Origin of the sequence: Rahnella sp. 2050, from assembly GCF_040544515.1 — a bacterium.
GTDB lineage: Bacteria > Pseudomonadota > Gammaproteobacteria > Enterobacterales > Enterobacteriaceae > Rahnella > Rahnella aceris.
In genome coordinates this window covers 173,015-228,548 of sequence record NZ_JBEPKE010000006.1, presented here as the reverse complement: position 1 = coordinate 228,548, position 55,534 = coordinate 173,015, and the positions used below count along the sequence as shown (strand labels likewise).

At 50.7% G+C, this 55,534-nt stretch carries 53 protein-coding genes, 2 tRNA genes and 1 pseudogene (1 of these 56 only partly in view); 29 read left to right on the top strand and 27 right to left on the bottom strand.

The window, feature by feature from the left end:
* The first annotated feature begins 203 nt into the window (after nt 1-203).
* Nucleotides 204-422, top strand: a complete 219-nt coding sequence (locus ABIC79_RS20815; protein WP_013575645.1) for a DUF7661 family protein — start codon at nt 204-206, stop codon at nt 420-422.
* A 502-nt stretch (nt 423-924) separates the two neighbouring features.
* Complete coding sequence (locus ABIC79_RS20810) at nt 925-1,167, top strand: hypothetical protein (protein WP_225444888.1); 243 nt, start codon at nt 925-927, stop codon at nt 1,165-1,167.
* A 93-nt stretch (nt 1,168-1,260) separates the two neighbouring features.
* Here ABIC79_RS20810 and ABIC79_RS20805 read toward each other — a convergent pair whose 3' ends face one another.
* Both ABIC79_RS20805 and ABIC79_RS20800 read right to left on the bottom strand, forming a co-directional pair.
* A complete protein-coding gene (locus ABIC79_RS20805) occupies nt 1,261-1,617 on the bottom strand; it encodes a nuclear transport factor 2 family protein (RefSeq protein ID WP_037034580.1) in 357 nt (118 codons plus the stop codon).
* Nucleotides 1,618-1,915: 298 nt separating this feature from the next.
* Nucleotides 1,916-2,704, bottom strand: a complete 789-nt coding sequence (locus ABIC79_RS20800) for an arylamine N-acetyltransferase family protein (protein WP_354568351.1) — start codon at nt 2,702-2,704, stop codon at nt 1,916-1,918.
* 98 nt (nt 2,705-2,802) lie between these two features.
* Here ABIC79_RS20800 and ABIC79_RS20795 point away from each other — a divergent pair, with 98 nt between their 5' ends.
* A complete protein-coding gene (locus ABIC79_RS20795; protein WP_112152202.1) occupies nt 2,803-4,239 on the top strand; it encodes an aminotransferase-like domain-containing protein in 1,437 nt (478 codons plus the stop codon).
* 119 nt (nt 4,240-4,358) lie between these two features.
* Here the strand turns inward: ABIC79_RS20795 and ABIC79_RS20790 are convergent, their stop codons facing one another.
* Entirely contained in the window at nt 4,359-5,279 is a 921-nt protein-coding gene (locus ABIC79_RS20790) for a DMT family transporter (protein WP_121019195.1), read from the bottom strand.
* Between the two features lie 239 nt (nt 5,280-5,518).
* On the opposite strand from ABIC79_RS20790, the gene ABIC79_RS20785 reads away from it, so the two are divergent.
* From ABIC79_RS20785 to ABIC79_RS20765, 5 genes and pseudogenes are all read left to right on the top strand, one after another.
* Nucleotides 5,519-6,358: a transporter substrate-binding domain-containing protein gene (locus ABIC79_RS20785; RefSeq protein ID WP_354568360.1), complete on the top strand. Its 840-nt coding sequence runs from the start codon at nt 5,519-5,521 to the stop codon at nt 6,356-6,358.
* Nucleotides 6,359-6,361: 3 nt separating this feature from the next.
* Complete coding sequence (gene pxpB, locus ABIC79_RS20780; protein WP_013576012.1) at nt 6,362-7,072, top strand: 5-oxoprolinase subunit PxpB; 711 nt, start codon at nt 6,362-6,364, stop codon at nt 7,070-7,072.
* An 11-nt stretch (nt 7,073-7,083) separates the two neighbouring features.
* A complete protein-coding gene (locus ABIC79_RS20775) occupies nt 7,084-8,070 on the top strand; it encodes a 5-oxoprolinase subunit C family protein (protein WP_183065314.1) in 987 nt (328 codons plus the stop codon).
* Nucleotides 8,071-8,186: 116 nt separating this feature from the next.
* A pseudogene (locus ABIC79_RS20770) lies at nt 8,187-9,191 on the top strand (IS110 family RNA-guided transposase).
* A 597-nt stretch (nt 9,192-9,788) separates the two neighbouring features.
* On the top strand, nt 9,789-10,103 hold the full coding sequence (locus ABIC79_RS20765; protein WP_240432999.1) for an LbetaH domain-containing protein: 315 nt from the start codon (nt 9,789-9,791) through the stop codon (nt 10,101-10,103).
* 93 nt (nt 10,104-10,196) lie between these two features.
* Here the strand turns inward: ABIC79_RS20765 and ABIC79_RS20760 are convergent, their stop codons facing one another.
* Both ABIC79_RS20760 and ABIC79_RS20755 read right to left on the bottom strand, forming a co-directional pair.
* Nucleotides 10,197-12,092 (bottom strand): diguanylate cyclase domain-containing protein, encoded by a 1,896-nt coding sequence (locus ABIC79_RS20760; protein WP_112152183.1) that lies wholly within the window; start codon nt 12,090-12,092, stop codon nt 10,197-10,199.
* 164 nt (nt 12,093-12,256) lie between these two features.
* A complete protein-coding gene (locus tag ABIC79_RS20755) occupies nt 12,257-13,288 on the bottom strand; it encodes a helix-turn-helix domain-containing protein (RefSeq protein WP_013576063.1) in 1,032 nt (343 codons plus the stop codon).
* A gap of 307 nt (nt 13,289-13,595) precedes the next feature.
* On the opposite strand from ABIC79_RS20755, the gene ABIC79_RS20750 reads away from it, so the two are divergent.
* From ABIC79_RS20750 to gstA, 4 genes are all read left to right on the top strand, one after another.
* On the top strand, nt 13,596-13,865 hold the full coding sequence (locus ABIC79_RS20750; protein WP_013576064.1) for a hypothetical protein: 270 nt from the start codon (nt 13,596-13,598) through the stop codon (nt 13,863-13,865).
* Nucleotides 13,866-14,423: 558 nt separating this feature from the next.
* Complete coding sequence (locus ABIC79_RS20745; RefSeq protein WP_015690118.1) at nt 14,424-16,097, top strand: putative bifunctional diguanylate cyclase/phosphodiesterase; 1,674 nt, start codon at nt 14,424-14,426, stop codon at nt 16,095-16,097.
* A 124-nt stretch (nt 16,098-16,221) separates the two neighbouring features.
* Entirely contained in the window at nt 16,222-17,088 is an 867-nt protein-coding gene (gene dapA, locus ABIC79_RS20740; protein ID WP_354568346.1) for a 4-hydroxy-tetrahydrodipicolinate synthase, read from the top strand.
* Between the two features lie 173 nt (nt 17,089-17,261).
* Nucleotides 17,262-17,867, top strand: coding sequence for a glutathione transferase GstA (gene gstA, locus ABIC79_RS20735; protein WP_013576067.1), 606 nt, complete (start codon nt 17,262-17,264; stop codon nt 17,865-17,867).
* 92 nt (nt 17,868-17,959) lie between these two features.
* Here the strand turns inward: gstA and pdxY are convergent, their stop codons facing one another.
* The 5 genes from pdxY to anmK all read right to left on the bottom strand — a co-directional run bounded on the left by pdxY (nt 17,960) and on the right by anmK (nt 22,668).
* The gene (pdxY, locus tag ABIC79_RS20730) at nt 17,960-18,820 is read right to left on the bottom strand and encodes a pyridoxal kinase PdxY (protein WP_354568344.1); all 861 of its coding nucleotides are present in this window, start codon (nt 18,818-18,820) and stop codon (nt 17,960-17,962) included.
* Between the two features lie 103 nt (nt 18,821-18,923).
* Complete coding sequence (tyrS, locus tag ABIC79_RS20725) at nt 18,924-20,198, bottom strand: tyrosine--tRNA ligase (protein WP_013576069.1); 1,275 nt, start codon at nt 20,196-20,198, stop codon at nt 18,924-18,926.
* 162 nt (nt 20,199-20,360) lie between these two features.
* Entirely contained in the window at nt 20,361-21,026 is a 666-nt protein-coding gene (gene pdxH, locus ABIC79_RS20720; protein WP_013576070.1) for a pyridoxamine 5'-phosphate oxidase, read from the bottom strand.
* Between the two features lie 127 nt (nt 21,027-21,153).
* Nucleotides 21,154-21,465 carry an MliC family protein gene (locus ABIC79_RS20715; protein WP_354568341.1) on the bottom strand — a complete coding sequence of 104 codons (312 nt, stop codon included), beginning with the start codon at nt 21,463-21,465 and terminating at the stop codon, nt 21,154-21,156.
* 84 nt (nt 21,466-21,549) lie between these two features.
* Nucleotides 21,550-22,668, bottom strand: coding sequence for an anhydro-N-acetylmuramic acid kinase (gene anmK, locus ABIC79_RS20710; RefSeq protein WP_015690121.1), 1,119 nt, complete (start codon nt 22,666-22,668; stop codon nt 21,550-21,552).
* A gap of 397 nt (nt 22,669-23,065) precedes the next feature.
* Between anmK and ABIC79_RS20705 the strand changes: the two genes are divergently transcribed.
* Entirely contained in the window at nt 23,066-23,536 is a 471-nt protein-coding gene (locus ABIC79_RS20705) for an outer membrane lipoprotein (protein ID WP_013576073.1), read from the top strand.
* A gap of 111 nt (nt 23,537-23,647) precedes the next feature.
* Here the strand turns inward: ABIC79_RS20705 and slyA are convergent, their stop codons facing one another.
* Complete coding sequence (gene slyA, locus ABIC79_RS20700; RefSeq protein ID WP_013576074.1) at nt 23,648-24,082, bottom strand: transcriptional regulator SlyA; 435 nt, start codon at nt 24,080-24,082, stop codon at nt 23,648-23,650.
* Between the two features lie 194 nt (nt 24,083-24,276).
* Between slyA and ABIC79_RS20695 the strand changes: the two genes are divergently transcribed.
* The 3 genes from ABIC79_RS20695 to ABIC79_RS20685 are packed head-to-tail and all read left to right on the top strand — an operon-like array spanning nt 24,277 to nt 27,421.
* A complete protein-coding gene (locus ABIC79_RS20695) occupies nt 24,277-24,501 on the top strand; it encodes a DUF1656 domain-containing protein (protein ID WP_015690122.1) in 225 nt (74 codons plus the stop codon).
* Between the two features lies 1 nt (nt 24,502).
* Nucleotides 24,503-25,360 carry an efflux RND transporter periplasmic adaptor subunit gene (locus ABIC79_RS20690; protein WP_354568338.1) on the top strand — a complete coding sequence of 286 codons (858 nt, stop codon included), beginning with the start codon at nt 24,503-24,505 and terminating at the stop codon, nt 25,358-25,360.
* Between the two features lie 9 nt (nt 25,361-25,369).
* Nucleotides 25,370-27,421, top strand: a complete 2,052-nt coding sequence (locus ABIC79_RS20685) for an FUSC family protein (RefSeq protein ID WP_119261782.1) — start codon at nt 25,370-25,372, stop codon at nt 27,419-27,421.
* 5 nt (nt 27,422-27,426) lie between these two features.
* Here ABIC79_RS20685 and ABIC79_RS20680 read toward each other — a convergent pair whose 3' ends face one another.
* Both ABIC79_RS20680 and ABIC79_RS20675 read right to left on the bottom strand, forming a co-directional pair.
* A complete protein-coding gene (locus ABIC79_RS20680) occupies nt 27,427-28,323 on the bottom strand; it encodes an aldo/keto reductase (RefSeq protein ID WP_112152180.1) in 897 nt (298 codons plus the stop codon).
* Between the two features lie 129 nt (nt 28,324-28,452).
* Nucleotides 28,453-28,692, bottom strand: a complete 240-nt coding sequence (locus tag ABIC79_RS20675) for a DUF1289 domain-containing protein (protein WP_013576079.1) — start codon at nt 28,690-28,692, stop codon at nt 28,453-28,455.
* Between the two features lie 406 nt (nt 28,693-29,098).
* On the opposite strand from ABIC79_RS20675, the gene ABIC79_RS20670 reads away from it, so the two are divergent.
* The 3 genes from ABIC79_RS20670 to rnt all read left to right on the top strand — a co-directional run bounded on the left by ABIC79_RS20670 (nt 29,099) and on the right by rnt (nt 31,574).
* Nucleotides 29,099-30,196 carry an alkene reductase gene (locus ABIC79_RS20670; protein WP_037035300.1) on the top strand — a complete coding sequence of 366 codons (1,098 nt, stop codon included), beginning with the start codon at nt 29,099-29,101 and terminating at the stop codon, nt 30,194-30,196.
* A gap of 161 nt (nt 30,197-30,357) precedes the next feature.
* A complete protein-coding gene (gene gloA, locus ABIC79_RS20665) occupies nt 30,358-30,765 on the top strand; it encodes a lactoylglutathione lyase (RefSeq protein ID WP_013576081.1) in 408 nt (135 codons plus the stop codon).
* Nucleotides 30,766-30,857: 92 nt separating this feature from the next.
* Nucleotides 30,858-31,574 (top strand): ribonuclease T, encoded by a 717-nt coding sequence (gene rnt, locus ABIC79_RS20660; RefSeq protein WP_013576082.1) that lies wholly within the window; start codon nt 30,858-30,860, stop codon nt 31,572-31,574.
* A gap of 75 nt (nt 31,575-31,649) precedes the next feature.
* Here rnt and ABIC79_RS20655 read toward each other — a convergent pair whose 3' ends face one another.
* Nucleotides 31,650-32,009 (bottom strand): Grx4 family monothiol glutaredoxin, encoded by a 360-nt coding sequence (locus ABIC79_RS20655; protein ID WP_013576083.1) that lies wholly within the window; start codon nt 32,007-32,009, stop codon nt 31,650-31,652.
* A complete protein-coding gene (locus ABIC79_RS20650; protein WP_255347866.1) occupies nt 31,990-32,118 on the bottom strand; it encodes a hypothetical protein in 129 nt (42 codons plus the stop codon). Before ABIC79_RS20650 ends, ABIC79_RS20655 begins: the two co-directional genes overlap by 20 nt.
* A 353-nt stretch (nt 32,119-32,471) precedes the next feature.
* Here ABIC79_RS20650 and ABIC79_RS20645 point away from each other — a divergent pair, with 353 nt between their 5' ends.
* The gene (locus ABIC79_RS20645; protein ID WP_013576084.1) at nt 32,472-33,371 is read left to right on the top strand and encodes a C40 family peptidase; all 900 of its coding nucleotides are present in this window, start codon (nt 32,472-32,474) and stop codon (nt 33,369-33,371) included.
* A 165-nt stretch (nt 33,372-33,536) separates the two neighbouring features.
* Here the strand turns inward: ABIC79_RS20645 and cydH are convergent, their stop codons facing one another.
* Nucleotides 33,537-33,626: a cytochrome bd-I oxidase subunit CydH gene (cydH, locus tag ABIC79_RS20640; RefSeq protein WP_122095584.1), complete on the bottom strand. Its 90-nt coding sequence runs from the start codon at nt 33,624-33,626 to the stop codon at nt 33,537-33,539.
* Between the two features lie 333 nt (nt 33,627-33,959).
* On the opposite strand from cydH, the gene purR reads away from it, so the two are divergent.
* Nucleotides 33,960-34,985: an HTH-type transcriptional repressor PurR gene (gene purR / locus ABIC79_RS20635; RefSeq protein ID WP_013576086.1), complete on the top strand. Its 1,026-nt coding sequence runs from the start codon at nt 33,960-33,962 to the stop codon at nt 34,983-34,985.
* Between the two features lie 36 nt (nt 34,986-35,021).
* Here the strand turns inward: purR and punR are convergent, their stop codons facing one another.
* Entirely contained in the window at nt 35,022-35,927 is a 906-nt protein-coding gene (gene punR / locus ABIC79_RS20630; RefSeq protein ID WP_013576087.1) for a DNA-binding transcriptional activator PunR, read from the bottom strand.
* Nucleotides 35,928-36,063: 136 nt separating this feature from the next.
* Between punR and punC the strand changes: the two genes are divergently transcribed.
* Nucleotides 36,064-37,275 carry a purine nucleoside transporter PunC gene (gene punC / locus ABIC79_RS20625; RefSeq protein WP_013576088.1) on the top strand — a complete coding sequence of 404 codons (1,212 nt, stop codon included), beginning with the start codon at nt 36,064-36,066 and terminating at the stop codon, nt 37,273-37,275.
* Between the two features lie 360 nt (nt 37,276-37,635).
* A complete protein-coding gene (cfa, locus tag ABIC79_RS20620) occupies nt 37,636-38,787 on the top strand; it encodes a cyclopropane fatty acyl phospholipid synthase (protein ID WP_013576089.1) in 1,152 nt (383 codons plus the stop codon).
* A gap of 78 nt (nt 38,788-38,865) precedes the next feature.
* On the opposite strand, the gene ABIC79_RS20615 is transcribed toward cfa, so the two are convergent.
* Nucleotides 38,866-39,519: a riboflavin synthase gene (locus tag ABIC79_RS20615; protein WP_013576090.1), complete on the bottom strand. Its 654-nt coding sequence runs from the start codon at nt 39,517-39,519 to the stop codon at nt 38,866-38,868.
* A 254-nt stretch (nt 39,520-39,773) separates the two neighbouring features.
* Here ABIC79_RS20615 and ABIC79_RS20610 point away from each other — a divergent pair, with 254 nt between their 5' ends.
* The 5 genes from ABIC79_RS20610 to ABIC79_RS20590 all read left to right on the top strand — a co-directional run bounded on the left by ABIC79_RS20610 (nt 39,774) and on the right by ABIC79_RS20590 (nt 44,041).
* Complete coding sequence (locus ABIC79_RS20610; protein ID WP_013576091.1) at nt 39,774-41,147, top strand: MATE family efflux transporter; 1,374 nt, start codon at nt 39,774-39,776, stop codon at nt 41,145-41,147.
* 221 nt (nt 41,148-41,368) lie between these two features.
* Nucleotides 41,369-41,445, top strand: a tRNA-Val gene (locus ABIC79_RS20605).
* 29 nt (nt 41,446-41,474) lie between these two features.
* A tRNA-Val gene (locus tag ABIC79_RS20600) sits at nt 41,475-41,551 on the top strand.
* Between the two features lie 547 nt (nt 41,552-42,098).
* Nucleotides 42,099-43,511, top strand: a complete 1,413-nt coding sequence (gene pykF, locus ABIC79_RS20595) for a pyruvate kinase PykF (RefSeq protein WP_354568330.1) — start codon at nt 42,099-42,101, stop codon at nt 43,509-43,511.
* Between the two features lie 293 nt (nt 43,512-43,804).
* Nucleotides 43,805-44,041 (top strand): major outer membrane lipoprotein, encoded by a 237-nt coding sequence (locus tag ABIC79_RS20590; protein ID WP_013576093.1) that lies wholly within the window; start codon nt 43,805-43,807, stop codon nt 44,039-44,041.
* Nucleotides 44,042-44,255: 214 nt separating this feature from the next.
* Here ABIC79_RS20590 and ABIC79_RS20585 read toward each other — a convergent pair whose 3' ends face one another.
* The 7 genes from ABIC79_RS20585 to sufA all read right to left on the bottom strand — a co-directional run bounded on the left by ABIC79_RS20585 (nt 44,256) and on the right by sufA (nt 51,280).
* Entirely contained in the window at nt 44,256-45,269 is a 1,014-nt protein-coding gene (locus tag ABIC79_RS20585; RefSeq protein ID WP_013576095.1) for a L,D-transpeptidase family protein, read from the bottom strand.
* Between the two features lie 261 nt (nt 45,270-45,530).
* Nucleotides 45,531-45,944: a cysteine desulfuration protein SufE gene (sufE, locus tag ABIC79_RS20580; protein ID WP_112152177.1), complete on the bottom strand. Its 414-nt coding sequence runs from the start codon at nt 45,942-45,944 to the stop codon at nt 45,531-45,533.
* 28 nt (nt 45,945-45,972) lie between these two features.
* On the bottom strand, nt 45,973-47,193 hold the full coding sequence (gene sufS, locus ABIC79_RS20575; protein ID WP_112197126.1) for a cysteine desulfurase SufS: 1,221 nt from the start codon (nt 47,191-47,193) through the stop codon (nt 45,973-45,975).
* Complete coding sequence (sufD, locus tag ABIC79_RS20570) at nt 47,193-48,494, bottom strand: Fe-S cluster assembly protein SufD (protein WP_013576098.1); 1,302 nt, start codon at nt 48,492-48,494, stop codon at nt 47,193-47,195. The genes sufS and sufD overlap by 1 nt, the downstream gene beginning before the upstream one ends.
* The gene (gene sufC / locus ABIC79_RS20565) at nt 48,469-49,215 is read right to left on the bottom strand and encodes a Fe-S cluster assembly ATPase SufC (protein WP_013576099.1); all 747 of its coding nucleotides are present in this window, start codon (nt 49,213-49,215) and stop codon (nt 48,469-48,471) included. The genes sufD and sufC overlap by 26 nt, the downstream gene beginning before the upstream one ends.
* A 123-nt stretch (nt 49,216-49,338) precedes the next feature.
* Entirely contained in the window at nt 49,339-50,862 is a 1,524-nt protein-coding gene (sufB, locus tag ABIC79_RS20560; protein ID WP_112152176.1) for a Fe-S cluster assembly protein SufB, read from the bottom strand.
* Nucleotides 50,863-50,908: 46 nt separating this feature from the next.
* Entirely contained in the window at nt 50,909-51,280 is a 372-nt protein-coding gene (gene sufA, locus ABIC79_RS20555; protein ID WP_013576101.1) for a Fe-S cluster assembly scaffold SufA, read from the bottom strand.
* 456 nt (nt 51,281-51,736) lie between these two features.
* Between sufA and ABIC79_RS20550 the strand changes: the two genes are divergently transcribed.
* On the top strand, nt 51,737-52,141 hold the full coding sequence (locus ABIC79_RS20550) for a hypothetical protein (RefSeq protein WP_013576102.1): 405 nt from the start codon (nt 51,737-51,739) through the stop codon (nt 52,139-52,141).
* A gap of 116 nt (nt 52,142-52,257) precedes the next feature.
* On the opposite strand, the gene ABIC79_RS20545 is transcribed toward ABIC79_RS20550, so the two are convergent.
* Nucleotides 52,258-52,677 carry a hotdog fold thioesterase gene (locus ABIC79_RS20545; protein ID WP_013576103.1) on the bottom strand — a complete coding sequence of 140 codons (420 nt, stop codon included), beginning with the start codon at nt 52,675-52,677 and terminating at the stop codon, nt 52,258-52,260.
* Between the two features lie 15 nt (nt 52,678-52,692).
* Nucleotides 52,693-55,534, bottom strand: partial view of a D-2-hydroxyglutarate dehydrogenase YdiJ gene (gene ydiJ / locus ABIC79_RS20540; protein WP_013576104.1) — the 3' portion only. The gene runs 215 nt beyond the window's last position; 2,842 of the gene's 3,057 nt are visible here — the last part of the coding sequence; its start codon lies off the right edge, out of view; it ends in the stop codon at nt 52,693-52,695.

Genomic DNA, 55,534 nt, shown 5'->3' with positions numbered 1-55,534 from the left:
TAATGCTAATGCTAATGCTAATGCTAATGCTAATGCTAATGCTAATGCTAATGCTAATGCTAATGCTAATGCTAATGCTAATGCTAATGCTAATGCTAATGGCAGATTAAGGAAATGGGCGAAAAATAATAGTATCAGCTTAAAATAAAAAAACTCTGTGAATTTGTCACCTTTACTTTGATGAAAATGCCAGGAGATTAATAATGCTAATCTACAACGTTTTTGGACGACACCTTGGGATCAAACGTGAGGGGGAGCGCTGGCTGGTATTCCGCGCAGACCTGACAGAACGAAAATTTTCCCGGCTTTACGACATCGCAATTCCGAACGATCTGACAGAGGCAGAAATTCCAGGTTGGCTTGATGACATTTTACATGAGGCGGCAACAGAGCGTCATCCGGAGGTGAAGCGTGTCGAATAAGAAATCTGGCTTGCATACGTAAGTATCCCGCTTAACCGGAGCATTCACTAATAGAGATATTTTGTCACGCCATCCGGACACCGCCTCCTCACCATTGACAACTAATACGCTGTGCTGCTTGTCATGTCCGCCTCCGGCACAGTGAGAAGCGGACATCGTTTTTCGGTCAGGATACCTGCTATGATAAATTTTTGATGAAAAGGCATTCAATTGATAGAAATCGGCGAAGGTAATAAAAGGGAGGTGTGATGTTTACCCCAGAGTTTATTAATGATGAACATGGAGAGTTTCTACTTGTAGCCAGCCACAGCCTCGCATCCCCGGAATCTATAAAACTCAGTATTGCGTACAATATTGCCAGAATATCTTACGGACTATCACAGCTTCCATCGCACATTCGAACTTGCCGGGTCGTCTATGATATTAGAGGACAATCAATCCCTGACCAGGTCCTGGCCCAGGTCAGACAAGCGTTTGAGCAGGCAGCCATTGTGGAGTTTAAATGCTGATGGGACTTCAGTTAATTGTAAAAGCAGAGCGTAAGAAGATAGAAAAATCGTTGGGGTCACTTACATCAGAATGTGAAATATTCCCGGTCGCTGAAGACCTTTTCGGCATTTCAATTCCAGAGCGAATTCTCTCATCCGTGGGTGAAGATGTTGTTCTACAGAAACTTGAACAACTCAAGCGTTTTGACCTTTGGCAGGGGGCCTGGCAAGAACCCAAGCGACGTTGGCTTTGGTGAGTTTCAGCTTTGAGCGGGGAGCTGACATTGGCTTTTCATGCCTGTAAGAGATACCCACCGGGCTGATGGTTTTTTAGCGTGTCATTGCCAAAATTATACCGCACCCGCCTCTGGTGTTCCCTGATGGAAAGCCAACTCCCATTGCCCCTTGTCAGAATACACCCAGCAAGAAGAACGTAGGGATGCTCGGCTGCCGTCCGAATTAAACGTCTTGTAGTGCAGAATGGCGCAGTACTCTCCCATGCTGATCAGCCGGAAATCACTGCTAAGAATGATCGTTGGACTTAATTCGCCAGTCAAAGATGCTATCGTCTCCGCGCGGTCAACTATTACACCTGACCGTGTGATTTCCCGAAATTCGGGATGCAATATCTGTTCAAGCCATTTCCGATCATTCCGCCGGACACCGTGAAGACTGCATTCAAGTGCTTTCAGCTTTTCCAAGAGCATTTTTCTCCCCCTAATTGAACCCTGACAGTTGAATGAATTTATCATAATAACCAAGGCTAATCTTTAATGCCCCCGAGAGGTAACTTCCGCTTTTGGCACAGGAGTACCAAAGGGCAGCTACAAGCAAAGAGCAGACATTAATTACCTGCTCAATGAAGGGTCTATTAGCATCAGTGTTGCAATTGAATTAAAAACACCTCCAGACCATCCTGTGTTGAATGAGTCGTCTGCGACAGGTATACCAGCCAGCCCTCTGTATATTTCATGAGGATAAATAGAGGGAAGGCTGTGCTCAGGATTACACTGTCTTCCCGATGTATTGCGGTGCAGGCAGAGCAAAGCGGTTTTTCAGGACATGGGCAATATCGTCTTCCGTCAGTTGCTGCTTTTCTACGCCCTCTGCGGTGATCGTCTTCAGCACATTCCCTAGCAAAATCAGCCGACCCTCGGGGACGTGCTGCACGATCAGTAACTTCTGCACAAAGATGGCATCAGGATGGGTGGAGTTGAGGTAGTTGGCCGGGACGAAATCAATCCACTCCTGGGGTGACAGATCAAAACTGTATTGATTGGCCCATTCGCCCTCCACCTTCGCTTGTAGCAGGTACTCGTTATTACCGTCACGGATAAGTCGGAAAGTGTCGAAATCCTGTTCGATGTCGGTATCTGGCATGTCTATGGCGATCGGTGCGCGAATACCGTAGCTGCCGAACCCTAGATCGCAAAGCCACAGGCGGTCATCGACTTCAGCAATTAATGCCATATGCGTTTTCGGTCGGCGTGCCGGGTAGAACATCGGACGAGCTGCAACGAAACGGTAGGTAATACCTAAAGCGCCCAACGCCATTGCAAATAGCCCATTGACCTCATAGCAGTATCCACCACGACCTCGTTGTAGCAGCTTGTCTGCAATGTCTTCGGGTACCAGGGAGACGACTTTGCCAGCCTGTACATCCAGATTCTCGAAGGGCACCGAAAAGAGTTGATGACGCATGAGCGCGTGCAGCGTGGCGGTATCGGCGGCTGCATGCCCGGTGTAGTTTATACGACGGAAATAAGTCGAAAGGTCGAAGTTGTCGTTATGCATAATGCCTCCTTGATTGCTCGGGTTCGGCACTACTATAGAAGGGCCGCATTATTGTCTGTATAGTCAGATTTATCGAAAATCAGACTGTACAGTTCGCAATGTCCGTCCCACGTCTGTTGTCCCCACATTACCGCCGGATTGCTGAAATGCTGCGCCTTACCCTTGCATCAGGTGTATTGCGAGCCGGCGACAGGATGATCTCCGCGCGTAAACTGGCCGAACGCGAGCAAGTTAGCCTTCCAACGGCACTGGAAGCACTCCGTTGTCTGGAGGCCGAAGGCCTGATTGTTGCGCGTCCGCGTTCGGGCTACTTCGTTTGCCAGATAAACACACCTCAGAACATGCAGTCTTCCCATCATTTACCTGGCCCGGTCCCCGTGACAATGTCAGCAGTAGCCCGTTCGCTATTCAGCAGCGCAGAAGCCCGTCTGGTGCCGCTTGGCGCAGCGCTGCCCGATCCCCTATGGCTGCCAACAGATACGCTACAGCGGGCGTTGCAGACTGCAAGCCGTCGCCTGGACGCACACGGTCAGAGCTACAGCCTGCCGCCGGGAAGGGCAGACCTGCGCAGAAATATAGCCGTACGCGCTGCACAGTGGGGTGCCCGTTTTGGTCCGGATGATCTCGTCATTACGGCTGGCGCGACACAGGCACTGCGTCTGGCTCTGCGGGCTGTATGTCAGCCAGGTGATGTAGTGGCCATTGAGCAACCCGCCTACTTCGGTACGCTCCTGCTGCTGGAGGACCTAGGCCTCAAGGCATTGCAAATCCCCACGGATCCCGCTGAAGGCTTGTTGCTGGCACCTCTGGGTGAAGCTATTCAGCGCCACCGTCCCGCAGCCGTGCTGGCTTCGCCCACGGTGCAAAACCCACTCGGTGCCAGTATGCCCGTCACCCGCAAGCAGGAACTTGTTGCGCTGATTGAACGTGCAGGCATCCCTTTAATTGAGGACGATGTATATGGTGACCTCGCGGGTGAGGGGCAGCGTCCTCCGGCCTGCAAAGCCTTCGACCAGAGCGGGAGTGTGATTTACTGCAGTTCATTATCCAAAACCCTTGCCCCGGGCTGGAGAATCGGTTGGATTGCGGCAGGACGCTACCACACGCAGGTATTGCAGGCCCGCATGGCCGGGGATTGGGCAGGCGCACCGCTGCTTGAAGCAGCCGCGAGCGATATACTGGCAAGTGGAGACTACGAGCGTCATCTGCGGCGCCTGAAGCTCCGGGTCACGGAGGGAGTACACGCCGTTATCGCCCGGGTCAACGCAAGCTTCCCTCCGGGCACTCGTGTTGCCGTGCCGACAGCCGGTTTCTTGTTGTGGATAGAACTTCCGCATCCGCTGAATGCATTGGTGGTACATCGTCGCGCGCTGGCGCTGGGCATTGGTGTCAGTCCTGGCCTCCTGTTTTCCCCGGGGGCGGAATTTCAGAACTTCCTGCGGTTAAATTGTGCGAATGAACCCTCGCCCACCTTGCTCAATGCAGTGGAACAGATCGGTGCGCTTTGTCATGAACTGGCTGGTCAGCGCGAATGACTCATACATGCCTAAGTCCACACTAATCCCTCTGCTAAGGGTAAGCACACCCGTTTTAGTTCCACGCACGTTTGAGATATCCGGGAGGAAATCAGGATGCTTACCGCCCCCTTACTCCCCTACTTTGCTGATTTGATAATAGCCGTTCTGTTTATACGCCTCTCACTCAATAAGGCGAAAATTCCGGCTGCGGCCACGATTGACGCACCGGCCAGCGTGGAAGATGACGGAAAACTGTCGAGGAACAGAAAACCAAGCATCATCGACCAGACCATCGTGGTGTAATCAAAAGGCGCCAGCAGCGACGCATCGGCGTAACGCAGGCTCAGCGTAATCAGTATCTGTGCCATTCCGCCAAAAAATCCGCAACCGGTGAGCAGTAAAAGCTGCAAGGTGGTCGGGATTTTCCAGCCGAAGAAAATCGTCGCCAGACCAATCAGCATGGTCATCAGCGAGAAGTAGAAAACGATCGCGCCCGGTCTTTCGATGCCATTTAAAAAACGGATTTGCACCGAAGAGACGGCCGTACACATCGCCGCCAGCAGCGCCAGAATCACGCCCAGCCCCGCCGAAACCTGCTTAAAACTGCCCGACAGCAGCGAACCGCTGTCTGTCAGATGCGCCCACAGCATGACGATAATGCCGGTGAAACCGATGCCCACCGCCAGCCAGCGGGCTGCGTGAACATTTTCACGCAGTAAAACCGCGGCCATGACCACCGTAAATAGCGGCGCGGCGTAGCTTATCGCCGTGGCATCCGCCAGCGAGATATACACTAACGCCAGATAGTTAAAATACATTCCACCCGTGCCGGAAAAGCCGCGAATTAAATGGCCGAATATATTCTTCGTTTTAATTTGGGGGAAAACAGGGCCCTGCAATTTGAGCCAGATCAGCAGCGGGAATAAGGCGACGAAAGAGCGAAAAAATATCACTTCTCCGGTAGGTATATTTCCGCCCAGCCCTTTCACGCAGGCCAGCATTAATGTGGCACACAGGGCTGATAATATTTTTAGCGAAATACCCATTCTGGCGTTCATTATTAACCTTCGTTCCTGGTGAGCAGCGGGATGAATCTGTCCGCTATTCTGGCAGAGCCGCCTTTTTCCCGGTCATACAAAAAGCGTATCGCCATACAGGGTTTACTTCTTATACAACGCCAGGGTGAGCTTATATAGTCGGGCTGACTCATAAAGAAACCACAGCCAGTTTTGCTCACAGTGAGCCAGGGGAAGTTGTCGTCACACACTGCTAATTAAAAAATCCCGGAGAATGAATGATGAAACTGAAGTTACTGTCTTGTTCCTTGCTGGCGTTGCCACTGATGGCGGCCTTTTCCTCTGCGAAAGCGGATGTTCTTTCTGATATTCAGGCACGCGCTTCACTCAATTGTGCCGTGTATTCCGATGTGCCGCCGTTCTCGTCGCCGGATCCGAAAACGCGCCAGCTTGCGGGAATGGACGTCGATTTATGTACGGCGTTAGCCAAACAGATGGGCGTAAAACTCAATCTGATGCCGACGTCTATTGAAGCGCGTATTGCGGTGATCGCCACTGGCCGCGCCGACGTGCTGATTGCCAATCTGGCGTATACCAAAACGCGCGGCCAACAGATTCAGTTCAGCGATCCGTATTACGTGGCGAAAGAAGTACTGGTGGTGAAAAAGCCCAACGTCGATAAAACTCGTGCGGATTTTAAAGGCAAACGCATCAGCGCCACCAAAGGCACAACGTCTGAACAATCGATATATCTGGCAGGCGCAAAAGCCGTGACCTTCCAGGATGCTGCGTCGGCCTTTCTGGCGCTGGAACAGAACAAAGCGGTGGGCTTTGTGACCAACACCATGACCGCCATCAAAATGATTTCTCAGGCCGGAAAAGACGGCATTGAACTGGGGATGATCAAAGAGCCGATGGCGCTGGAGCCGATCGGCGTCGGCATGAAAAAGGACGAACCGGCATTGCTGGCGAAGGTTAACAGCAGCCTGAAAGCGATGGATGACGACGGCACCATCGATAAAATCTGGGATACCTGGATCGGGCCAAATACCGAATACAAAATGGTGCGCGAAGACAAAGTACAGCCGCTCTCCAGCCTTAAATTCGAACCTCTGGAATAACCGATGATCACTGCGTCGCACGAGGCGCCTTCCCGCGCCTCTTTTATTCTTGCCAGTCAGGGCGACAACATCAAAATCTCCACCATCGGCAGCCGTGCCTGGCTGATTGAAGCACCGGGAGATTTCGACCTGCCCGCCCAGCGCCGCATCTGGTCACTGGCGGTCGCATTGCGTGCGCGTGATGATATCGAATCACTGATCCCCGGCGTGACCAATTTGCTGGTGCTGTTTCGCCAGACACCGGCAGATTACGACGCCACCTTTGCCCTGCTGGTGGCCGCCTGGGAACAGGCACAGGCCGTTCATCCGCAAGGCAAGCTGATTGAAATTCCGGTGATTTACGGCGGCGAACATGCCACCGATCTGGACGCGGTTTGCCAGCATACCGGGCTTTCGCCGCGCGAGGTCATCCGCCGCCATTCTGAGGGTTGCTACACGGTGTTTTCACTGGGCAGCGCGCCGGGTTTTGGCTATCTCCACGGGCTGGATCCGTCTCTTGCCACGCCGCGTAAAAAAGTCCCCTCGCTGAATATGCTCAAAGGCACCGTGACCATCGGCGGCGCACAGACCGGGATTTCCGCGCTGACCGGGCCAAACGGCTGGAACGCCATCGGATTCGCCGAACTGACGCTGTTTGACCCGCAGGCAGAGAATCCTGCGCTGATGGCACCGGGGGACAGCGTGCGCTTTCTGCCAGAAAGGATTGAATTGTGACTGAACCAGCCGTGATTGAAATAGTGAAAACCGGCCCGCTGAATACTGTTCAGGACGCGGGCCGCAGCGGATTCCGGGATATCGGCGTGTCTGTCAGCGGCGTGATGGATCCGCTGGCGTTTCACGCGGGCAACATCATGCTGGGCAATGACGAAAACGCCGCCTGCATTGAAGTGCAGATGTTTCCGTTTAAGGTCCGGTTTCTCGCCGATACCAGCATTGCCATCACCGGCGCAGATTGCCGCACGAAGCTCGACGGTACAGATCTTCCGCCCTGGTGGGCGTGTTCCGTCCGCGCAGGGCAGGAGCTGGAAATGCAGTTCCCGCGTTACGGTGCCCGCAGCTATTTGTGCGTCGCCGGAGGCATTGACGTGCCGGTCGTTATGGGCTCGCGCAGCACCGCGCTGCGTGGTGGTTTTGGGGGTTTAGACGGACGACCGCTGGAGAAAAACGATCGCCTCGCGGCGGGTAAAAACACCGCATCTCCCCTGCCTGCGCAAGGTATGGGCATCGAGCCGCCGGAGATCGCGCTGGCAAACGTATTCCCGACCAGCACTGAGGGATGCGTGCAACTGCGGGCTATTCCCGCCGGAGAATATTCGCTGTTTGAAGCCGATCTTCCCCGCTTCTGGTCGCAGCCGTGGAAAGTGTCCCTGCACAGCAACCGCACCGGTTACCGCTTATCCGGCGCGCCGGTCACGCCCTCGAAAGTCATCGAAATGCGTTCATACGGTTTAGTCCCCGGCATCGTTCAGGTTCCGCCTGCCGGCGAGCCGATCATTCAGCTGGCTGACGCCAATACCGCCGGAGGCTATCCGAAAATTGCCGGAATTATTGAAGAAGATTTATGGCGTCTGGCGCAGGTTCAGCCCGGTCAGAGCATTCAGTTGATCAAAAGCGATGCACGCGAAGCCATTGCTGTTGCGGCGCAGATCAGCCAGTGGCTCACCCGCCTGCGCGATAGCATTATGCCGGTGAAGAAAATCATGGGGGTTTAAAATGCCCTATGGATGAAACAGAAAACGGGCCAGAAAAGGCCCGTTTAATAAGATGGTCACCCCCACCCTGTGAGCGGTACGCTGACAGGGTGTTTTTCTTTCTGAAGGGGATCATCATGCAAAACGTTACGCTCATCGGTATTGACCTCGGCAAGCATTCGTTCCATGTCCACGCTCAGGATAAAAACGGTAATGCATTGCTACGTAAGAAGTTTTCCCGCAACCCGTTAACCGCCTTTCTCTCTACTTGTCCCGCTTCTACCGTTGTTATGGAGTCCTGTGCGGGCGCCCATTTTATGGCCCGGCACATCAGCCAGTTCGGGCATCAGGTGAAGCTCATCTCTCCTCAGTTTGTCCGACCCTTCGTTAAAAGCAATAAGAACGATTTCATTGATGCCGGGGCTATCTGCGAAGCCGCATCACGACCTTCTATGCGCTTCGTGACTCCGCGAACCGAAGACCAGCAGGCTATGTCGGCGCTTCATCGCGTCCGTGACGCAATCGTCAGAGACCGCGTTAAAACCACCAACCAGATGCACGCTTTCCTGCTGGAGTTTGGCATTAGCATGCCGCGCGGCATCGCGGTTATCAGGCGTCTTGCCGCGGTGCTTGAAGAGCACGAACTGCCGCCTTATTTAGCGCGATTACTTATGCGTCTCCATCAGCATTACGCCTACCTCACTGAACAGATTGAAGAACTCGAACAAGAGTTAAAAACCCACATGGCGGATGACGATACCGCGCAGCGCTTGCTGACTATCCCCGGCGTTGGACTTATCACGGCAAGCCTTTTAGCCACGAAGCCTGGTGATGGAAAAAGTTATGCCAGCAGCAGGGACTTTGCTGCATCGACGGGGTTAGTCCCACGTCAGTACAGCACTGGCGGAAAAAGTACGCTAATGGGCATCAGTAAGCGCGGGGATAAAAATCTGCGACGTCTTCTGGTGCAATGCGCTCGCGCTTTTATGCAACGACCTGAACACAATCAGGGGCGGCTGGCTGACTAGGTGAAGGCCCAGCTCTCGCGGCATCACCCGAACGTAGTGGCCTGCGGGTTAGCCAACAAACTGGCCCGAATAGCCTGGTCGGTGACAACCCATCGCACAGCTTTTATCCAATAAAAAGAGCCAACAGGGACGAACTGTTAGCTCTTAGGCATTACGCAGTGACTTTCTGGTTTTGCGACGACCGATTATTGATGACATGAACGGCACAGCGACCTGCGGATGAACCTGACATAAAAAATGGCTCTTTGAAGCCGTCCGCTTTTTAAGGTTCTGCAGGCGCGGACTTCATCGTGGCGCGGGCAACGTAAGGTTGCCCATCAGACGCCGTATAGATTTAAGCAAGCCCATCATAAATCAAAATCAACGTTGCAAAAACGGGGGTGACCATAGATTTTTATGGCTGGAATTTGGGATAAGTATTCATTGTGTTAGGATTACGTAAGCGAGACTTACGAAAACGGAACCATCCTGATGCACGAAAATCACAGTCAATATAAGCAATTAACCCGCTATTTATCCGCCGATATTCTTAAGAACAAAAAGGATTTCTCATGGCGGCGGATAATCATCAGGTGCATAAAACAACCCCAGCACCGGTACATTTTCTGGTGGCGTATCGCAAGCTACTTATACGCGACGGACAGCCATTTCTGCAAAGCCCGCGCCCGTAAGATTAACTACTCGTTAATAAGAAAGTATGGCATCGAGATCATGCTGGGAACGCAGATCGGAGAAGGCATCAGGCTTCCTCATCTCACCGGTATCGTCATCAATCCTCATTGCATGATTGGGAAGAATGTCCGGATCCGGCAAAACACCACCATCGGCATTAAAGTGGATGAGGGGAAAAGACGTATAATCATTGGCGATAATGTGGATATTGGTGCCAATTGCTGCATTATCGGCAATGACATTACTATCGGCCACAATGTCACCATTGGTGCGATGTCGTTCATCAATAAGAACATCCCGGACAATGCCGTGTGTTATAACGAAAAAAGCAGCAAGATAATCATCAAAACGTAAGGAACGCCTGCCGTCAGCGAACAGCGTTTATCGCCTCAGGAATGTTTCATTTACTCGGTGTCCGGCCTGTATCGGTTTTTTATCCTAAATTTTTCATCCTAAATAATACCGGCCTTTTCCACTTTGTTTCGCGCGGTACATCGCGGCATCAGCCCGCGCCAGCAGCGCATCCGGCAGCAATGACTGGCGCGCGCGACCAATCGCTACGCCGATGCTGGCAGACAGCGCCACCGGGACACCTGCGATACACTCGATGGAATGCAGAGCACTCATCAGGCTGATGCAAATACGGCTGACGTCACTCTCAGTATTCATCAGCCCGCTCAACAAAACGGTAAACTCATCTCCCGCCAGACGCGCCACAATATCTTGTGAACGCAGATTTTCACGTAAGGTATAACCAAAAAACTTCAGGATTAAATCGCCGAATTCGTGCCCGTAGGTGTCGTTGTACGCTTTAAAATTATCAATATCCAAAAAGAGCAATGCGATATCTCTATCTGCTTTTTCTTGTTTTCCGGCGGCATGAATCAGTGACTGCTGGAACGCGCGCCGGTTTGGTAATCCGGTCAGTGCGTCATGATTTGCTTCAAATTCCAGCTGAGCCTGTAACGCTTTAATTTCACTGATATCGGTTGAAAGGCCGTAATAACCATTGCGAATATCGTCGCAGGGGATAAGCGTGGTATGCAAAACACCGCCTTTGGCATGATGGGAGTGATCCGACAATTCGATTTCGTAACTTACTGTCATTCCCTGCAAAGCCTGGCGAATATAGGGCTTAATTTTCTGATAGCTGTCATCTCCAACCACATCCCTGACCTGCTTCCCGCTGACCTGTGTCTCTTCGACGCCATACCAGTTGGCGTGAAAATGATTCACAAAAGTGTATTGTTCATTCGCATCAACATGGCAAATCAGCGCGGGAATGTTATCGGTGATGGCTCTGAGGCGGTTTTTGCTTTCCGTCAGTTCCCGTTCCCGGGTCAGACGCTGGGCGATTTCCTGATGAAGCTGATCCATCGCCACCTGCAACTCATAAGTCCGGTCGGCCACACGGCGTTCCAGATCCCCCTGCAGTGAATACAATGCCTGTTCGATATGTTTACGCTCAGTAATATCGCTGATGACAACAATGTAGTGATGGGCTTCACCGGTCACATTACGCACGAGTGAGGCCGTCAGAGTCACCCACAGCGTGCTGCCGTTCGCCCGCTGTAAAAGTTTCTCTATGCAGAAACTGTTTATTTCACCGGAGAGCAAACGGGGAATCAGCACATTTTCGGCATAAAGATCATCGGAATGGGTCACGTCATGCAGCAAACAGGCGCGCAGCTGATATTCGGCATAACCCAGCATATTGCACACCTGCGGATTGATGCGCAGCCAGCGCCAGTCGAGTCCGACTAAGGAGAAGCCGACGGCAGCGTGAGCAAATGTCTGTTCAAATAAAGCCTCAGTTTTCGCCAGATTATCTTCTACCCGCGCCGTGTACTGCCGGTTTTCAAGGTGAAAAATATAACTTTGTACCAGCGCCGTCATATCCAGCAAAGTCTGCTGTTCCTCCTCACACCAGTCCCTCGGGCGATCATCAATCAGGCATAACGCGCCCAGCGCCACACCCTCTTTTGAATGCAAGGCACAGCCGGCATAAAACACGATGTGAGGCGCGCCGGTCACCAGCGGATTATCGTGGAAGCGCAAATCGAGCCGGGCATCCCTGACAATCAGCGGACCGGGCTCGAGAATAGTATGACCGCAAAAGGAGGTATCACGGCAAGACTGATGAATATCAATGCCGGTGTGAGAAAGGAACCACTGGCGGTCCGCGTCAATCAATGAAACAACGACAGCCTTAGCCTGAAACTGCCGGGCGACCATCCGGGTAATACGGTCGATCTCCTCAATTCCGGGGGAATCCAGGATCCCCAGAGAAGCCAGTATGGCAAGACGAGCCTGTTCATCAACTGCCGGTTGAGGGACTAACATAATGCGCTCTCAATGATTACTGATGACTATTTCACCAAGTCTACTGTGTTTGGCCGGGAAAACGGCTCTGATTCCGCCTCGCAGAGGCAAAATCAGAATAATGACAGATCAGGAAATGCGTGAATGGTTAACACTTTTCGTACAAAAATGGGGCAATCAATGCATTAAAGCGAAGTCACCCAATTCACATGAGTGGCATCCGCCTGCCCCGATTGCTCAGCATCACGGCGGAATTTCTCCCGCATCTCAGAAGGCGTTGTGCCATAGAATTCATGGAAATAGCGACGTAAAGCGCTGGGTTCCAGGCCACACTGTCTCGCAATGGCGGCCAGACTTTGATCCGACATCGAAGAGGTTCGCAGGAGGCGCTTCGCCAGCAGTAAGCGCCGGCTGCGAATGAATTGCGCGATGCCGCCAAGCGGTTCAAACAGGCGATACAACCCTGAGCGCGAAATAGCAAAATCTTTGCACAGAATATCAATACTGATCGGCCTGCCGAGATGCTTTTCGATATACAGGCAAATGCGCTCAAGACGTGCACTTTGCTCAAACGGATGTTCCACCTTCTTCCCCGCCACCAGATGCAGTGTTTGCAGGAATACCGACGCCGCCCCCTCGCCAGTGCTCAGTACTTCCTGTTCGGTCATCTGATCAAACACCTGCACCATCGTCGCAAAATGATTGCGCAGAATGATGTTCACCGGTGAGGCTGCCGGAATACGCTTTCCGTGTAACGAGGCAATATCGACATTAAAATGCAGGCTGTGCTTGGGCATAATAATGTACTGATAAGAACCGAGACGCGGTTTCTGCTCGCCCGGATACACATGGATTTTAATCGGCTGCGACATATCCTGGATCAGGATATCCCCCTGGCTCAGCATGAACCGCTCGCCGAAACACTGGCAGTCCATCCCCCCGATAATCACAATGAAAATGACGATATGATCGGGCATCGAAAACAGGTTGCCGTACTGGCGATTGATATCGTGCTCACTGACAGTCAGCACACCGCCAATCACGCGGCCGAAGTTGTAGCCGGTGACGCTCCAGTCAAATTCTTCCCTGTTGCGATCCGGCAGTTCAAGTTTGAAACCTGCGCTGGACATTCCGTCTTCCCATTCGTAAAAACGGGTGTCGAAATCCTGATAAATGTTCGCACTATCAACGATCTTTCGTGATGATGAATCGCTCATTTACTCACCGAGAATTAAGATAATTCCTAAAAAGATAATCCACCACGGCCTGATAAATCAATCCTCAGCAGTAATTGGTAATACTTTTTCATCATAAAAAACTATTTTTTAGTCAGCCTATAACGTTTAAAAGACTGTAAAATCAGTCAGTAAATCGCGCTATTCAACGAATAGCGCTGGCAGGTTGTTCGCGATAATAATTTCAGGATCAGTTAATATCGCGAATAATAACCCGCTTTTTTCGGTTTACTCTCCTTCAAAAAAATCTACGTCAAATGATTGACTCCACTCATCCCGGGAGCGTGCGATGGTAAAAAGAAAGGTTCTGGAAGAGGGACGTCAGCTTAAAAGAATGAATGCCGAAACCCGCAGGCAGTCGCACATGCATAAGTGGTTCGCGATTGTGGCTGCTCTCGACTGTGTGCTGGTCATTTTTTATGATCAGGATATGCGCAATATCGTTTTCTCAGCGGGTGTCTGCGCGGTGTGCACCTACCTCTGGCTGAAAGGCCGTAAACAATCCCGCCGTTACCGCCGCGAATGGGATGAAAAATTTGGGACTAAAAAGCATCCCTGAGACTTCATGTCAGGCTGTTCTTCTTCCGTCGCCTTAGCGTTTATAAAGAAATTCCTAAATATGATAAAAGTGTTTCTGTCCTGCACGGATCATCAGTCACAATAACAGTTCGCATACCCGCCACACTCTTTCACCGATTTGTTATCACAGTCCTGTTAAGCTAATTTCCCCAGGACCGTATCTGTCGGCAGGTTATCTCCTGCTTCGGTTAGCTCTGAATTCGCAGAATAATATTCCGATGACGAACGATATCGGTATGGCATTCCGTGATGCCCAATCAGGATTCGGTCTCGCCCTTATTAATCCAGGCAGATCATGCTTTGTATCGGGCAAAATTCGCCGGTAAAAACCGCATTGAACTGAGTTGATCGTTATTCACCCGAATAATATATCGAATACCTTACTTAGGGCGTGATAACCGATTGAATTTTAAAATTTAAAAACAACGGTAATATTCTCATCCGATTGTGAGTAATAATTGCAAAAACAATCTGATGAGTTTACTGGCTAACAAACTGTGCCACATCACACTCATTTTCTGCTCGGGGTATTTAACTCATGCTTACAGATATTGCGATATGCCAGGCGGTTCTTGATGCTCTTCCCGAAGCGACAGTCCTTAAAGATAATGAGCGTAAACTGGTATTCCTTAATCAGAAAGCCAGCGAATTTTATGGACGTCCACGGGAAGAATTGATTGGTCAGGATGTTTCTTTTTTCACAGATCCTGAACAATCTGCCCGGCAGCGTGAGCGCGATATTGAAGTTCTGGAAACCGGAGAGAAAACGGTCAACGAAGAAACGCTGGTTGACCCGTCAGGTAAGCGACGCAATGTGCTGGTACGTAAATCCCGCGTCACGCTGGAGACACGGCATTTCATTCTGACCTCTATTATGGATATTTCGCTTTTGCGCAGTTCAGAAGCGCAGATCCGCTACCTTGCCCGTCATGACGTATTAACCGGCTTGCCGAACCGGACGGCATTGAGTGAAGAACTTAGCCAGATTGCCGCCCGGCGCATGTATCGCCCTGACCCCTGCGCCCTCTTCTTGTTGAATCTCAACGATTTCAATTACATCAACGACACATACGGCTATCAGGCGGGCGATGCCATTCTCTGCGAATTCGGCCAGCGTCTGCGTAATGAAGTCGGCAACAGCGGAACAGTTTCGCGCATCGGCGGCGATGAATTCTCGATTATCCTGCGCAATAATCCGACCAGTGAAATGGCCAATAATCTGGCGCTGGAAATACTGGTGATGATGCGCCAGCCGTTTACGCTGACGCGGGCTAATCCGATGATTACGATTTCATTCGGCATCGTGATGTTTGGTGCAGAGAATATTACCGCCGGCGAGATCATGCGCCGCGGGAATACGGCGCTGCTGGAAGCCAAGCAGCGCGGCAAAAATATGTTCTCGTTTTATTCTGAATTGCTCGATGCCAGCAGCGTCAGTAAACGCATTATGGTGAAAGCGCTGGCGGAATCACTGGCCAAAGAAGGTGACCTGACCTGTGTTTATCAGCCTATTTTACGCAGCCACGATGAGAAAGTCGTTTGCGTTGAAGCGCTGGCACGCTGGAACCACGGCGTGCTCGGACAAGTCTCGCCGGTACAATTTATCGCCCTGGCCGAAGAGACCGGACTGGTTATTCAGCTCGGTGAAATTGTTCTGCGGCAGGCGTGTCGGGATATCAGGAATTTTGAACGGCTCAATCTGGCGATCAACGTTTCTGCTGTTCAACTCGGTGAACCGGATTTCGGACCGCGTATTCTGGCGGTTCTGGCAGAGGAAGATTTCCCGCCTTCACGGCTCGAACTTGAACTGACCGAAACCTCAGTGATGAACGCCAACGGGATCAGCCTCAGCCATCTCGCTAAATTACGTCAGGTCGGGGTTAAAATTTCGCTCGACGATTTTGGTACCGGTTATTCCAGCCTCAGTTTGCTAAAAGATATCTCGGTAGACAGCGTGAAAATTGACCGTTCGTTTGTGCAGTACGTCACAGAAGTGAATGATACCGCCGCGATTGTTTCTGCCGTGTCTCAGCTTGGCAATAAAATGCATCTCAACGTCATTGCAGAAGGCGTTGAAAATCAGTTGCAAAAAACTTTCTTAGTATCAGCAGGTTGCTCGCACCTCCAGGGCTATCTGTTCTCGCGCCCCGTACCGGTAGAAGTGTTAAACACGTTACTGAGCAATGAAATGGACATGTTATCCAGTACGTAAACCATCTATTTATAAGCACCATAGATAACTCAAAACACCTTATTAATTCATTCAATTGGCGCTCGTCCCTGTTTTACTGACATGATCCGAGGCTGATAAATCACGCCGTTTAAGGAACTACATCATGTCATCGTTTTCAGGTATCTGGGTCCCGCTGGTCACGCCTTTTCATCAGGGTGAGATCGACTTTACTGCACTGAAATCATTGTGCACCCGGCTGCTCAAACGGGGCATTGACGGCGTCGTCGTCTGTGGTACGACCGGTGAAGCCCCGATGCTCACCAAAGAAGAACAACTGCAGGTTCTGGATGCTGTGCTGGAAGTGGTACCGGGTCATCAGGTGATCATGGGGCTGTCAGGCACGCATATGCCAGTTATCCGTGAAATGCAGGATGCGATTTTACACCGTCCTGTTGCTGGTTTGCTGATCCCCGCGCCTTACTACATCCGCCCTTCTCAGGCCGCACTGGTCGCCTGGTTTACGGAAATTGCAGATCACGCCACAGTGCCGGTGGTGCTTTACAATATTCCTTATCGTACTGGCGTACAGATGGAGCTGGACACATTCCGTCAGCTGGCAAAACATCCGCGCATTACCGCCGTAAAAGATTGCGGAGGCAGCATAGACCTGACGCTTTCACTGATTGCTGACGGCGACCTCGACGTACTGTGTGGCGAAGACGTGCAGATATTTTCAACCCTGAGCCTGGGCGGTAAAGGGGCGATTGCTGCCTCGTCGCATATTTTCACGGAAGAGTTTGTTCAACTGATTAAACAGTTCAAAGAGCAGGATATCGTTGCCGCACGTAAAACCTTCTTTGGCTTACTGCCAATGATTCGTCTGATGTTTTCTGCCCCGAATCCGGCCGCCATTAAGTTCGCGTTATCGCTGGACGGCTTGATGGATAACGAGCTGCGTTCTCCTATGCTGCCCGCGCCTGAAAACGTTGAACTGGCCGTGCGTGGCCTCCTGAACCTGCACTCGCGCTGAGAGCGTATATTTGATCAGAATATGAGTAACCGGACGCACTGTCACAATTAAAACACTGACTTTTGCTCCCGCCAGTTCTAGGATAGAAGCAGTTTTTATATAGTCCTATCGCCACCCTGTGAAACGGTAATGTCTCGCGGGGTCCGGCGGGTTGCTCATCCAATGGAGTGTTTATGAAACTGTATTATAAACCCGGAGCCTGTTCCCTTTCCCCTCATATCATCCTGCGTGAAGCGGGTCTGGACTTCAGCATTGAGAAGGTTGATCTGGCGACCAAGAAAACAGAAACCGGTGATGACTTCCTCGCAGTGAACCCCAAGGGGCAGATCCCCACGCTGTTACTCAATGATGGCAGTATTCTGACCGAAGGCGTGGCTATCGTGCAGTATCTGGCAGACCAGAAACCAGACCGTCAGCTGATGCCGGAACAAGGCACGCTGGCCCGTTATCACGCGCTGGAATGGCTGAACTACATTGCAACTGAGCTGCATAAAGGTTTCTCGCCATTGTTTAATCCGAAAGCCCCCGAAGAGTTCAAGACATTAACCCGCGAAGCACTGAGCAAAAAATTTGCTTACGTGAATACCGCCCTCAAAGACAATCATTTCCTGCTGGGTACGCGTTTCAGCGTGGCAGATGCTTACCTGTTTACCGTGATGGGTTGGGCGAAGGCACTGAAATTTGATCTGAGCGCACTGACGGAACTGAACGCCTACCTTGACCGCGTTGCCGCACGCCCGGCTGTTGATGCGGCTCTGTCGGCTGAAGGTCTGAAATAACCGCTTTCGTGGTGTGATCGCCAACAAAAACGCCCCGGCAGCTACAGCGCGGGGCGTTTTTTTATTCAGGAAAAGAGGTATTCAGGCAGTGATTACAGTTTTACCGCCGGGAAATGATGCTCAGGTTTGACCATTTTGTCCTGCGCTGCCACGATTTGCAGCTCGTATTCACCCATCGCATGCGTCGCCAGCATGACTTCATAAACTGCAGCGGTCACGTGCTCAAGCGCTTTATCCAGTGCTTCACCCTTGAGCAAATTCACCAGCAATAAACCGCTGGTCAGGTCACCCACGCCAACCGGCTGACGGACACCGAAATCAACCAGCGGACGGTCGATGTGCCACGCTTCACTCGCAGTAACCAACAGCATTTCAAAACGGTCACTGTGATAACCAGCGCGGCTCAGGTGCTTCACCAGCACAATTTTCGGGCCTTTGCTGATCAGCTCCCGCGCAGTGGCGACGGCTTCTTCAAAGCTTGCCACTGCGTGACCGCTCAGCAGTTCAAGCTCCAGCAGATTCGGCGCGATAATGTCACAGTTAACCAGCGCCTGGTTGCAATGGAACTCAGCAACGCCCGGCGCCACGATACAGCCTTTTTCAGGATGTCCCATGACCGGATCGCAAAAATACCAGGCATCGGGATTCGCAGCTTTCACCCGACGAACAATCTCCAGAATACTTTGCCCTTGCTCCGGCGAACCGATATAGCCACTCAGCACCGCGTCGCAATCCTTCAGACGATCAATTTCCGCAATTCCCTGCGCAATTTCAGTCAGATGTGCTGCAGGCATCACGCAGCCGGTCCAGTGTCCGTACTGAGTGTGATTGGAAAACTGAACAGTATTCAGAGGCCAAACGTTTGCGCCCATACGACGCATAGGGAATTCCGCCGCGCTGTTACCCGCGTGTCCAAAAACTGTGTGTGACTGGATAGAAAGAATGCTTTTCATGAAGAATTTCCGATTGCAACGTCATCGGGGAGATGGCGGGATTACTGATATCAGGGAACAAAAACGGGAGACCTTGCAGCCCCCCGTCCTACCGGCCTAAAACTTATGCCCAGAGCAACAGCGTATAGTTCTTTTTACCGCGACGCAGCAAGGTATAACGGCCAAACAGACGATCACTGTCAGCGAAGCTGTATTCTGTATCCGTCTGTTTTTCGCCATTTACAGAAACCGCGTTAGAGGAAATCATGGTACGCGCCTGGCCTTTCGACGGTGCCATACCGGCGATAACCAGCGCCTGTTGCAGATCCGTATCACGAGGCACTTCAAACAGTTCCAGGCCATCCTGCGCAAGCTGGCCGAAATCGACCTCTGTCATCTCGCTCAGGGAACCGGAGAACAGGCTCTGCGTAATGCGTTTTGCGGCCGCCAGACCTTCTGCACCATGAACCATACCGGTGACTTCCTCAGCCAGAACGTACTGTGCGCGTGGCGCTTTACCGCTGGTTTTGTCTTCTTCTTCCAGCGCATTGATGTCTTCAATGCTCATGAAGGTGAAGAATTTCAGGAAGCGGTAAACGTCAGCATCCGCCGTGTTGATCCAGAACTGGTAGAATTTGTACGGGCTGGTTTTCTTCGGATCCAGCCAGACTGCGCCACCTTCAGTTTTACCAAATTTAGTGCCGTCAGATTTGGTGATCAACGGAACGGTCAGGCCAAACACCTGTTTCTGATGCAGACGACGGGTCAGATCGATACCTGACGTAATGTTACCCCATTGGTCCGAACCGCCGATTTGCAGCTCAACTTTGTGCAGATCGTAGAGGGAGGCAAAATCGTAACCCTGCAACAGGTTGTAAGAGAATTCAGTGAAGGAGATACCACTGTCATCACGGTTCAGACGCTGTTTCACCGCTTCTTTATTGATCATCTGGTTAACAGAGAAGTGCTTACCGATATCACGCAGGAAAGTCAGCACGTTCATGCTGCCGAACCAGTCATAGTTATTGGCGGTGATAGCGCTGTTTTCGCCACAGCTGAAATCCAGGAACGGCGAAACCTGCTGGCGGATTTTCTCAACCCATTCATTCACGGTTTCATTGGTGTTCAGCTTGCGCTCCGTGGCTTTAAAGCTCGGGTCGCCGATAAGACCGGTTGCGCCACCCACCAGAGCCACTGGCTTGTGCCCGTTCAGCTGAAAGCGTTTCAGGCAAAGCAAAGGCACCAGATGTCCCAAATGCAAGCTGTCTGCGGTAGGATCGAAACCGCAATAGAGTGCAATTGGCCCTTGCGCCAGTCGCTCTGCTAACGCTTCTTCATCCGTCACCTGGGCAATGAGGCCCCGCTCTTGCAATTGTTTAATCAGGTTGCTGCTCGCCATCAAAGACTCCGTTTGTTTGTACTCAGAAATATGTACTGAATGTGTGCAGATTCATGTCTGACATCATGCCGTGCATGTGCCTTTTCTCTCACCTTTACGGGGAACGACATAGAATAAAGCGCCCGTCGTCCGAGCGCTAGGAAATCGCGTATTTTTTCGTGGTCAGGGGGCGAGGCGGTCTATTTTCCAGCCAGTTTGAGGCTCTGCTTCGTCACGCTGGTAAATGAACCGATCGTGCAGACGATGTTCACCGCCCTGCCAGAACTCCATCGAATCCACTTTGACGCGGAAACCGCCCCAGAAACTTGGCAGCGGCACTTCGCCATTGCTGAATTTCTGTTTCAGTTCGAGGAATTTGCTTTCGAGCACGCCGCGTGCCGAAATTCGGCTGGACTGCTGCGAAACCCATGCGCCGATCTGGCTATCTTTCGGGCGGCTGGTGAAGTATTTCATGACTTCCAGCGTAGAGAGACGTTCTGCCTGACCGAGCACAATCACCTGCCGGTCCAGCATGTGCCACGGAAACAACAGGCTGATGCGTGAGTTGTTTGCCAGTTGCTGCGCCTTGCGACTCCCCAGATTGGTGTAAAACACCAGCCCCTTTTCGTCGTAGTGCTTAAGCAGCACAATGCGCTGGAAAGGCTGTCCGCGCTCATCAACCGTCGCCACCACCATCGCCGTCGGGTCAGCCAGACGGGCGTCACAGGCCTGTTTCAGCCAGTGTTCAAACAAAGGCAGCGGCTCAGGGGTTAAATCAGCACGACGCAGCCCGCCACGGGTGTATTCGCGGCGCGAGTCCGCAATATCAAACTCTTTGTTATCAGACATATGGATTAAGTTGCGTATCTAAGGAAGGTAAGCGCATTGTGCACCCGCCGCGTCAGGATCTCAATGTTCCTGACGCGGCGCGGAGTAAACGCAGCCAGCGCATCTGCAACTCGAAGTATGAAAGGGGTTATTTTTGGACGCAGTCGTCGATAATGACGTTCTCACCACGCTGCACAAAGGCCTGATTACCTTTAGACCAGAACGTGTAATGGCCATCGCTGTATTGGGTGCCAGAAGCGGACTCAATCTGTTTCAGTTTCAGCTGTTCACCATCGAGAACCATACTGACCTGCTGCGCCGGTTTATCCAGCGTGATCGTCAGCGGTAAGGTCCCGCACTGGTAGTTTAATTCTTCTGTCGGACTTTCGGTCTGGTGGCTGAACTGGCTGCATCCTGCCAGTGTGAATCCTGCTAACGTAGCGATAATCGCCTTTTTCATTCGGTGCTCCCTGATGGTCTTCAATTATCTCTTTTATGTACCACGCCCGCAGGCGCAGCACATTGAGATAAAACCGAGAACGCATCAGGAACGGGTTGAAACAACCGGATAAATTGCGCCGAGCAGAGTTTCACGACTTGCACCGGTAACCGACGGCAAATTGCCCGGCTGACCGGATAACGTGCGGAATGCCAGCCAGGCAAACGCCAGTGCTTCCATGTCATCACCGCTGATACCGCAGGCATCCGTGGTGCAAACTTCCGTGCCCGGCAACATGGCTGAGAGTCGCGCCATCAGTAACGGATTGCGCGCCCCGCCGCCACACACCATCAGCCGGTCGCATCCGCCAGCCAGTTGCACTTGCTCGGCGATGCTTACTGCGGTCAGTTCAGCCAGCGTCGCCTGCACATCCGGCGGGGAGATTTCAGGAGCACGCGCCAGTTGCTTTTCCAGCCACGCCATATTGAAATATTCACGCCCGGTACTTTTCGGTGCCGGTTCGGCAAAGTAAGGATCAGACAGCATCTGCTGGAGCAAACGTAAGTTCACCCGCCCCTGATTTGCCCATTCAGCCCCTTTATCATATGGCTGTGCCAGATGACGCCAGACCCACGCATCCATCAACATATTTCCCGGACCGGTATCGTAACCACGCACCGGCTGGCCCGGCAGCAGCATTGAAAGATTCGCGATGCCGCCAATATTGAGGATCATACGGCGCTCGGCCGGATCAGCCAGCAATGCCTGATGGAAAGCAGGCACCAGCGGCGCGCCCTGCCCGCCCCAGGCCATATCCCGGCGACGGAAATCGCCCACGGTGGTAATGCCGGTCATGGCCGCAATGCGGTTGTTATCACCCAGCTGCATAGAAAATGTCGTGTCACCTTTCGGCTGGTGCCAGACAGTTTGCCCGTGGCAGCCAATGGCGGTCACTTCGTCAGGGGAGATATTGGCATTTTTCAACAAACCTAATACGGCCTCACCGAACAAAATACCCAGCTGAGTATCAAGCGTCCCGACCTGTTCAAGCGTCACCTGTTGGCCCTGACACATCCCGAGGATCGCATTTTTCAAAGCCAGAGGAATAGGATGTGAATAGCTGGCTTGCTGCGCGACCATGTGCTCATCAATGGCGGCCAGTACGACATCAACACCGTCGAGACTGGTGCCGGACATCACACCGATATAGCGACCTGACTTCATAGATAACATCCTTAACTCTCCAGGAAACTCGTCAGAAAAAGTAATCACCACAGAGTAATCGGTATTTGAAGGGCAACGCCATGAGTTACTGATTTTTTATTACATGGTGTGATGACTTCGTGTTTTTCTTGTTACGTTTTTTATTCCTGAAAATAGCCGTGTTGTAAAAACCACCAATAACAACATCGGATACCCGTATTTTTGATTGCGCACTTTGCTGTCTAAAACGTAAACCTGCGTTTATTATTAGTTGAGCACGCCTTCTGTATACTAGGTGGAAGTGAAACAAGTATGTTATATGACACCTTCGACACTGATGTTGAACTTGTGCACTGTTTTTTCTCTGTTGGTGCCGCTACTCTCAAACGTATGCAGCAGCATAATAAAGGAGCTATTTATGATTAAGCGTTTACTCGTCGTCGCCCTTGCCGGTGTTTCCCTTGCTGGCTGCGTCAGCGATAACTCTCTGTCTGGCGATGTTTACTCCGCATCCCAGGCGAAGCAAATTCAGCAAGTGACCTACGGCACCATCGTGTCTACCCGTGCAGTACAAATCCAGGGCGGAGATGATGCAAACATCGTCGGCGCACTTGGTGGTGCGGTATTGGGTGGTTTCCTGGGGAATACCGTCGGTGGGGGTACCGGACGTAGTCTGGCAACCGCTGCAGGTGCAGTCGCAGGTGGCGTTGCAGGTCAGGGTGTGCAAAGTTCGCTTAACCGTTCAAACGGCGTAGAACTGCAAATTCGTCGTGATGACGGTACAACCATTCAGGTGGTTCAGAAAGTCGGAGCAACCAAATTCAGCGTCGGCCAGCGTGTGAGCATGGCCAGCAGCGGTAGCACAATTACTGTGTCCCCTGGCGCCTGATTTTCCCGATCTCAACGCAAAAAACCGAAGCCAGTGGCTTCGGTTTTTTTATGGGTAATTCTTTTCTGTCGGATCAAAAGCAACGCTGTGTGACGTAATAAAAGTCGATTTTTATGATTTGCTTTGCAGGGAAGCAATATTTTTTTCCAGCCGGGACAACATCCCGCCCAGTTGTTCGATTTCAGAAGAAGACATGCCGGACAAAATTTCTTTACGCGTGCAATCAATAACTGATTCCATTTCATTAATGATCGGCGCGGCTTCTTCAGTCAGCTTGATGCGCTTAGCACGGCGATCGCTCGCACAAGTCTGACGGGTGATCAGCTTCTTTTCTTCCAGTTGATCAAGCGTACGAACCAGAGACGGTTGCTCAATCCCGATGGCTTTCGCCAGCTGAATCTGAGACTGCTCCGGAGGTAACATATTGATATTATGAAGTGTTACCCAATGTGTTTGCGTGAGTTCCAACGGTTTTAACCGATCGTCAATCAACGCACGCCAGGCACGAACTAATCGTGCTAGATCTGACCCCAGATTCGATTCCAATTATCCCCTCCTTATAATTAGCATGCTAAGATAACTCCCCAGAGTTTAGCTTAGTTTTAGGAACATTAATCGAGAAATTACAATTCTATATATAATAGTAGGTACGATTGCATCCGGAAGCAGAGTCTCTGCTTCCAAAGTTAAGCTTGTTTATAACACAATCACTGGCAGAGATTAATATTGTGAATGCGCAAATGTTTCACTCAGGCTTCCCGCTACCGGATCTGGTCCTGGGTGCCTCACTTTATTTCCCCCCGATGTTCAAAGCATTTTTACTGGGATTCGTATTCTGGCTTTTGATACATCGCGTGCTGCGTGATTGGATTTATTCCGGTGAAGTCTGGCATCCCACCCTGATGGATTTATCTCTTTTTGTGATCTCTATTTGTGCCGCACTGATGCTTATGGTGAACCTCTGAAATGAAATTTAAGACACTCAAATATTTCTCTACCGTGCTGGTTTTCGCGGTCGCAATTTGTGCAGGCTGGTGGATGTGGAATTATTATATGCAATCGCCCTGGACCCGGGACGGCAAAGTGCGCGCCGAGATTGTCAATATCACGCCGGAAGTTTCGGGGCGCATTATTGAAATAAATATCCATGATAACCAGTTTGTTAAAAGCGGAGACCCGCTTTTCAGTCTGGATCCGGTGCCTTTTAAAATCGCTGTTGATAATGCCGAAGCTGCGGTAGCGAAAGCCGCGGCTGATTTAGCCAAAGCCAGTCACGAAGCCCGGCGCCGCAGAGGGCTGGGTACCAATGTTATTTCCGCCGAATCCCTCGATGAATCCAATATCAGCGCCAAAGCTATGCAGGCGGCCTATCAGGCGGCACAGGCATCATTAGAACAGGCCAAATGGAATCTAAGTAAAACCACAATTGTTGCGCCGACTGATGGTTATATCACCAATCTGCAAACTCGCCGTGGAAACTATGCCACGTCCGGGACACCGCTGGTCGGGCTGGTGGATATTCATTCTTTCTACATTCTGGGATATTTCGAAGAAACCAAACTCAAAAATATTCGCGAAGGCAACATGGCGGATATCACACTATTTAACGGCAATATTCCGTTGCAGGGTCGGGTCGAAAGTATTGGCCGGGCTATTTATGACCAGAGCCTCGATGCCCCGGAAGATTTGCTGATGAATGTGAAACCCAATGTGCCGTGGGTACGTCTGGCCCAGCGCGTGCCGGTGCGTATTCAGCTTGAGAATGTGCCGGAACACGTGGTGCTGGTTGCCGGAACCGCCTGCACAATCGCAATCCGTAATTAAGGTGGCGCAGTGAATCTTTCCTGGCTCGAATGGAAAAATACTCCGTGGGGAAAGGCCAGTTGGGGACAATGGCGCTACGCCCTGCGCAATTCCATCGCGATGATACTGGCGCTTTATATCGCTTTTGAATTTCAGATGGACGAGCCTTACTGGGCCCTGACCTCGGCAGCGGTGGTGAGTTTCCCCACCGTCGGCGGCGTTATCAGTAAAAGTATCGGGCGAATTATGGGCAGCCTGCTGGGTGCCGTGGGCGCGGTGTTTATTGCCGGACATTGTCTGAATGAGCCCTGGCTCTTCACTTTTGCCATTGCCGCATGGCTGGGGATTTGTACCTACGTCTCCAACCATTATCAGAACAACGTCTCTTATGCGTTTGCCCTGGCAGGTTACACGGCGGCAATCATTGCGTTCTCCACCGTAGACGTCACCGATGCGACACAGATTTTTGATATCGCACAGGCGCGTGTCGGCGAAGTCATCACCGGTATTTTGTGCGGTGGTTTTATGATGATGGTGCTGCCCAGTACGTCCGACAGTGATGCCCTGCTCACCTCGCTGCGCAAAATGCATACCCGGTTGCTGGAACATGCGCAATTGTTGTGGCGTACGGAAATTTCAGATCAGATCAGAACGTCGCACGAAGGATTGATCGGCCAGATCCTGACCATGAATCTTCTGCGTATCCAGGCATTCTGGAGCCATTACCGCCTGCGTCGCCAAAATAATGTCGTTAATTATTTACTGCATCAGCAATTACGCATGACCAGCTACATTTCCAGCCTGCGCCGGATGCTGCTGAACTGGCCCAATCCCCCGGAAAACTTACAAGAGGTACTGGTCGTTTTGCTTGATGAACTGCGTAAGCCGGACACGGATAAATTCAAGCTGTCCAGAATTCTGCTGCATATTCAGCCACAGGATACGTCTGATTTCCGCCATCAGGCTTTCTGGCACCGTTTACGCGATTTTTGCTGGCTATATCTTCGCAGTGAACGTTGGTTGCAGCGGGTGGAAAATGCCAACGCAGCCAAAGCCGACACTCTCCAGCCACCGAAAATCAGCCATCTTGCCCAGCACACCGATACCCTTGAGGCCGCGTACAACGGGCTGCGGACATTTTTGTGTATTGTGATCGGTTGCGCCTTCTGGATGACGACGCAGTGGGATTCAGGTGCCAGTGCGGTGGCGCTGACAGCTGTCAGTTGCGTGCTTTATTCTTCCACGGCCTCGCCGATCAGCAGTATCACGCTGTTAATAAAATCATTGGGGTTACTGTTTGTCGGTTGTTTCCTGCTGAAATTTGGGCTGATGGTCCAAATCGACAATTTCTGGGTGTTCTGCGCTTTCTTCCTGCCGATGTTAGTGACGATGCAGATGATGAAACTACAATACAAACGTTACGCCGGTTTATGGGGGCAAATGATTGTGTTTATGGGATCTTTTTTAGCCGTCACGAATCCGCCGGATTACGACTATCAGTCTTTTATGAATGACGGCGTAGCGAAAATTGCCGGTGTGATGTTGGCCGGGATTGCCTTTCAGGTGTTAAGGCCCAGCTCTGATAAGCGCAAAAGCCGTCGCATTATCCGCGCCCTGCGTCGTGATTTTATGGATCAGCTTAGCCGTAACCCCTCGCTGAGCCATTTCCAGTTTGAATCCCTGATTTATCACCGGATGAATCAGCTCAATCAAAGTAAAGATCACCTCTCACGAACCTGGTTATTGCGCTGGGGTGTGGTGCTGCTTAATTGCAGCCATATTGTCTGGCAGTTACGCGAATGGGAAACCCGCTCGGATCCGCTGTCTGCGGTGCGGGACGTGTGTATTCATTGTCTGAAAGGGGTAATGACGGAGCGCGGCGTCAGCCATGAAAATCTGGATGCCACGTTGATTGAGTTAATGCGGATGAGCAATTCACTGGCTCACCATCCGGAACCTGCAGCGCGTGAACTGGCAGGCGTGATCTGGCGTTTATACTGCTCGCTGTCACAATTGCAGCAGGCCATCTCAACAGAAGATGGCCCGGCGGATCCCGCTGTCAGCGCCACAAAACCCGCGTGAAAACATTAAGGTACATCAAATCCTAATGCGGCTTTACGAATGCGGAACCATTGCTGACGGGTCATTTCCAGAGACAATGACTTCAGCGCTGACTGCACGCGCCCGATTTTGCCCGAGCCGATAATCGGCAACGGCTGAGACGGCAGCCGCATGACCCAGGCGTAGACCACCTGTTCAATAGTGTCTGCGCCAATTTCATTCGCCACAGTCTGAAGTTCATCACGCAGCGGCTGGAATTCTGTATCGCTGAACAGACGACCGCCCCCCAGACAGGACCACGCCATCGGTTTGATACGCAGTTGCTGGCAAAGATCCAACGTGCCGTCAAGAATGGCGGGCTGATGGATGGGGGAAATTTCTAGCTGATTGGTCACCAGCGAAAACGGCAGACGCGATTGCAACAAGCTGAACTGTGCCGGGGTGAAGTTGGACACACCGAAATGTTTTACTTTGCCGCTTTTATGCAACCGCGTGAACGCCTCAGCGACTTCATCGGCATCCATCAGCGGATCCGGGCGGTGGATCAGCAATAAATCCAGATAATCGGTACGCAGATTGCGCAGTGATTGCTCCGCACGATCCACAATGTACTGCATATCCGTAATGTAATGACCGATTTTGTTGTCGGGATCTGCCGTGGTGGCGATGCCGCATTTACTGACCAGTTGCATTTTTTCGCGCAAAGAGGGGTTAAGACGCAACGCCTCACCAAATGCCGCTTCGCACTGATAGCCGCCATAAATATCTGCATGATCGACTGTCGTAATGCCCATTTCAATGTGCTGTTCCATGAACGCCAGAACCTGTTGCGGCGTCATGTTCCATTCCATCAGCCGCCAGTAACCACAAATCAGCGTTGAAAATACCGGCCCTTGCGGAGAAATCGGGGTGTGTGCTTCCATTGTGAATCCCTTATATTTTCGATTTTCGACCCACAGAATACACAACGCCCGTGGTGCTGTATTGATGCGACGAGCAAGAATTGTCAGGAAGCGGACCGCCGTCACGATGGCGATAAATGACAGGTGAAATCAGAACAACTCCGGTTGCTGCGGCAAGGGTTCGTCCGGCTGTTTTCCTGCACGTTGCTGGCGCAGCAGGCGTTGCTGACATAACCGCAGCACATGGCGTTTTTCTGTGTCAGTCATTTTTATCCAGCCGAAACGCTCCTCGCGACTGCGCAGGCAGCCACGGCAATAACCGCGTTCATCAGCCTGACAAATGCCACGGCATGGACTGGGGATGTCAAAAAATTCGAGCTGCTGAGCCACACACCCTCCGCAAATCATGGTGAACATTTATTCAAGACGCTTTCCTGCTATCCCGCAAGGTAATTTACGTCTTGTGTTTCATTCTTCAAATATCTGCAACACAGATCTGCTACCGTCCGTTTAGCCGTTTTCACCTGTCGGAAAATGGCCCTACTGTTTCGCAAGCCCTCACCAAGAAAACAGAGGTTTGCCCTCACCTCAGCCGGCACCCGCCGGCTCTTTTTCAATCTTTTTTGCCCTTAAAGTATGGATGCAAACCTGAAATCAGGATGCGTTTGGTGAAAAAGCACCGTGCGCGTAGTCACAAACAGGTCAGATGCGATAGAAAGGTGGCATTAAGAAAGGGTCGTTTGACGTGAAAGTTATCCATGAACGTCTTACCGATCAGTCCATTAACGTCGGAGTTATTGAAATGACCAAGCTTTTCACCCCCATTGTTGTCGGTAAAAACACGTTGTCTAACCGTGTCTTTATGGCACCGCTTACCCGTCTGCGCAGCATCGAACCGGGTGACATCCCTACACCGCTCATGGGCGAATATTACGCACAGCGCCACAGTTCTGGCCTGATCATTACTGAAGCCACTCAGGTTTCATTCCAGGCGAAAGGGTATGCCGGCGCACCTGGCCTGCATACGCCGGAACAAGTCGCTGCATGGAAAAAAATCGTGGACGGCGTACATCAGAAAGACGGGCGCATTGCGGTTCAGCTGTGGCACACCGGACGTATCTCGCATAACAGCGTTCAGCCTGACAACCAGACACCGGTCGCGCCTTCGGCCGTCAACCCGAACACGCGGACCAGCTTGCGTGATGAGCAAGGTCACGCCATTCGTGTCGATTGCCCGACACCGCGCGCCTTAGCGCTCAGCGAAATTCCGGGGATCGTGAATGATTTCCGTCATGCTGCCGCCTGCTCCGCCGAAGCTGGTTTCGATTACATCGAACTGCATGCCGCGCACGGCTATCTGCTGCATCAGTTTATGTCTCCGGCGTCCAACCTGCGTGAAGATGAATACGGCGGCAGCATTGAAAACCGTACCCGTCTGACGCTGGAAGTGGTTGATGCTGCCATCGGGGCTATTGGCGCTGAACGTGTGGGCATCCGCATTTCGCCGATGGGTCCCTTCAACGGGCTGGATAACGGCGAAGATCAGGAACAGGCGGCTATCTACCTGCTCGATGAACTGAACAAGCGCAAACTCGCTTACCTGCATATCTCCGAACCGGACTGGGCTGGCGGCAAACCTTACTCCACAGAATTCCGGGCAGTGATCCGTGCGCATTATCAGGGTGTGATTGTGGGGGCTGGTGCTTACACCGCAGAAAAAGGCGAAGAACTGATCGAAAAAGGTTATATCGATGCCGTGGCATTTGGCCGCAGCTATATCGCGAACCCTGATCTGGTTGAGCGCCTGAAATCTCATGCGCCTCTCAACGAACCTAAACCGGAAACTTTCTACGGCGGCGGTGCGCAAGGCTATACCGATTATCCGACACTGTAATAATTAAAAAGAGTGATTCACTTCTTGCAGCAGAAGAGGCCCTCCTTCTGCTGTTTTTTTTGGTCAGTCATTCAACAAGCCGTCGCCGTAATACAGACAAAACGGCGGCTATCAGTTAGGCTTGACCCGTTAACTCTCATCCTGCAAATAAAGAGGAACCTATGCGTTTACTCCACACCATGCTTCGCGTTGGCGATCTGCAACGTGCTATCAGCTTCTATACCGATGTTTTAGGTATGCGTTTGCTGCGTACCAGCGAAAACACTGAATATAAATACTCTCTGGCTTTCGTCGGTTATACCGAAGAAAGTGAAGGTGCAGTGATCGAACTGACCTATAACTGGGGCGTCGACAGCTATGACATCGGCACGGCTTACGGTCATATCGCATTGGGCGTTGATAACGTCGCGCAAACCTGTGATGACATCCGTAATGCAGGCGGGAAAGTGACCCGTGAAGCCGGCCCGGTCAAAGGCGGATCTACCATTATCGCGTTTGTAGAAGATCCGGACGGCTATAAAATCGAGCTGATCGAATCCAAACACGCAGGTCAGGGGCTGGGGAATTAATCTTCCCCGAACACTGACAGGGGCGCAATCGCGCCCTTTTTTATTGACCCATTTTTGCCACAACCCTGCAAGTGGCGGCAAAATTTGCCATAATGCGTGCTGAATTCGATGAAGATAAGAAACTAATGGCCGAGAATAGTGACATTAACGCCCTGAGAGGCCGTTTTCGTGGTTTTTATCCCGTGGTTATCGACGTAGAAACCGCCGGATTTAATGCCAAAACCGATGCGCTGCTGGAAATTGCAGCCATCACCCTGAAGATGGATGAGGACGGCTGGCTGCAAAGCGATGAGACCGTGCATTTCCACGTCGAGCCCTTTGAAGGCGCGATACTGGTGCCGGAAGCCCTGGCGTTTAACGGTATCGATCCGACCAATCCGTTACGCGGTGCAGTCAGTGAATATGAAGCCCTGCACGAGATTTTCAAAGTCATCCGTAAAGGGATGAAAGAGCAAAACTGTAACCGCGCGATCATCGTGGCGCACAACGCCAATTTTGATCACAGCTTCCTGATGGCAGCGGCTGAACGTGCCGGACTGAAACGTAATCCGTTCCACCCTTTTGCCACGTTTGATACCGCCGCATTAAGCGGGCTGGTGCTTGGGCAAACGGTGCTGGCAAAAGCCTGTATCAGCGCGGGCATCGTCTTTGACAGCAGCCAGGCACATTCTGCGTTGTATGACACCGAGCGCACAGCCGAGTTGTTCTGCGAGCTGGTCAACCGCTGGAAACGCTTAGGCGGCTGGCCTCTGGCGCTTTCAGACGAAGAAGTCGAAGACGAAACAGCATCGGAAGAAAATCAGCAATAACAACTTTTGCACCGAACTGAAGACAAAAAAAGAGCGACATCATGTCGCTCTTTTTACTTTCCGGCCGAAAAACCGTTAGTCTTCTGTCGTATTACTCTCTTCAGAAGATTTGTATTTCTCAGCGGTTTCTTTGATCAACTGCTGCAGTTCGCCGCGCTGGAACATCTCAACCACGATGTCGCAGCCGCCAACCAGTTCACCGTCAACCCACAGTTGCGGGAACGTTGGCCAGTTAGCAAATTTTGGCATCTCAGCACGGATGTCCGGGTTCTGCAGGATATCCACGTAAGCGAAACGCTCGCCACAGGCTGAAAGCGCCTGAACAGCCTGAGCGGAGAAACCGCAGCTTGGCAGTTTTGGCGAACCTTTCATGTACAGCAGAATCGGGTTTTCAGAAACTTGCTTCTGAATTTTTTCAATTGTTGGAGTGGTCATTTCTTGCTTCCTCAAGCCGGTACAGGCTGTCACGATCATTACTCTTCACGCGCAGCATAAAGAGACGGTGCGCAATCACAATACCTTCTATTGTAACGATGGCAGCCATCAGATAAAAACGCCATTTTTTGTGGGGTCTTTCTCAATACTGGCATTTTGTTTAACAATCTTTAATGTGTGCGCTCAGGCTCACATCTTTAAACATTCATTGAGAATAACATTTTTGGCGTTCACCGATAACGCCAGATTTGCAAAATTCCATTCTTTAACTTAAATATTAACACCATGAAAAGTGGTTATTTTTTTGACTAAAAATGGCGGTTATTTCGACATAAAAAAAGCCATTAACTTTTTCTCACAATATGATCTAGAATCGAGTCAATTCGTGCTTTTTTGTCAGGTTCTTTTAGGCAATACTCTGACATCCCTGATGTTTAACCTACCACTCATGGTAACGAAGCTATGCGCTTACTGTTCACGCTTTTTGTGCTGCTCTTTACCCAGCTATTTCTGAATATGGCACATGCATCGCCGCAGACACGTGTTTCTGCCGATCAGCGTAAAAGCCATGTTAATCAGGCTGCACCTGAAGAACGGCGAAAGCGAAAAACGGTGGCCGCGAAAACCAGTAAAAAAACTAAAATCGCGCCAGTGACAGAACAAAAAATTCAGGACAAGAATTCGAAGAAGAAAGTTAAAAGTACCGAACTGGCTAAACGAAAGACCACGACGGAGAAAAGTGTCAAAACGACCCGGGCCGAAAGTAAAAAAGAAAAGACACTGAAGACCACGCGGGCCGAAAGCAAAACAGTGAAACACGCCAAAACCCGTTCACTCGCGAAAAACAGCACGGAAAGGGTCAGTAAAAAAGAAGCGTATGGCCGGCACCGTAAAGGTAAAAAGCCCGAAGAAGACAGCAAACCGATTACGCTAAGTGCAACGCATAAAAAACGCTATCAGCATGCCCAGCAAACGGCGATGACCAAACTGATGCATCAGGTAGGAAAACCGTATCGCTGGGGCGGAACCTCGCCGAATACCGGTTTTGATTGCAGCGGCTTAGTCTATTACGCCTACAAAGATTTGATCCGTATTAAAATGCCACGCACAGCGAATGAAATGTATCACCTGCGCGATGCGGCTCCGGTTAAACGCGGCGAACTTGAAAGCGGTGATCTGGTGTTCTTCAGAATCAATAACCGCGGCGCAGCAGACCATGTTGGTGTTTACGTGGGGAACGGCAAGTTTATTCAGTCTCCAAGAACGGGCGAAGACATTAAAATCACCTCTCTCGGCGACGATTACTGGCAAGATCATTATGTGGGTGCACGCCGGGTAATGACGCCGAAAACGATCCGATAATAAACAATTCGTTAAGTCTGAAGTTTCGCTAATCAGCCATTGAATAGCATTTAACGAAGAGTTTCTGCAGGGAAGAGTATCGGCGGTAACGGCCACTGCGTAAAATTGAAAAGGGCGATTCCTGTAACAGGAATCGCCCTTTTTTATGGCGGTTCACTTACTGAATCAGTTCATCACCGCAGTGAAGCTGAAAGCGATAATCATAAGCAAAGCGCATACCGTGGTGATCAACGATAATTTCAGGTTGCTGTCCATCAAACCCCCTTTCGGATCAAATTGTGGCATTTTTTAAGCCACACTAATTGTGTGCCAACGCATTTTCGCATAATTAACATTTAAAATCTTGTGCTGAATGACAATGTATCCCTGAGAATTTTACTTCCACTTTCCTGCATTATAAGAGAAAATTGTCGGTTAACACGCCTGTGTGCCGGTTGATTTCACCCGAGAGCATTTCACGCCTCATTCTGAAGAATCCACCCAACGATTTCACTGCCCTTTTAGAAGCCAGCAGTGAGATCCACGCAAGCAAACGATTAACATAATGCTAACGTGCTGAAACACGTGAGTTCAGGAGTCATTGTTTACATGGCAACGATTAAAGATGTCGCAAAGCGCGCTGGCGTTTCCACTACAACCGTGTCGCACGTCATCAATAAAACACGTTTCGTCGCCGAAGAAACCAAAGAAGCGGTTCTCCTTGCAATCAAAGAGTTACATTACTCGCCGAGTGCTGTAGCCCGCAGTCTGAAGGTCAATAACACCAAAACGATCGGTCTGCTTGCCACCTCCAGCGAAGCGCCCTATTTTGCCGAAGTGATTGAAGCCGTAGAAAACAGCTGCTTCTCCAAAGGCTATACGCTGATTTTGTGTAACTCGCATAATAATCTGGAAAAACAACAAGCCTACCTGCAAATGCTGGCGCAAAAACGCGTCGATGGCTTGCTGGTGATGTGCGCGGAATATCCTGATGAGTTGCTCAATATGCTCGAGGAGCACCGTTCGATCCCAATGGTGGTCATGGACTGGGGCGAAGCGCGTAAGAACTTCACCGACAGCATTATTGATAATGCTTTCGAAGGGGGTTACATGGCCGGGCGTTATCTGATTGAACGCGGTCATCGTGATATTGGGGTGATCCCGGGCCAACTGGCACGTAATACCGGCGGTGGCCGCTTCCAGGGTTTTGTGAAAGCACTGACTGAAGCCAATATTCCGCTGCGTGACGAATGGGTGGTTCAGGGCGATTTCGAGCCGGAATCGGGCTATCAGGCGATGCATAAAATTCTGATGCAGAAGCACCGCCCGACTGCCGTATTTTGTGGCGGCGATGTGATGGCAATGGGCGCAATCTGTGCCGCAGACGAACTGGGCCTGCGCGTCCCTCAGGATATTTCCGTAATCGGTTACGACAATGTGCGTAACGCCCGTTACTTCTCCCCCGCGCTGACAACCGTGCATCAGCCGAAAGAACGTCTGGGTGAAATGGCCTTTACCATGTTGCTGGACAGAATTGTCAGTAAGCGTGAAGAGTCTCAGACCATTGAGGTGCATCCGAAACTGGTCGAACGCCGTTCCGTAGCCGATGGTCCGTACCGCGATTACCGCCGTTAACAGATATCGAACGCCTGCAGATGCAGGCGTTTTTTTCTAATCACGCAGCCATTCCTGATTCATGGTTTCTGTATCGCCCATATATTCCAGCAACCAGGCCAGCGAGGGTGACGGATTGCTTTGATCCCACGTCAGGCAACACGGGCTGTCGGGAAACGTATTTTCCAGCGTCAGCACCTGCAACTTTTTCTGTTCTATCCACGGCGTGACGCGATGAACCGGCATCATACCCACGCATAAGCCTTCGGTCAGGCATTCCAGCGCACAGGTCCAGTCTGGCACGACCAGCCGCCGCTGGTTATCAAGCGTCCATGTATCCCGCTTAGGCAATGTCCGGGAGGTGTCTTCCAGACAGAGTGCAGGATAAGGCCGCAACTCATCATCATTCAGCGCGCCGGATAACTGAGCCAGCGGATGTTGCGGGCTGACGACGCAATGCCAGTCCATAAATCCCATGTCACGAAAACTGAAGCCCCCGCCAACCGGTATCGCGCGTGTAGCACCGATCGCCACGTCTGCCCGCCCGTCAACCAGCGCATCCCAGACACCATTAAACACTTCTGAGTGAATAATGAGTTCGGTGTCCGCAAAATGGCGGTAGAAATCGAGCACCAGACGCCGTGTCCGTGCGGGTTTTACAATCCGGTCAACCGCCACACGTAATTCGCCGCGCCAGCCGTTCGCCACCTGCTGACACTGCCGGCGCGTGGCTATCATTTTTTTTGTCAGAATCCGCGCTTCATCGACAAAAACCTTTCCCGCAGGCGTCAGTACCACGTCACGATGGCGACGTTCAAACAACGGCACGGCCAGCCACTGCTCAAGCTGACGGACGGTATAGCTGATAGCAGAAGGTACGCGGTGCAAATCTTGCGCTGCCGCACTAAAACTACCTGTTCTTGCCACGGCATCTACCACTTCAAGGGCGTATTCTGACCACATAATTCAGCCTTCAATATTTTTGATAGCAGAGTGCAAATATTAGCGTTTCACAAGCCTGTTATCAAAGCGTTAAACTCCGCCTCCGGTATGTAATCTGCATCACATCATCTGCAATAAATAAATTAATGAGACGATAATGAAACCCTCCTTTGGATTTATGCTCTATCTCGCGGGACTGAGCATGCTGGGCTTTTTAGCCACTGATATGTATCTGCCTGCGTTCAGCGCCATGCAAACCAGTCTGATGACCAGCCCCGGGATGATCAGCGCAAGTCTGAGCATTTTTCTCGGCGGATTTGCTCTCGGTCAGTTGTTATGGGGGCCGTTGTCAGACAGGATCGGCCGTAAACCGGTATTGCTTCTTGGTCTGACACTGTTTGCGGTCGGTTGTCTGGGCGTTATCTGGGTTGAGAATGTACGCGCCCTTCTGGCCCTGCGCTTCTTACAGGCGATGGGCGTTTGTGCCGCCGCAGTCACCTGGCAGGCAATCGTTGTTGACCGTTTCTCTGCCGATGTGGCGAAAAAAACCTTCGCCAGCATTATGCCGTTAGTGGCTCTTTCTCCGGCACTGGCACCATTACTTGGTGCGTGGGTACTCAATCATTTTGACTGGGAAGCCATTTTTGCTCTGCTGACCGCAGTCGCCGTCGTCCTGGTGCTGACGACGCTGACTCTGCGTGAGAATAAACCGGCAAAACAAGCGAAGGCTGATAAAACAGGGTTTGCGACGTTACTGAAATCGCCTGTTTACAGCGGGAATGTCATGATTTATGCCGCCTGTTCAGCCGGATTCTTTGCGTGGTTAACGGGTTCACCGTTTATCCTGAGCGACATGGGTTATTCACCCGGTGCCATCGGGCTGAGCTATGTCCCGCAGACTATTGCTTTCCTGCTTGGTGGTTTTGGTTGCCGTGTTGTGATCAGCAAGCTGGACGGTAATAAAATTCTGCCATGGTTACTGGCGGGTTACGGCGTCAGTATGGTGACTTTGTTCTGTGTTGCCATGTTCACGGATGCCGGGCTGATTAGCCTGCTGATCCCTTTCTGTCTGATGGCTTTGGTGAATGGTGCAACCTACCCAATTGTTGTCGCAAATGCATTAATGCCGTTTCCTGCTAATACAGGCAAGGCGGCAGCATTGCAAAATACGCTGCAGCTCGGGCTGTGCTTCCTTGCCAGCTTGCTGGTTTCCGCATTTATTGTGCATCCGCTCATGGCGACAGTCACGATCATGCTGTCTACACTATTGTTGGTAGTTTTGGGCCGCTGGCTCTCTTTGCAGCATGAAAGCCCGCAAGACAATGGACAGGAATCAGAGCAGGAAGCTCAGACAAGGCATGCTAATTAATAGTGATAATACCCTGATGTAACAGTCACTTAACGGGCATTTTCATTCATCACGATTAACTATTGAGAATGCCTGCCAGCGAGCCTATACTCAACAAAACCAAATAAAATAGCACTTTTACAAAACTTTTATCACATACTTAAGCCAGACGCGCGGACAGTGTCACACTTATTTTTTTGTACTTTTTCAAGGATGATTTTCCTGCACGTCTTACGGCGCGCAGGCGTTCTTCTTAATTTCCTCTGTTGGTGTCGAATATCGGGCGAGGCGCTAGTCGTCTGTTCTCATAAAGACCTGCAAAAATAGCCTTTGCTTTTCCCGGCAGGTTAATAAGTCAGAAGAGAAAGTGATGGAGAAGCTATGAGTTCATCGTGTATAGAAGATCAAAGCATTCAGGACAATCAGTGGTACCGGATCGCCAGTGAAATGCTGGCGATGGCAGATATTCAGGTAAACGGTAATCGTCCTTTCGACCTTAAAGTAAAAAACACTGACTTCTTTAAGCGTGTTTTACAGGAAGGTTCTCTGGGCCTCGGTGAAAGTTATATGGACGGTTGGTGGGAATGCGACCGTCTGGATATCTTTTTCCAGCGCGTTATTCGTGCCGGTTTGGAAAGTAAACTCCCCCACCATTTTAAAGATACTTTACGTGTCGCCGCAGCACGCCTGACCAATCTGCAATCCCGCAAACGGGCGTGGATTGTTGGCAAAGAGCATTATGATCTGGGCAACGATTTATTTACTCTGATGCTCGACCCGTACATGCAATATTCCTGCGGCTACTGGAAAGAGGCCACTACGCTTGAAGAAGCACAGGAAGCAAAACTCAAAATGATCTGTGACAAGCTGCAATTAAAACCGGGACAGCGCTTGCTGGATATCGGTTGCGGCTGGGGTGGATTATCAGAGTTTGCGGCAAGAAATTATGGCGTGAGCGTTGTGGGTGTCACGATTTCTGCTGAACAACAAAAACTGGCTCAAAAACGCTGTGAAGGGCTGGATGTCACAATCCTGCTGCAGGATTACCGTGACCTTAATGATCAGTTTGACCGCATTGTTTCTGTCGGAATGTTTGAGCATGTGGGTCCGAAAAATTATCAGACCTATTTTAATGTCGCCAAACGCAATATCAAACCTGACGGCATTTTCCTGCTGCACACCATCGGTTCTAATAAAACAGACCTTAATGTCGATCCGTGGATTGATAAATACATCTTCCCCAACGGTTGCCTGCCGTCGGTTCAACAAATTGCACAAACCAGTGAGTCATTATTTGTAATGGAAGACTGGCACAATATCGGCGCTGATTATGACCGCACGCTGATGGCGTGGAATGAACGCTTCCAGAAACACTGGCCGGAACTGGCGGAAAAATACGGTGAACGTTTCCACCGCATGTTCACCTACTACCTGAATGCCTGCGCCGGTGCTTTCCGCGCCCGGGACATTCAGTTGTGGCAAGTCGTCTTTAGCCCGCAAGGCGTTGATGGCGGAATGCGCGTACCACGCTGATGGTTGTATGCGTTAGCTAATAAAAAACCGGACACTGAATGTCCGGTTTTTTTATGTCAATAAAGGGTCTGAGATAACTTATTCGGCTTTATCGATCATCGCCTGTGCCGTAGCGATCGCCGCTTCACGACTGGCTAATACGCGTTCGACCGTATCGACAATCGCCTGAGTTTGCGGATCGATTTCGATATTAATTTTGTCGCCCAGACGTTTCGTGCCCAGCGTTGTGCGTTGCAAGGTTTCCGGAATTAAATGTACACAGAAACGGGTGCGGGTCACTTCACCGATGGTGAGACTAATACCGTCGATCCCGATATAACCTTTATGTAATACATATTTCATCAAATCTTCATGCGGCATACGGAACCAGATCTGACGGTTATTTTCTGACGTCAGGATTTTTGCCACTTCCGCCGTACAAATAATATGACCAGACATTAAATGTCCGCCAATTTCATCATTAAAACGCGCTGCACGTTCCAGATTAACTGAGTCGCCCTCTTTCAGTTCGCCCAGATTTGTCAGGCGCAGGGTTTCTTTCATCAGATCAAAACTCACCAGGTCACCGTTCACTTCAGTCACCGTCAGGCAGCAACCGTTGTGTGATACCGATGCGCCGAGTTGCAGGTTATCCAGCATATCTTCAGGTAAACGAACAACATGGGTACGGAAATTGGGTTTCTCGTCGATCGATACGACCGTGCCGGTTCCCTGTACAATTCCGGTAAACATAGCCTTTTCCTCAATGTTTGAATCTGTTGTATTAAAACGTCACTCCGTTCAGTTTGCCGCAGAATTAATTGAAAGCCAAATCTCTGCAAGAAGAAATAGCACCGTCTGCTTCAATTCCATTATTTAACCAGCTATTAACAGCTTTGTTTGCTTAAAAATACCGACAATGTACAATCTTCGGACTATTTCTCTCTGTTTAATGCCATCTGTTGTGGCGTTTTTTATTCAATATAATCAAGAAAAAAGGTGTATCTGTGCAGAAGTACCTTGCAGAAGCGCGGGTTTTGTTAGCGCTTGCCATCCCGGTCATCCTTGCGCAAATAGCCCAGACATCCATGGGCGTTGTGGACACAATAATGGCGGGGTCGGTCAGTGCCACGGACATGGCTGCCGTCGCTGTCGGCACCTCAATCTGGTTGCCGGCGATTTTATTCGGACACGGTTTACTCTTGTCACTGACACCAACCATCGCGCATTTAAATGGAGCCGGGCGTCGCGATAAAATTGGTCATCAGGTTCAGCAAGGATTCTGGCTGGCGTCGGGGGTGTCGGTGCTGATCATCGCGGTGCTGTCACAGTGCGACCATATTCTTAGCCTGATGCATAATATTGATCCCGAACTGAAAGCAAAAGCCGTCGGCTATCTGCATGCCATTATGTGGGGCGCTCCGGGCTATTTATTCTTCCAGGTGCTGCGTGACCAGTGTGAAGGTTTGTCAAAAACCAAGCCAGGCATGGTGTTCGGCTTTATCGGTCTGCTGGTGAACATTCCCGTGAATTACATTTTTATTTACGGCAAGTTCGGTGCGCCCGCGCTCGGTGGCGTCGGCTGTGGTGTCGCCACGGGGACCGTATATTGGGTCATGTTCTTCATCATGCGGATTTACGTACGTCGCAATCGTGCCCTGCGCGATACTCAGCCGCATTCGCGGTTTGCGAAACCCGACTGGCCGACATTGCGACGTCTGATCCAGCTCGGTATGCCAATCGCACTGGCATTATTTTTCGAAGTGACACTGTTTGCGATCGTTGCCCTGCTCGTCTCCCCACTTGGGATCGTGGCTGTCGCCAGTCACCAGATTGCGCTCAACGTCGGTTCCCTGATGTTCGTCATCCCGCTGTCTTTAGGTGTCGCCGCCACGATTCGTGTGGGTTCGCGGCTGGGGGAATCGTCGGTTGAAGGCGCGAAGATTGCGGCTTATACCAGTATAGGAACGGGAATTATGATGGCCTGTTGCACCAGTCTGACGGCCATCATTTTCCGCGAGCACATTGCCTCCCTTTATAATGACAGCCCGGAAGTCGTCACTCTGGCTTCCCATCTTCTGATCTTTGCTGCGCTGTTTCAGATTTCAGATGCGATTCAGGTTATCGGTAGCGGCATTTTGCGGGGTTATAAAGACACACGTTCCATCTTCTATATTACGTTTGTCGCTTACTGGGTGCTGGGCCTGCCGGTAGGGTACGCTCTCGGACTGACCGATATTCTGGTTCCGCAGATGGGCCCCAGCGGTTTCTGGTGCGGATTTATTCTGGGGCTGACCTTCGCAGCGCTGATGATGACATTGCGGATGCGCTGGTTACAGAAGCAACCGTCTTACACCATTTTGCAAAAAGCGGGCCGTTAATCCCCCCGGCTTCATCCGCGTGCTGTGAATATCTGTTCCGGCGCGCGGATTTTTCAGCTATTGCGCTGGCTGTTATGTCTAAAAAAACAACGCAATGCACATAAGCTCGGCAGTCACGCACAATATGACAGGAAAATGTCTTTTTTCCCTTGCCAGTATTCAGAGAGGTCGTTAATATTCGTCCCCGTCGCCAACACTGGCTGATGAAGAAGAAAAACGATGCGTCCGTAGCTCAGTTGGTTAGAGCACCACCTTGACATGGTGGGGGTCGGTGGTTCGAGTCCACTCGGACGCACCATCTTTCTTAGCAGTACCGTTGCATATTGTGCGTCCGTAGCTCAGTTGGTTAGAGCACCACCTTGACATGGTGGGGGTCGGTGGTTCGAGTCCACTCGGACGCACCAAAGCAACTTCCTGAACTCTCCCTTGTGCATCAAACTCCCTGGAACGACCTGAACCTCTCTGCTGGCTTTTATTTTCCCTGATAAATTTACGTTAAGTCATCCGTTTGTATTTTTTAAGATTATTTCCCGTATGTATCATTTTTGACACTTGCGTGAACAAACCGTTATCACTTCTGCTTTCACCCCTGCCCGCATTGGGTAATTTCAAAACAACGTTCCGAAATCTGCCCTAAGCTTGCGCCGCATCACGTTTTTTATTTGGTTTCCCAACCTGTTCCCCTCTATAATACGCATCGTCTCTTCGATTGAATGGTTTCAGCCCCTTGATCTGTCGATATCGCACTTACAAAAGCATCACCACTCCAGTAGCGATGATAAATCGCACAAATCGCTATGCTTTGGCTGAACTTACTACACCATTCCTTTCACAGTCTTCTACGCTTAGTAATGATTTGCTTCAATCAGGCACCACCTCAATTCCGCGCGGGCAGCGATGCTGTCAGGCAAACACTTTTCCAATCCATCACAACTTGTAGATAAAATCGTCATGAAAAAGACCAAAATTGTTTGTACCATCGGACCGAAAACTGAATCCGAAGAAATGCTGACCAAGCTGCTTGATGCAGGCATGAACGTTATGCGTCTGAACTTCTCTCACGGTGATTATGAAGAGCACGGTCAGCGCATTCAAAATATCCGCAACGTGATGGCGAAGACCGGTCACAAAGCGGCAATTCTGCTGGACACCAAAGGTCCTGAAATCCGCACCATGAAACTGGAAGGCGGCAAAGACGCTTCTCTGGTTGCGGGTCAGACTTACACTTTCACCACGGATCAAAGCGTTATCGGTAACACCGAACGTGTTGCGGTTACCTATCAGGGTTTTGCTGCTGACTTGAAAATCGGCAACACCATTCTGGTCGATGACGGCCTGATTGGTATGGAAGTGACCAACGTCACCGAAACCGACGTGACCTGTAAAGTGCTGAACAACGGCGACCTGGGCGAAAACAAAGGCGTTAACCTGCCAGGTGTTTCTATCGCACTGCCAGCGCTGGCTGAAAAAGACAAACGTGACCTGATCTTCGGTTGCGAGCAAGGCGTTGACTTCGTCGCGGCTTCTTTCATCCGTAAACGTTCTGACGTTCTGGAAATCCGCGAACACCTGAAAGCACACGGTGGCGAACACATCCAGATCATCTCCAAAATCGAAAACCAGGAAGGCCTGAACAACTTCGACGAAATCCTCGAAGCGTCAGACGGCATCATGGTTGCCCGTGGTGACCTGGGTGTTGAAATCCCGGTTGAAGAAGTTATCTTCGCGCAGAAGATGATGATTGAGAAATGTAACCGTGCACGCAAAGTGGTTATTACCGCTACGCAAATGCTCGATTCCATGATCAAAAACCCACGCCCTACCCGTGCAGAAGCTGGCGACGTAGCTAACGCCATCATCGACGGTACCGACGCAGTGATGCTGTCTGGTGAAAGTGCGAAAGGTAAATACCCGCTGGAAGCTGTAACAATCATGGCTACCATCTGTGACCGTACTGACCGCGTAATGCAAAGCCGTATTGATGACCAGAACGAAAATCGCAAGCTGCGTATCACAGAAGCGGTTTGTCGTGGTGCTGTTGAAACTGCAGAGAAACTGGACGCGCCACTGATCGTCGTTGCCACCAGCGGCGGTAAATCAGCAAAAGCCGTGCGTAAATACTTCCCGCATGCGACTATCCTTGCCCTGACCACTAATGAAATCACCGCACGTCAGTTGATCCTGACCAAAGGTGTGGTGACGCAACTGGTGAAAGAGATTGCTTCTACTGACGACTTCTACCGTATCGGTAAAGAAGCGGCGATTGAAAGCGGTCTGGCACAGAAAGGTGATATCGTAGTGATGGTTTCTGGCGCACTGGTACAGAGCGGTACAACCAATACTTCATCGGTGCATGTTGTTTAATTAAAAACGTGACCAAGAGCATTAATGAACGCCGCGAAATGTGGCGTTTATTTATTCAAAAAGTATCTTCTTTCATAAAAAGTGCTAAATGCAGTAGCTGCAAAATTGGGATAAGTCCCATGGAATACGGCTGTTTTCGCTGCAATTTTTAACTTTTTCGTAAAAAAAGATGTTTCTTTGAGCGAACGATCAAAATATAGCGTCTACCGGCAAAAAATTATTCTCATTAGAAAATAGTTTGTGTAATACTTGTAACGCTACATGGAGATTAACTTAATCTAGAGGGTTTTATAATGAATCGCACTAAACTGGTACTGGGCGCTGTAATCCTGGCTTCAACTATGCTGGCTGGTTGTTCAAGCAATGCTAAAATCGACCAACTGTCTTCAGACGTTTCTACTCTGAACTCTAAAGTTGACCAACTGAGCAACGACGTGAACGCAATCCGTTCTGACGTTCAAGCAGCTAAAGACGATGCAGCTCGCGCTAACCAACGTCTGGATAACCAAGCTCACGCTTACAAGAAGTAATATTTACTTCTCTAGTTCAATGGCGCACTCAGTGCGCCATTTTTTTTACCTGCAATTTCATTATGTTTTTTTTCTCCCTCGCCTTCAGGTCTTTGAATCATCACTAAATCCCCCATTTAAAACGCTCTCAATCACTCACGTGAATGTCAGACATAAAAAAGGGACCATGATGGCCCCTGAAGTTTAAATCGTTTCTGATGTGTTTCTGCGACGTTTACTGCGTACTGGCTGTATTGACTGCCGGTTCGCCCGAAGTCGCTGTTTGCGGCTGATTGATAGCCGGTGGCGTATCCCCCGCTTTATCGCCAACGCTGACAACAACCGGCATACCCGCACGGCGTTTAATCGCTTCTTTTACCATCTCAGCGTTAGTCTCATCATGCTTAATAAATTTCTTCATTGCTGCAGTCAGAGGAATTGGTTTGGTTTGCGGGTCATCTTTCTCCGTGTGGGACAACGGCTGATGCACCTCGATATAGCGTTTACCGTCCGGTTCGATATCAAACTTGATTGGCTGATTCACGATTTGTACGCGTGTCCCTTTAGGCACCGAGTTAAACAGCGCTTCGATATCGTCAGGACGCAGACGGATACAACCGGAACTCACGCGCATACCAATGCCGAAGTTCGCATTGGTGCCGTGGATCAGATACTGTCCTGTTCCTGCAGACAGACGCATCGCAAACAAGCCCATCGGATTATCCGGCCCGGCTGGCACCATGCCCGGCAATGTGATCCCCTCTTTCAGATAAGCTTTACGGATATTGGCAGTGGGCGTCCAGGTAGGATTGGGGATCTTCTGGCTGACTGATGTCACCATCTCCGGTGTGTTACGCCCTAACTGGCCGATACCAATCGGATAGACAATGACTTTGTCCTCGCCTTTCGGATAGTAGTAAAGACGCATTTCAGCCAGATTGACTACGATACCTTCACGTTTGGTATCCGGTAACAGCATCTGCGAAGGAATGGTCAGCACAGTTCCGGCTTTTGGCAAATAAGGGTCAGTTCCCGGATTCGCTTCCAGCATCGCAATCAGGCCAATCTGGTATTTGGCTGCCACGTCTTCCAGCGGCTTACCGTCGTTGGGCACAACATACGTTGTATTTTCGCCAATCAGGCGGCTATTATCCGGCGGCAATGGATATTCTGCTGCACTTGCGGTCATGGAATGCGTTGCCATTATTGTGCCAACTAACATTGCCAGAAGGGGTAATGCGCGTCTCATACTCAGTCCTTTTTCGGCCTGCGCTCAGCGAATCTGAGGCAAGACAATTATCTTGTCTGGTAATATTAGCAGCACAGAATTTCATGGCAATCAAACCACTGTAAATCAGAAAGTTACCTTACAGAAGTCAGAATAAAAAGCAGGAGGATAGTGGGTTGAAAAATCAGGAGTAAAAGGAGATATACGCAGAGAAAGAAGTCATCTGCCTTGCTCATTAGCAGATAATTCCTAATGAGCAAGGCAGTACAGCAGCGAGCGGTATTAAGACAACTCTGCGGCTTTAGCGCGAATAGAGCGAATCATCGCTTCCAGCCCTTGCGAGCGTGAAGGTGTCAGATGCTGACTCAGTTCAAGTTCAGTGAAAAACGGACGTACATCCAGTTCCACCACATCACGAGGCGTTAAACCCTGATACAGGCTGAAGACAATCGCGACCAGACCTTTAACAATGGCTGCATCACTGTCACCTTCGAAGGTCAGTGCACCATTTTCATCAGTGCGCATCACAATCCATACCTGACTCTGGCAGCCGGAAATCAGGTTTTGATCCTGGCGGTGTTCTTCCGGTAAAGCCGGTAACTGGCCACCCAGCTCAATCACGTACAGATATTTTTCTTCCCAATTCGGGCATCGGGAAAAATTTCTGACTAACTTGTTTCTATCTGGCAAAGCCATAAAGACATCCTGATCTGGGCTGTCAGGATTAACCCAACAACCGGTGAATACGTTGCAGTCCAGCGACCAAACGGTCGACTTCTTCACGTGTATTGTACATCGCAAGCGACGCGCGGCACATAGCCGGAACACCGTAGAAGGACATTAATGGCATCGCACAGTGGTGACCGGTGCGGATGGCAATACCGTATTGGTCAAGGAAACTGCCTACGTCGTACGCATGGTGTTTGCCGAGATTGAACGCAATAACCCCAGCTCGGGTGGCCGGGCCGTAGATCTGAATATCAGGCACCTGCGCCATCGCGTTGAGCGCATAGCTCATCAGTTCCTGTTCATAAGCATGGATATTTTCCAGACCCAGCTCAGTCACGTATTCCATTGCCGCACCCAGCCCCATAATTCCGCCGGTGTTGGGTGTGCCCGCTTCAAAGCGCCACGGCGCCGCCGCGAATGTCGTGCCTTCGGTCAGACTGACATGTTTGATCATTGAGCCGCCACCTTCCCACGGAGGCATCTGATCCAGCAACGCCTTGCGGCCGTACAGAATACCAATACCGGTCGGCCCGTAAAGTTTATGTCCGGACCAGACATAGAAATCACAGCCCAGCGCCTGCACGTCAACCGCATGATGCATGACCGCCTGCGCGCCATCGACCAGGACGGTCAGACCAGCAGCCTTCGCCTGAGGGATGATTTTTTCGATCGGGTTAACAGTGCCCAATACATTGGAAACATGTGCCAGCGTCAGTAATTTTGTGCGTGGCGTGATCAGCGATTCAAGCTGTGACAAATCCAGCTCACCTTCGGGTGTCAGGTGCCAGACATCGATATGAAGGTCACGTTCTTTCGCCAGCATCTGCCATGGCACGATGTTCGCGTGGTGTTCCATTTCAGTCAGAATAATGTGGTCGCCGGCGTGTAAAAACTCACGTCCCCAGGTATTGGCGACCAGGTTAATGGCTTCCGTGGAACCTTTGACGAAGACAATTTCTTCCGCCGATGCGGCATTCATGAAATGGGCAGCCTGAGTGCGGACGTTTTCCATCTGCTCAGTCGCTTCCGCGCTCATGGTGTGAATACCACGGTGAACCGCAGCATAACCTTGCTCGAAGAAAGACATTTCTCGTTGAATAACCTGATGCGGTTTCTGCGCGCTGGCCGCGCTGTCAAGGTAGGCCAGCGGCTGGCCGTTAACTTCACGGCTCAGCACAGGGAAATCGCTACGTACTCTTTCCAGTGGAAAACTCATTACTTACCTCGATTTAGTCTGCCTGCAATACGGGCAATGACGACTTCACGCAGGGTTTCATTCTTAATGGCTTCCGTCAGTTCGGCAGCAAAAGCAAAGATGATCATTTGCTGAGCATCCTGCCCGCTGATCCCACGGGTACGCAGATAGAAAAGCTGTTCGTCGTCGATACGACCCACTGTCGCACCGTGGCTGCACTTCACGTCATCGGCATAAATTTCCAGCTGAGGTTTGGTATCAACCTCAGTGTGTTTGCCCAGCAACAAGTTGTTGTTGGTCATTTTGCCATCAGTTTTCAGTGCGTGCTGGGCCACTTTAATCATGCCGTTGAAAATCGCTTTAGCGCGATCGTTCACGATCACTTTGTGCAACTGTTTGCTGTTGCAATAGCCTTTATTATGTTCCAGATACGTCCGGGTATCGGCAATCTCAGAATCAACCGGCAGAACCAGACTGTTGATATCCAGATTGCTGTTTTCGCCGTTAAGCTGCGCGCTGGTGTTATTTCGGGTCAGGCCCGCACCCAGCAGGAAACTGTGGCTGGAAACACGTGCATCGCGCCCGATGACCAGATCATTATGCGAGAAGTGGAAACTGGCCTGGCTTTCAAAGGCCAGTTTGTAATGCGTGAAATCTGCATTATCGCCCACATTTATCGTCATACGTGCACCGGTGAAATGTCCCTGGTCGTTCAGACTCAGGTAATGCTCGATAACTTCTGCATTCGCACCATTCTCAATCGCCAGGTGATAACGATGATGAACGGTATTCATTTCGCGCGACTGGTCACGACCACTGCTCAGATGGAGCAGATACAGCGGTTTCTCAGCGTGCTTGCCTACAGGCAAACGCACAGAGAAAGAATCCTGCGCCAGACTTTCAGTCAGATGTAAAAACACCTCTGACTGAATCGGATCCGGTAACGTTTGTTGCGCGGAAGGGCTCAGTTTTTCGATTTCAAACGCACCGGTATCGCTGTCGCTCAGGCTCGCATCAAAACGGCCATCCACGAAAACCAGACGGTAGCACTCCAGTGGCAGCGCAAGGGATTTGATTTTCTCAACCGTCAGCGCCTGCTGCTGAGGAGCAAAGAACTGATTGCCCAGCAGTGAAGAAACCGGCGTGTATTTCCAGTCTTCCAGTTTGGCATGCGGAAAACCGAGGCGCAGCACCTGTTGCCAGTGAGCATGCGCGTGGGGGGATTGCTCACCGCCACGGCTTTCAAAAAGACGGTAAAGTTGCTGCATGGCGTGCGAACTGCCCGCCGCAGGGACATTACTCTTCGTCGGTAAGCCAGCCATAACCTTGCTCCTCTAACTGTTTAACCAAGGTGAAATCGCCGGATTTAACAATGCGGCCCTGATACAGAACATGCACGTAGTCAGGCTTGATGTAGTCGAGGATACGCTGGTAGTGGGTGACAATAACGAATGAACGTTTGCCGTCACGCAGTGTGTTGACACCATCAGAAACAATCTTCAGCGCATCAATGTCCAGACCGGAGTCGGTTTCATCAAGGATGCACAGGTTTGGTTCAAGCGCTGCCATTTGCAGAATGTCGTTACGCTTTTTCTCGCCACCGGAGAAACCTACATTCACTGAACGGGTGAGCAAATCGGCAGGCATCTTGAGCATCGCGATTTTCTCTTCGATGAAATCTGCGAAGTCAAAACGATCCATCGGCTCCTGCCCGCGGTATTTACGCACCGCATTCACTGCTGTTTGCAGGAAGAAATGGTTGGTCACACCAGGGATTTCTACCGGATACTGGAAAGCCATGAATACGCCTTCGCCAGCACGATCTTCCGGCGCGAGTTCCAGCAAATCTTTACCGTTGAAGATGACGGAACCGTCAGTGACTTCGTAATCTTCACGGCCAGCCAGTGTCGCGGAGAGCGTACTTTTACCTGAGCCGTTCGGGCCCATAATGGCGTGTACTTCACCCGGTTTGATCTCCAGATCAAGTCCTTTCAGAATTTCCTTTTCTTCGACACGGACCTTCAAATTCTTAATGCTTAACATACGTATCCTTGAGTTTGCGCCTGGGCGCTCATAATTCTGTTTTATGCTGTGACTTTGAGAACTCACACCTGCACGTCGCACACATCACACCATGCTGCGACGGCAGGGAAAACGTACGGCGAATTAACCGACGCTGTGTTCAAGGCTGATCGCCAGCAGTTTCTGTGCTTCGACAGCAAACTCCAGCGGCAGCTCGGAAAAGACATCTTTACAGAAACCATTCACAATCATGGAAATAGCGTCATCTTCGCTGATACCACGTTGCAGACAGTAGAACAGCTGGTCATCGCCGATTTTTGACGTCGTGGCTTCATGTTCCAGCTGAGCCGTATTATTGCGCACTTCAACATACGGGAACGTATGCGCGGCACTGTCGGCGCCAATCAGCATGGAGTCACACTGCGTAAAGTTACGGGCATTTTCTGCACTTGGCAGGATCTTCACCAGACCGCGATAGCTGTTCTGGCTGTGACCGGCGGAAATACCTTTGGAAATAATGGTCGACTTGGTATTTTTACCAATGTGGATCATCTTGGTACCGGTATCCGCCTGCTGTTTACCACTGGTCAGCGCAACCGAGAAGAATTCACCGATTGAGTTATCACCTTTAAGAATAACGCTTGGGTATTTCCAGGTGATAGCTGAGCCGGTTTCAGACTGCGTCCAGGACATCTTCGAGCCAGCGCCTTCGCACAATGCACGTTTAGTCACGAAGTTCAGAATACCGCCGCTGCTGTCTTTGCTGCCGGAGAACCAGTTCTGCACGGTGGAATATTTCACTTCCGCGTCTTTGTGCAGGATGACTTCAACCACCGCTGCGTGCAGCTGGTAGGTATCACGTACCGGCGCGGAGCAGCCTTCGATGTAACTGACATAACTGCCTTCGTCAGCAATCAGGATCGTACGTTCGAATTGACCGGTTTTCGCTGCATTGATACGGAAGTAAGTCGACAGTTCCATCGGACAACGCACGCCTTTAGGCACGTAAACAAAAGTACCATCCGAGGCCACTGCCGCATTCAGCGCCGCAAAGAAGTTATCCTGCGCAGGTACGACGGTACCCAGGTATTTGCGCACCAGATCAGGGTATTCATGAATTGCCTCACCAAATGAGCAGAAAATGACGCCCGATTCAGCCAGCTTATCGCGATACGTTGTGGAGACAGATACGGAGTCAAAAATCGCATCAACGGCGACTTCTTTGCCTTCACGAACCGGAACGCCCAGCTGTTCGAAAGCCTTTTCAACTTCGCTGGTCAGATAATTATTCGCTTCGCCCGCAGGAACACCGAGGGACTCGCCGCCCGATTGCTGCGTCGCCCCCGGTTGTGAGCCACAGCTATCATCGCAGCTGCCACAAGATGGCGCGGAATAATAGCTGTAATCCTGGTAATCCAGAGGCGTGTAATACGCCTTCAGCCAGTGTGGCTCTTCCATTTTCAACCAGGCATGATAAGCCTGCAGACGGAACTCCAGCATCCACTCAGGCTCGTTGCGCTTAGCGGAAATCGCACGCACCACATCTTCGTTGATGCCTGATGCTAATTCATCGGTTGCCAGCTGGGTAAAGAACCCTTCCTTGTAATTCGTCCCCTCGCCGACCCAAGACTGCACATCATCTGGAATTTCTACGTTGCTTCGTGACATGTTGGTTACATCGCTTTGTTTACAATAATCTTAGAAACAGAAAGTTTTAAACACCGAAACTTTCGCCACACCCGCAGGCATGCTGAGCTTTAGGATTATTGAATTTAAATATCTGATTCAGTCCTTCGCGGACAAAATCTACCTCGGTTCCGTCGATGAAAGGCATGGCTTTCAGCGGAACAAACAGCAAAGCGCCGTCATGTTCAAACACCAGGTCATCGCTGGCCGGTTGTTTGGTTAAATCCAAAACGTAGCCAAAGCCAGCACAGCCCGATTGTTTCACGGAAAGCTGGAGACCTTTGACTTCGGGATCCTGAGCCACCAGAGTATTAATCTGTTTCGCTGCAGAATCTGTCAGGCTAACGCCTTGCCATACGTTGTCGTCTAAAGAGAAAGAGCCGACAGTTTCAGTTTGCATCTGTCTTACCTCATAATTTTACGGTCATAGACAAGACCTATTGTCTCTATTCTAGTGATAACATTAATCACTTCAACCTCTTGTTTTAAGAGGGTATAGCGATTACACACGAGGAAAGACACTCAATGTGCACCGTCTTTACATCTGGCCACTGGCGGGTCTTGAACACCGCGACCATCAACTGATTGAATAAATTGTCAATTTTTTGTTAAAAATTGAAATAAACCTTATAAAAGGTAAGGTTTAATAGCTTTCATTGTGTCTATTATAAAACATTCATCGGAAATGCCTATTTATGAATTCGCCATATCTGAAGAATTAAAGCTCTTTTTGCTTACTGGCTTAACTACACAAAAATAAAAAAACCGGATGAAAACGTTGATCCGGCGATTTTTTGCCAATATGATGTTCATTATTTGATAATGATTATCATTCAGATAACCCGGAATACTGAGAATGACTCAATCGGTAAATGCGTGGTTGCAAGGCAAGATCGACGAATATAAATCGAGTGTCCGCGATGCCACCGTGGATTTTTATATGGCGGATGCCGCCTTACGACGCCCGGATGCGCATCTTTGCCAGCTCAAACGCTTCAACAGCATCTGTCTGGATATGGCCAATCTGTGCCTGCAAAACGGGGATGATCACAGTTATCTTCATGCGTTATGCAAATTACATAACCGCCTGATCCTGGAAATCAACAGCGTGGTTCGGTGTGAACTCTTCCGTGTTCAGAGTTACCATTTCGCACGGCACACGTTAAAACTCATTTGTCAGTATTATGCCATGATGGGCATCTGGGAAAAAGCAACGGCATTTCAAACTGACTTTGCCAAACGCGTTCCGTTCCAGCTTTGATGTGCTTTCAACAGGTTACTTCCCTTTACTAAGTCAAATAAAAAAGCGGACACATTCATCATGCATCCGCCTGTCCACTTTCTGACTGTATGATCAGTGTTGATTAACAGCCTGTATTAATGTTCGATTACCATGGTCGTCAACCGCGATACGCAGCACAGATTCCCTTTCTGATCAAAAATCTCAATCTGCCACACCTGACTGCGGCGGCCGGTGCGCAATGCGCGGCAAACACCGCGCACATGCCCTTCCCGTGCAGACTGCATATGGCTGGCATTAATTTCCACGCCCACTACAGTTTGATTTCCTTCGCAGCATAAATAACCCGCCATTGATCCCATCGTTTCGGCCAGAACAACAGATGCGCCGCCGTGCAGTAAACCAAAAGGCTGTGTTGTGCGTACATCTACCGGCATGGTCGCTTCGAGGAAATCCTCACCCAACTGCGTGAACTCAATCCCCACATGGCCCACCATACATCCTTGACTGCGCTGATTCAGGGCTTCAAGCGTGGTACTCCGTTTCCAGAATGACATAATACTTCCTTATTGTTAGGGGATGATTTCCAGCAGTGCCTGTAACGGATGGCGAACACCGTTTCCTTCGATTCGTTTTACCTGGCTGCGGCAGGAATAACCGGTTGCCAGACAGCGCTGGCGTGGCAACCGTTGCAAAGAGGTATGCCAGGAAAGCTCATAAATTCCCAGTGAGTTTTCGAGATTCTTGGTTTCATGACCGTACGTCCCTGCCATTCCGCAACACCCGACACTGACGTTTTCCAGCTTCGCACCGTAGCGGGCAAAGATGTCGCCCCACTGTTTGCCGCTGTTGGGCAAGGCGGTGCTTTCCGTACAATGTCCGAACAGATACCAGGACTCGCCACTTTGTTGTTGTGCCGGACGCTCAGCCAGCCAGCTGTCAAGCCATTCATGCACAAGCTGGACCTGGAACGATCCGCGTGTGTCACCGAGAATTTCTTTATATTCATCGCGATAACACAGTACCAGCGCAGGATCGACCCCCACCATCGGCATTCCCAATTGCGATACACGGTTAAGGAACAGCGACGTTTTCTTCGCTGTTTTGGCAAAGCGGGTCAGGAAACCTTTTATGTGCTGCGCTTTGCCATTAGGTGAGAAAGGCAACAGAACAGGTTTAAGGCCCAGTTTTTCAATCAGACGGATAAAATCAGCAACGACCTGCGCGTCATAAAAACTGGTAAACGGATCCTGCACGACCAGCACGTATTCACCACGCCGGGCAGGCGGAATGGCTTCCAGTTGTTCAAGCGTCATCTTACTGGCGCGATGCCCTGATAACTGCTCGCGCAGTGTCGGAGAAGACAGCAAAGGCAAATCAACCATGCCGATATTTTTCCGGCTCATCTCGCGCAACCAGGGTTGCCTGAGGAAGAAGTTGAACACCTTGGGGGCTTTGGCCATCAGGGGGGCATAGCTTTCAACACTCGCAACAAAATGGTCGCGTGCCGGGCGCAGATAACGCGTGTGATAAAGCTGCAGGAAACGTGAGCGGAACCCCGGCACATCAATTTTTATCGGGCACTGCGTCGAGCAGGCTTTGCAGGCCAGACAGCCGGACATTGCCTCTTTCACTTCATGGGAGAAATCATATTCGCCTTTATTGGCATGCCAGGTGTTACGCGTACGTTCGATCAGGCTGCGGAAACTCATGCCTTTCTCCGGCAGCGCATTCTCAAGCGCCAGCGGATCTACACCTTGTTCTGACAATAAACGCAACCATTCGCGAACCAGACCCGCGCGACCTTTTGGCGAGTGGATACGGCTGCCGGTAATTTTCATTGACGGACACATCGGGCTTTTCACATCAAAGTTAAAGCACAGGCCGTTACCGTTACATTCCATCGCACCGCGGAATGACTGACGGACTTCCAGCGGAATACGGCGATCCAAGGTTCCGCGTTTTGGCGCATCGACTTTCATCATCGGTTCATCGCACTCAAGCGGCGCGCAGATCTTACCGGGATTCAGGCGGTTATCCGGATCGAATACGGTTTTGATCCGGCGCAGTTCATGGAACAGTGCTTCGCCAAAGAATGCCGGACTGTATTCTGCACGGAAACCCTTTCCGTGCTCTCCCCATAGCAAACCACCATATTTAGCGGTCAGGGCTACGACTTCATCGGAGATTTGTTTGAGCAATATCTCCTGTTGTGGGTCACACATGTCCAGTGCGGGACGCACATGCAATACACCCGCATCGACATGCCCGAACATGCCATAACTGAGATGATGACTGTCGAGCAGCGCACGGAATTCGACAATATAATCCGCCAGATGCTGGGGAGGCACACAGGTGTCCTCCGCAAACGGCAACGGTTTAGCCTGCCCTTTGGCATTACCCAGCAGACCGACGGCTTTCTTGCGCATATTATAAATACGCTCGATACCAGCCAGATCAGCGCAAATCTGGTAGCCAATCACACCGCCTTCTTTATCACTTATCAGGCTATCAAGGCGTTCGCACAACGCACTGACCTGAGTTTCAATCAGGTCTGCATCATCTCCGGCGAACTCAACAATGTTCAGTCCCTGCATGTCTTTGCCTTCAACGTCGGTGATGTAATCACGAACGCTGTGCCAGACAATGTCTTCTCGCGCCAGATTCAGTACTTTGGAATCGACGGTTTCAACCGATAGCGCCTTCGCCTCCACCATAAAAGGCGCATTACGTAACGCTGAATTAAAGGAGTCGTATTTGATATTGACCAGACGACGCACTTTGGGGATCGGCGTGATATTCAGACGCGCCTCGGTGATAAAGGCCAGCGAGCCTTCTGAACCGGTCAGAATGCGTGTCAGGTTGAAGGTTTGCAGATCGTCACTCAGCACATGGCGCAGGTCGTAACCTGTGAGGAAACGATTAAGTTTCGGGAATTTTTCAATCACCAGCGCGCGGTTATCACGACAACTGTCCAGCACGGTGCGGTAAATCCGTCCAATGACCGAATCCTCTTCACCCAGCTTATCGGCCAGCGCCGTCGGAATAGCGGTGGTATCCAGCATGTCGCCACCGAGAACAATCGCACGGACACCGAGAACGTGGTCAGACGTTTTGCCGTAAACCAGCGAGCCCTGACCGGAGGCATCGGTGTTAATCATGCCCCCCAGCGTCGCACGGTTACTGGTTGATAACTCGGGAGAGAAGAAAAAGCCAAACGGGCGCAGATAATCATTGAGCTGATCTTTGATCACCCCGGCTTCGACCTTGACCCACCCTTGTTCCACGTTGATATCCAGAATGCGGTTCATATGACGGGACATATCAACCACAATGCCGCGGTTCAGTGACTGACCGTTGGTACCGGTACCGCCACCGCGCGGAGTAAACACGAGTGTTTTAAAACGTTCCTGC

Excerpts from the sequence above, each read along its gene's own strand:
- gstA (WP_013576067.1), top strand. The coding sequence starts at position 17,262 with ATGAAACTGTATTATAAACCCGGAGCCTGTTCCCTTTCCCCTCATATC.
- ABIC79_RS20765 (WP_240432999.1), top strand. The coding sequence starts at position 9,789 with ATGCTGGGAACGCAGATCGGAGAAGGCATCAGGCTTCCTCATCTCACC.
- ABIC79_RS20590 (WP_013576093.1), top strand. The coding sequence starts at position 43,805 with ATGAATCGCACTAAACTGGTACTGGGCGCTGTAATCCTGGCTTCAACT.
- punR (WP_013576087.1), bottom strand. The coding sequence starts at position 35,927 with ATGTGGTCAGAATACGCCCTTGAAGTGGTAGATGCCGTGGCAAGAACA.
- sufC (WP_013576099.1), bottom strand. The coding sequence starts at position 49,215 with ATGTTAAGCATTAAGAATTTGAAGGTCCGTGTCGAAGAAAAGGAAATT.
- sufB (WP_112152176.1), bottom strand. The coding sequence starts at position 50,862 with ATGTCACGAAGCAACGTAGAAATTCCAGATGATGTGCAGTCTTGGGTC.
- ABIC79_RS20790 (WP_121019195.1), bottom strand. The coding sequence starts at position 5,279 with ATGAACGCCAGAATGGGTATTTCGCTAAAAATATTATCAGCCCTGTGT.
- purR (WP_013576086.1), top strand. The coding sequence starts at position 33,960 with ATGGCAACGATTAAAGATGTCGCAAAGCGCGCTGGCGTTTCCACTACA.
- punC (WP_013576088.1), top strand. The coding sequence starts at position 36,064 with ATGAAACCCTCCTTTGGATTTATGCTCTATCTCGCGGGACTGAGCATG.
- ABIC79_RS20550 (WP_013576102.1), top strand. The coding sequence starts at position 51,737 with ATGACTCAATCGGTAAATGCGTGGTTGCAAGGCAAGATCGACGAATAT.
- ABIC79_RS20545 (WP_013576103.1), bottom strand. The coding sequence starts at position 52,677 with ATGTCATTCTGGAAACGGAGTACCACGCTTGAAGCCCTGAATCAGCGC.
- pdxY (WP_354568344.1), bottom strand. The coding sequence starts at position 18,820 with ATGAAAAGCATTCTTTCTATCCAGTCACACACAGTTTTTGGACACGCG.
- ABIC79_RS20715 (WP_354568341.1), bottom strand. The coding sequence starts at position 21,465 with ATGAAAAAGGCGATTATCGCTACGTTAGCAGGATTCACACTGGCAGGA.
- sufE (WP_112152177.1), bottom strand. The coding sequence starts at position 45,944 with ATGGCTTTGCCAGATAGAAACAAGTTAGTCAGAAATTTTTCCCGATGC.
- pykF (WP_354568330.1), top strand. The coding sequence starts at position 42,099 with ATGAAAAAGACCAAAATTGTTTGTACCATCGGACCGAAAACTGAATCC.
- ABIC79_RS20760 (WP_112152183.1), bottom strand. The coding sequence starts at position 12,092 with ATGTTAGTCCCTCAACCGGCAGTTGATGAACAGGCTCGTCTTGCCATA.
- ABIC79_RS20745 (WP_015690118.1), top strand. The coding sequence starts at position 14,424 with ATGCTTACAGATATTGCGATATGCCAGGCGGTTCTTGATGCTCTTCCC.
- ABIC79_RS20680 (WP_112152180.1), bottom strand. The coding sequence starts at position 28,323 with ATGGAAGCACACACCCCGATTTCTCCGCAAGGGCCGGTATTTTCAACG.
- ABIC79_RS20805 (WP_037034580.1), bottom strand. The coding sequence starts at position 1,617 with ATGCTCTTGGAAAAGCTGAAAGCACTTGAATGCAGTCTTCACGGTGTC.
- pxpB (WP_013576012.1), top strand. The coding sequence starts at position 6,362 with ATGATCACTGCGTCGCACGAGGCGCCTTCCCGCGCCTCTTTTATTCTT.
- tyrS (WP_013576069.1), bottom strand. The coding sequence starts at position 20,198 with ATGGCGAGCAGCAACCTGATTAAACAATTGCAAGAGCGGGGCCTCATT.
- ABIC79_RS20795 (WP_112152202.1), top strand. The coding sequence starts at position 2,803 with ATGTCCGTCCCACGTCTGTTGTCCCCACATTACCGCCGGATTGCTGAA.
- ABIC79_RS20815 (WP_013575645.1), top strand. The coding sequence starts at position 204 with ATGCTAATCTACAACGTTTTTGGACGACACCTTGGGATCAAACGTGAG.
- ABIC79_RS20800 (WP_354568351.1), bottom strand. The coding sequence starts at position 2,704 with ATGCATAACGACAACTTCGACCTTTCGACTTATTTCCGTCGTATAAAC.
- ABIC79_RS20705 (WP_013576073.1), top strand. The coding sequence starts at position 23,066 with ATGATTAAGCGTTTACTCGTCGTCGCCCTTGCCGGTGTTTCCCTTGCT.
- ABIC79_RS20655 (WP_013576083.1), bottom strand. The coding sequence starts at position 32,009 with ATGACCACTCCAACAATTGAAAAAATTCAGAAGCAAGTTTCTGAAAAC.
- ABIC79_RS20695 (WP_015690122.1), top strand. The coding sequence starts at position 24,277 with ATGTTTCACTCAGGCTTCCCGCTACCGGATCTGGTCCTGGGTGCCTCA.
- ABIC79_RS20585 (WP_013576095.1), bottom strand. The coding sequence starts at position 45,269 with ATGAGACGCGCATTACCCCTTCTGGCAATGTTAGTTGGCACAATAATG.
- anmK (WP_015690121.1), bottom strand. The coding sequence starts at position 22,668 with ATGAAGTCAGGTCGCTATATCGGTGTGATGTCCGGCACCAGTCTCGAC.
- ABIC79_RS20750 (WP_013576064.1), top strand. The coding sequence starts at position 13,596 with ATGGTAAAAAGAAAGGTTCTGGAAGAGGGACGTCAGCTTAAAAGAATG.
- sufD (WP_013576098.1), bottom strand. The coding sequence starts at position 48,494 with ATGGCTGGCTTACCGACGAAGAGTAATGTCCCTGCGGCGGGCAGTTCG.
- dapA (WP_354568346.1), top strand. The coding sequence starts at position 16,222 with ATGTCATCGTTTTCAGGTATCTGGGTCCCGCTGGTCACGCCTTTTCAT.
- ABIC79_RS20755 (WP_013576063.1), bottom strand. The coding sequence starts at position 13,288 with ATGAGCGATTCATCATCACGAAAGATCGTTGATAGTGCGAACATTTAT.
- gloA (WP_013576081.1), top strand. The coding sequence starts at position 30,358 with ATGCGTTTACTCCACACCATGCTTCGCGTTGGCGATCTGCAACGTGCT.
- rnt (WP_013576082.1), top strand. The coding sequence starts at position 30,858 with ATGCGTGCTGAATTCGATGAAGATAAGAAACTAATGGCCGAGAATAGT.
- sufS (WP_112197126.1), bottom strand. The coding sequence starts at position 47,193 with ATGAGTTTTCCACTGGAAAGAGTACGTAGCGATTTCCCTGTGCTGAGC.
- cydH (WP_122095584.1), bottom strand. The coding sequence starts at position 33,626 with ATGGACAGCAACCTGAAATTATCGTTGATCACCACGGTATGCGCTTTG.
- ABIC79_RS20645 (WP_013576084.1), top strand. The coding sequence starts at position 32,472 with ATGCGCTTACTGTTCACGCTTTTTGTGCTGCTCTTTACCCAGCTATTT.
- ABIC79_RS20650 (WP_255347866.1), bottom strand. The coding sequence starts at position 32,118 with ATGGCTGCCATCGTTACAATAGAAGGTATTGTGATTGCGCACCGTCTC.
- ABIC79_RS20690 (WP_354568338.1), top strand. The coding sequence starts at position 24,503 with ATGAAATTTAAGACACTCAAATATTTCTCTACCGTGCTGGTTTTCGCG.
- ABIC79_RS20785 (WP_354568360.1), top strand. The coding sequence starts at position 5,519 with ATGAAACTGAAGTTACTGTCTTGTTCCTTGCTGGCGTTGCCACTGATG.
- pdxH (WP_013576070.1), bottom strand. The coding sequence starts at position 21,026 with ATGTCTGATAACAAAGAGTTTGATATTGCGGACTCGCGCCGCGAATAC.
- ABIC79_RS20615 (WP_013576090.1), bottom strand. The coding sequence starts at position 39,519 with ATGTTTACCGGAATTGTACAGGGAACCGGCACGGTCGTATCGATCGAC.
- sufA (WP_013576101.1), bottom strand. The coding sequence starts at position 51,280 with ATGCAAACTGAAACTGTCGGCTCTTTCTCTTTAGACGACAACGTATGG.
- ABIC79_RS20810 (WP_225444888.1), top strand. The coding sequence starts at position 925 with ATGCTGATGGGACTTCAGTTAATTGTAAAAGCAGAGCGTAAGAAGATA.
- cfa (WP_013576089.1), top strand. The coding sequence starts at position 37,636 with ATGAGTTCATCGTGTATAGAAGATCAAAGCATTCAGGACAATCAGTGG.